This is a genomic window from Lacticaseibacillus chiayiensis, from assembly GCF_004123795.1.
Taxonomy (GTDB): Bacteria; Bacillota; Bacilli; order Lactobacillales; family Lactobacillaceae; genus Lacticaseibacillus; species Lacticaseibacillus chiayiensis.
The window spans coordinates 1-56,581 of sequence record NZ_MSSM01000007.1 but is presented as its reverse complement, the minus strand read 5'-3'; the positions used below and the strand labels follow the sequence as shown (position 1 = coordinate 56,581).

Here is a 56,581-nt window from a genome sequence, read left to right as displayed (position 1 = left end):
GTCGTCGATTGCTTCGTCTGCTGCAAGTGATGCAAACCATCAAGCAAGCATCGCTTCTAGCGCTGCCTCAATGGCAAGCAGTGCTGCAAGTATCGCAAGCAGTGCCGCCAGTGCTGCATCTAGTGCTGCCCAGTCCGGTGACGATAGTGCAGCAAGCAGTTATTCCAATGCAGCAAGCTCAGCTGCTAGCGCAGCATCGAGTGCTGAAAGTGCTGCAAGCGATGCGGCCAGTGCAGCGGCTTCCGATGCATCGGTAGCTTCGAATGCGGCCAGTGCTGCTAGTTCCTACAGTTCGATTGCATCCAGTGCTGCAAGCACTGCAAGCAGCGCTGCGAGTGCTGCCGCAAGCTCAGCCGCAAGCCATCACGTATTACCAGATACCGGCGGCAATGGTTCATCATCAAGCTCAGCATCCAGTGCATCTGGCAATGGTGGTAGTAGTTCAGCCTCAGGTTCGTCATCAAGTGCGGCTTCAAGCTCATCCTCGAGTGCCGCTGGTGCCGGTGATAACGGTGGGAGTTCTAACAACTCGTCAGCGAGTGCGGGTGGCTCATCATCAGGAACTGGCAATGGTGGCAGCAACACATTACCATCAACCGCTGGCACAACGGGTCAGACGGGCTCATCATCGGAAAACGGTAATAGTGGCAGACACACGTTGCCACAAACTGGTGAGGCAAGCGATCCAGACGCTCCTGTTCTCGGTTTACTCGTAGCTAGTCTAACGGGATTGTTTGGCCTTGCAGGAACCAGACGTCGCAAGGATGATAAAGCATCGAAGTAAAGATGAATGACGAGTGCTTTAAAGCATCGTTACATGACTAAGCTTTGACGCAACTAAAGAGAGTGGTGTGAGAGACGTTGACTCGTTTCTTGCACCACTTTTTTGCGTAAATGAAACTTGAAAGTTCCAAATTGCCTTAACAACCTGATTTGCTCAGACTGTTAAGGGATTTTTTATCCTCCAGTATCAGGCTTATTTGCCGTGGAATATTGATCTAGATGCGGACTGAAAGACACAAATCACCTGTAGAACGATGACAAGGTCATTCTACAGGTGATTTGTGTTGTCTAAAAAGTGTGCTGTTATTGACTGCTTACGAATCAACTAGGGCCTTGGGTAAAAAGGTAAAGAAGCGGTCAATAGCGTTATTTATAGCTTTTTCAGAAACGTCAATAAGGTCACGTCCTAGTTTTGCCAAAGCTTCAATCAACCAACTAATGGATTGGGCGACCGCAATATCCGGCAAGGCGGCGTTCATCGTGAAAAAGAGATCTCCCAGCGTGCGTTCGTCTTCGTTTTGACGTTGCCGCCAAGCCAGTAAATCATAAGGTCATGACCATCGCTAAATGGCCACAGAGCCCGTCATAGTTTTGAATCTGTGACCGCTCTAAACGCAGATATTGTTTGGCCACTTTGAAGTAACCTTCGATCTGCCAACGCCGACCGTAAAGCTGCACAATTTCATCCGGTGTCAAACTGGTATCTGTGGTCGCTAAGACTAAGTAGGTGCCATTGTGCTTACGATTGGTGACGTAAACCAGTTTCAAGGGAAACTCCTGGGTGTGCTGATCAGTCTCGACATGCGCCTGGACGATCACGCTATACAAATAATGGTTCCGCTGCCGGCGATGCGCACGACGCAACCGGTCATAGAGGCTTTTGACAGTCTCATGTCGGTGACGATACTGGTAGTAAACTTTCTTGGATCGCTTGATCATGCCAATACCAGTTAAACCAAGTTTGGACAATCGCCAGAACATGAGGGGTGAGCTAAACCAACTGTCAAACAACGCATACTTGGCCTCCACGCCAACCTTTAGTGCTTGGTGAACCAACGCTATGGCAACATCGGTCATCTTTTGTTGTGCTTGATAGCGCCGTTTTCCAGCGATGGAACACTGATCATCGGTTTTGGCTTGAGCCAATTCGATGTTGCTTGTTTTTGCTGGACATTAAGGCGAAGTTAACAATAAACAACGTGTTGCCATCGCTCCATGCTAAAGTCAGTGCCCGAAAACCGTTGAGATAGCAATGTTTATCATGATCGAACACTCGTGCCAACAGCTCGGTCTTGGTTGAGAAAATGCGAGAAAACAGCGTGTCATCAAGAATGAAAGCAAAGCGACGACGATGATCGATAAATGGTTTCAGATACTTGATGAGTGCTTTTGCCAGTAAACAGATCAATCGTTGCCAGTTGATCCGTGCATCATTCAGCACGTTGCGTGCAGTGCGACTGGTAAAAGCAGACGTTTCTGGCGCCCGATAAAGCGAACGACCCAAAAACTTAACCTTAATGAGCCACTCAACAATCTCCTTGAACGAAACCTGGGTATGGCGGTGATAGTTAACCATCCGTGTCAGACCAGAAAAGTGGCAAATCGCAAGAAAATCACAAATTGTATTTTGAAGGCTCATTTTATCCCGATTATGTTCTATAATACTCACAGCGCAAGGGCTCCTTTGTATCTTGGTTTAGACGCCTAGAGTATACAACGTGAGGAATCCTTGCGTTTATTTTTTGGCTAAAAAGGCTTATAACAACAGGACTTTGAGACTTAAATCAGCTTTCAAGTTTCAGGTAAAATGTCGTATTAGGTTGCATTTGTAAATTCCAGTAATAGGGGTAATTTTTTTGATAGGTACTCAAGGTGGCCCCCTCGCAATATAGAAAAGGATGGAGCAGCAATGTTCCAAAAGCATAATCACACAATAATGATCGCTCCACGACCGTACGTGATAGTCCAACTCTTGATAAATGGTCTGATAGTTTTCATTGTTAATCGGAACTGAGACAATAGCATAGTTGTTTCAAATGTTTAAGTGGTGGCGCGAGTACTGTGAAAACAGCCATCAATATCAAGCAGGATCCCTTTTAAACAAACATTGTTTTAACTAGTAACGTAAAACTTGCCCTTAATTTCAAAATTGACTATCAGCCAGAGCGACATAACTTGTCAACAAGAAGTCGATGATAACACTTGGTCTCTCGAATTGGTCATCATTATAGGTTAGTTAGCTATTATTACAATAAAGTCTAATATTAATATCGTGTTGACTAAATATTAAAAAAGATATAAAATAAAATCGTGTAATTTATTTGTTATTAATTAGTGAACTTTTTGCGTGTCAATACGTCGATGATACTTACTTTTCGGTTGGCTAAAACTTCTCTTTCGATTGATTCGTCCAGGCAGTCATTGTTTTCTGTGAGAATCTATTGGGGCGGCAGAGGTCATTGTTTGAAGATCAATTTATTGAGCTTTAGGGCGAGTATGCTACGTGAATCATGTAAATTGTTTTAACTTTTAAGGAGTGATGACGATGGTTGGAGGTCGTTCGAAAAGTACTAACAGAATTGTTAATATAATTGTGATTATATTAATGGCATTTTCCGGATCTTGGTTAAATCTACAAACATCATTGGTTCCTCAGACAGTTCAAGCTGATGAGAATGAAACAGATGTTTTTAAAGATGGTCCCGCCTATGATGTGCCAACAGCAACAAAGGTTAACTACAAGGCAGTGGTGAAGCACAACTGGAACTTACTTGACAAGCCCTTTACAGAACCTGGGTATCAAACGATTGGATATTACAGTTCAGTGATTGGCGCCAACTACATAGGGACAAAGGTGACAATTAGTGAACGTGTTAAGGATTTCTCAACATATGCTGACCTTATTACTTTGCCATCTGGGAAATCTTACTGGGTGGATGACCACAGTCTAACGATCACCTCGGATATTTATCAGAATGGTCCTGCGTTGAATTTGCCTAACGCGAAGATTGTTAGCTATAAAGCGAAAGTCGTTGCTGATTGGAATCTATGCTCACAACCTTGGGATACCTTAACTTATTTTTCTAACGTGAATGGCAAAAATTATGTTGGACAAACAGTGACAGTTACCCGTGAAATTGATCGCGGTAACGGTGTAATAGCTGTCTTAGTTACATTGCCTGACAATTCCTCGTATTGGGTGGACAAGAATTCATTAGCGGTTACTTATCAAGTTCTGTCCAAGGAGAAGTATCAAGTTGACGGGTCAGACCCGTCATACTGGCAAGATTTTCGGAGTGATGGCAGTAGAATATATACGATAAAGCCAACAGTAACTGATTACCCAATATATGAGGATACATTTGGCAACGGACATATCTTGGGATATTCAAGTAACCTGGTCGGAACATATTATTTGGCCAATGAAGTAGAAACAATCTTAAATCCAAGCGGCACAAAAACTACAGCTGTTCATATTTCGAATGACAACATAAATTGGTACTGGGTTGACAAGGATGCGCTGAGCTTTGGTCAAGACGGGTACAAAACTGCCTATGAAGGCCTCATTGGAAATGGTTCAAATGGGGCAATTAAGTACTGGATTGAGACCGATGATCCTTTAGCTAATGAAATCCAAGCTGCCATCGATAAATGGAACTCAGAAATTCCCGGACTTTTTGAAAAGGCGGACTCCCCTTCGAATGTGAATATTAATTTTGAAGAAAAGAGTTTAGCCAACCCTAATTCTTGGGCGTCAACAGTACATTATGGCTCGGCAAATATTGTTACCATAGAACTTAATACCACGGGTGCGGCAAGCCTCATAACAAACAAATATATTGATAGTCAAGGTACCGCCAACATCATCGAACATGAAATCGGGCATGCACTTGGGTTAGGTCATTCTGGCGCGGACGGAGCTTCATGGTCATTTTATACGACGCCATCTAACTTGATGTATATCGCGTCAGATGGTAGGAGTGATAATTACAACACAATTCCAAAGACGATGGTTGATGCAATTAGATTCATTCGAAGCTTAGGATGGACCTACGTTGGTCAGCCAAATAATGAACAATCCAGTCTCCGTGCGTTTAATGGTGGTAGATGGTTCGTAATTAATTAATGGTTAAATAATTGATCCGAGCGTTTTACTCAGAAGGACATAAAGCGCTGTTGCATTATTCACTTGTTGTCGCGGACTATGTATCATACACAAAGGGAAATGATTGATACTTGGAGTTAAGCAGTGGTTGCAGCTAGCAAGGGATGCCGATAATAGGCCGGTCATTAGTGTAAAATGGATAGTATCAAGTTCTTTACAGACTAGTAGCGATACATCATCGCAATCCTTTAACATTTGTGGATGGCAACAATGGGATGAGCTCGGGGCCGCAAATCTATTTATAATATTGTTGGAGGTTCCTGGTGTGAAAGCAACTTGAATGTGTTATATTAATGTTATGGTATATAAAAATGATTGCTGTTATATCGTCGTGTTCGACTTTAGGACTGATAGATATTGAAGAATCCTAAATAGTTGAGCAGTTTTCGCTTTGTCTATATTATTGTGGGATGGTGGAGAACAAAATGATTTTTTTCTTAGATGAATATCTGTTACAGAAAAACTCGAGCGTTGAACACGCAGCAGTAAAACGTTTGGCGCTATTCAAACGTTTCGAGCAACCGGCAGTCATTCTAACTCGTGACTTTGACCGATTAAGCGTTCGCACGCTTAAAAAAATGGGCATCGAGCAAACAGACGTTTTGAATATGTTTGATCACTTTCAGCATATTCCTAGTGACATGCCAGAAAAGACGATACTTAATGACGAAATGAATTTGCCAACGATTGACGAGGTGTCGGTTGACGCTAATCAGAGTCAAGTGACAGATGGTGATCGGCTTCGGCGCCAAGTGGGTTACATACCAGAAACATTTGGACACGTCTTTTACCAGAATTATTTAGATGATCAAGGCAATGAAGTTGAACGTGATCTATGGGATGCACGTGGTTTTAGATCAGCTACACAGTACTTTGGTCGTGATGGTTTACTGACATTTGAGCGATACTATGATTTACATGGCAAAACGGTTATTGAGATTTATTACGCTGGTAACAAGGTGGAAAACATGCATCCCTCGCGAGTTGTCTTGAAAGGCGAGAACATTTTGAAGGATCGTAAGTTTGATGATCTGAATGGCCTGTTTACGTATTTCTTAGATAAGCTGGCTGAGGCAGATCCGAGTGAGACGATTTTCATCAGCGATCGTCCAGGGGTCGGTGTATTACCACTAAAGAACATGCAACAACCTGCAAAAAAGTTTATTTATATTCCAATCAATCACGTCATGAACAATGGCAATCCGCAAACGGACCCCTTAGATGGATTCCTAAAGCCTGCATTTGCTGACCCGACCAAGACCGATGGCTTCATTGTTCAGACCCCAAGTCAGAGGGATGCCATTGTGAAACGTTTTCCAACAGCTAAAGTGACGGCTATTCCGGCGGTAACAGTCGATCCCAATGAGTTGCCGCAGAACGCATCGAAAGCGACGACCAGCCCTGATAATAATAAATTGATGTATGTGGGTCGAATTGCTGAAGAACGGCAGCTTGATCAGATGATCCGAGCATTAGATCTGGTTAACAATAAGGTCGCTGGGGTTGAACTCGATCTTTATGGCTATGGTGATCCTAACTATCAAAAGAAACTTGAAGAATTGGCTAAGGATCTGAAAGTCGACAAACAGGTTCATTTTAAAGGTTACGTAACGGATTTGGATAAGCGTTATGGTCAATACACGATGTTGCTGAATACTGCTGCTACTGATGGGGGTCCCTTATCCTTGCTGGAAGCTCAGGCGCATGGCCTGCCAGTTATCAGCTATCGGTTTCACTACGGTCCCAGCGATGAGGTTGCCAATAAAGAAGACGGTTATTTGGTTGCCAACAATGATTTGGCAATCATGGCCAATCTCATTGTTGATTTATTGCAGAACCCGGAGAAGCGGGCAGAGTTTGGCAAAAAAGCACTTGAAAATGTCAGCCATCACTTAGATGAAAACAATGTTTACAAACAATGGCAGCAGGTTTTAGGTTTGTAATGGAGGTCAGGTCATGTATTATTTTTTAAATGAAAATATGCAGTTCGCTAAATCAGGTATTGAAGGTGCGGAAATCCAGCGCCTCAACTTATTCAATCAGCATCAGGTACCGGCGAAAATCGTCACCCGTGTTTTTGCTATGAATTTGCACGATGTGACTGCTGATGCCAAAATCAGCGATGAACACTTTGTTAACCTTTTTGATTATTTCTGTGGCACTACCCATGTTGAAAAGAAAGTGACAACTGTTGACGATGTTGTTGCCATTGATGATGAGATCACCCAGAAGCCAGAAGACAATAAGATTACTTATCTGAAAAAAAATAAACTTTATCAAGTTGCCTATCTACGTCAAGGTGCTGCTAATCCACGTGAGGTCAGTAATGTTCAGTATTTTGATGCAGCAGGTCGCACCACCAAAATGAGTTGGTGGAATCCAAGAGGGTACCTTTGCTTAAACCAATACTTTGACAACGCAGGGAATATTTTCCAGGAACATTACTTGGATCTGCATGGCAATGTTAAAATTGAAAAGTTACATTATCTCAATCGAGCGAATACAGAGCGGCTTTCCTATAAGTTAGACGATTTTAATGGTGTCGACTATTTATTTGACGGCATACATGATTTAACGCGGTTTTTCTACGATCAGCTGAACAAAGTTGACAGCGGGTATAATGTGTTTATTAGTGATCGAACTACAGAAACAAGTTGGGGACTGCGGCATATGGAGACGCCTGCATTTAAGGTATTTCACCTGCATAATAATCACTTAGCCGATGATAAGGACATCATGCATGATCGGTTGAACAACTTCTATGCAAGTTCATTAAATAATTTGGATAAGTGGGATGCCATTATTGCACCATCTTCGCACCAAAAAAAAGATGTCGAGGCACGGTGGGGAACGAAGCCGCCAGTCTTTGACATTCGGGTTGCATTTGTTAAAGCTGCAGACGTTGAAGCCAATAAAGTCCCTTTTACACAACGCGAAAATAATCTGATTGTACATGTTGCGCGCTTGGCCACAGAAAAGCAACAAGACAGTTCAATTAAAGCGTTCGCAAAGGTCCTCAAGGTCATTCCTGACGCTAAGCTTGAGCTGTGGGGTTATTCCAATGGCGATATGGGGGACAAGATGCGCGCGCTGGTCAAGAAAATGAATCTGGAAGATAGCGTTCTCTTCAAAGGATATACCAGTAATATTGCGGAGGTTTATAATCGCGCACAAGTCGGACTGTTACCATCTAGAGCTGAAGGCTTTCCGTTAACGTTGATTGAAGCTCAGTCCCACGGGTTACCCATGATCGCAAATGATATCCACTATGGACCGGCAGACATTCTCGAAGATGGTAAAAGTGGTATTCTGACTAAAAATGGCGATATTGACGGCTTGGCTGACGCTATCATTGATTTGCTTACCCATAAGGACAAGTTGGCAGCCTTTAGTGCGGCGGCTTATCAAAATGCATTGCGCTTTACGGATGACAATACATTTGAACAATGGCAAAAGCTGTTCGACTATGCTGCAAAGAAACGTGCAAAAGTATTAGCTGTAGAAGAACTATAATTTCAAGACTTAAGAATCTACAGAGTGCAAGTGTTAATACAAGGAAGAGATGGCGATGCCCGTCTCTTCTTTGGCTTCAAGTATTGAGGTTAATGAAGTAAACAGTCAATAACAGCACGGATTTCCAAATCGTAGTGACGATGCTAAGAAGTTGGTTTAGCATCGTTCCAAGAGATCGGAAATCCGTGCTGTTATCATATACTTAAGTTTCATTACTTCACTTGTGGAGCTTCAATTGAATCGGTCAATTTTACCCCCATCGTTTCCTGACCCAGAAAAGCGATTGCGAAGATAGCAACGAGGATGGATGCAGTGAAGATGGTAAAAATGCTGGTGACTGTCCAGTGAGCACTTAGTAAGTGGCCGACAAGTAATGGGCCCACGATGCCGCCAATGCGACCGATACCGGCTGCCATACCGGAACCGCTGCTGCGGACGATGGTCGGATATTGTTCCGGCGAGTAGGCGTATAACGCACCCCATGCGCCGAGGTTGAAGAATGAGAGCAGCATGCCGGCAGTCAATAACATTGGCAGAATCGTTGCCATTCCGAAAGCTAGCGCACTGGCGGCCGTGCCAAGTAGGAACAGACTTAAAACCAGTTTGCGACCCCATTTTTCGATTAACCATGCGGCAACAAAATAGCCAGGCAATTGGGCTAACGTCATAATCAGGACATAGCCGAAGCTGTTGATGAGGCTGAAGCCTTTGAGAACCATGACACTTGGCAGCCACAGGAACATGCCATAATAAGAGAAGACAACCATGAACCAGACGATCCACAGCATGATCGTTGAGCGTACGTACGGTGGATGCCATAGTGTCGAGAGTGTTTTGACCAAGCCTGGGCGGGCCATCTTTTTAAACGTACGTGATTCGTTGATACCTTCGCGGAAGTAAAAGGCGTATAAACCTGCGAGACCGGTGGCGAAAACGGCGACTCGCCAGCCCCAGACCGGCATGACGAAGTAGGAGATAATGGCGGCCAGTAACCAGCCTGCCGCCCAGAAGCTTTCTAACAACACAACGCTGCGGCCGCGTTTCTCGACCGGTACGCTTTCGGAGACCAGCGTAGAAGCCACTGGCAGTTCGCCACCAAGCCCGGCGCCGATGATGAAGCGTAAAACAAGAAAAATGCCATAACTTGTTGCAAAAGCGGAAATACCACTCCCAATCGAAAAAACCAGTAGTGTCAGAATGAGCATGGCTTTGCGGCCAAATCGATCAGCCATCATCCCGAACAAAATGGCGCCAACTGCCATACCAATTGAACTGACACTGCCAATCCACCCCATTTCAACCGTGGTTAGCTGCCACTCCTTATGTAAAGCGGCAATGACGAAACTTAACATCCCCACATCTATGGCATCGAATAGCCAGGCAATTCCAATGCCGACAATTAGGCGTGCATGATTCGGTGCTTTCTTTGACATTTTTATCCTCCTGATGAAAATCTTCACAATTCTAGTGTCTTGACACCCGTTTGCATGATCTTCATTTCAACAAAAAAGCAGGTTTCTGTCAATAAGAACTTTGATGAACCATGTCACAAGACGGCACGAACTCAATAAAGTCAAGTATTTGTAAAGCAAAATATTTTTGAAAGCTTATTAGCAACAGAGGTACGCGCGATTTCGTCATGTTAAGATTGAAAGCGTACACTGAAAAAAGCGAAGAAGGCAAGGTCTTATGAAGAAGATTACGGAATGGTATTACGGTATTTCACTTACAGATCGGTTTAAGCAACGAACTTATGATGCAATTATGGGTCATAACATGTTGACAGCAGAGCTGATGTTGCTGATTGCCAGTGCAACGGCTGTTTTTATTGATGCGAATAGTCTGAAAACGATCACGGCGAGCACGTGGATTCTGCTGCTCGTGACAGTTGTGATTGGCTTAATGAATACTGTCAGTTTGCACTATTACCGTCTGCAGGTCATTGAGGCTGATACACCCGAAGTTTATCGACAGTATGTTTGGATGGCAATTGCCCGCGGCGTTTTGTCTGCAGTCATGTTAGCCGTAACAATTTTTGCGATTGAAATGGCCTATGAAGCAGCGATGGAGATGAGCCCACTTCCGCGGTATTACTTGACTAATCATTTCTGGATTGGCGTGATACTGCCTATCGTTTATGGCTTTTGCAGGTTTGGTTATGCGTACTTACATTTGCATGGAACCTGGGAACGGAGGAAAGATGGCGGGAATCATGACTGATTGGCAACCGGAAATAGGTCGAAGGGTGACACCATCTGAGTTACAACTTTTGCTAAAGGACGAAGATCAATGGACTAGGCAGCTTTTCGGGAACAAAGCAGCAATTATACGTGGCTTCCCGCAAGTTGGGCCTCTGCAATATGCAATTGCGGTGTGGCAAAATCCGTATCATGCGCACGCAAGCTATTTTAACGTAATCGGCCGAAATTACCACATCAAGGAATTGATGCTGATGCTGAAGCAAATGGCCAATAAACACGATCGATTACAATTTAGCAGTTATGACGAGTCACCAGCCGTTGTGCGTCAGTTGCGTCGTGCAGGATTTCATGTCATTCGGCATACCGCAATGGGAACTTATCGAACACTAAAGTCAGTCCCGGTCACTAGTAACATCAAGTCGCGGTCTCAATTAACCCCATCTCAGTGGCAGGCTGTGGTTCGGCTGAGTTTTCAAGATTATCTGAGCACTCACACCGTTAATCCTGCCACCATAACACGAACCCAATTTGAAAAAGAGTTAAGTGGAGCTGATCCGCATCAACCGGGTTTTCTTGTTGAGGAAAACAACCTATTGGCCTATGTGTTCTGGTTTGAAGACCAGCCTGGGGAATTGACAAGCGCATGGCTTGGTGGCGTGCATAAGGCCGACACTTTGCGACTGATGCGTGCTATATTGCCGCTTATTCAAAAGAATTATCAACTGGTCAACGGTGAATTTGATGATACCGATCCTCATGCATGGATGGTTTATGGTCAACTGGCCATTCCGGATCCGCACCCACTTGTCACATGGCAATTGCGTTTGCACTAACGCTTAATGCCATTAAAAAACCGTAGCAAAAAGGTTCCGAAGACAAATTAACGTCTTGGAACCTTTTTTCGGCTATGCATATAGTGCCGCCTTTATTAACTGGATTAACCGAACGGCTATTCTTGTTGCTTTGGGCGACTTGACCAGATGTGCGGTATGAAGATCAGGACCATTGCGAGGTCAAGCGCGAGACATATCGCAGTGAAAATGAAAACACCGTTGTAATTGAAAATATTGGAGATAAAACCACCAGCCAATGAACCGGCCATGGAACCAAATGCCTGAGCGCTTTGATTCCAGCTGAAAACCGTTCCGGTATAGCTTACCGGTGTCAGTTTGGAAAGCAGGGTCTGGATGGTTGGAAAAAGCGCGCCATCCGAAACGCCGATCATGAGGCGGAGAAAACCTAGCAACCATATACTGCTGACGATGCCTTGGGGAACGTACATGATGACGGCAAAAATTAAGCCGCTAACCAGAATTTTACCTGATCCGATTCGATCACCTAATTGCCCTAATCGTGGTGCGGACATTAAGTTGGAGATTCCGGGTAGTGCAGCGATAATACCGGCAACAACAGTGATTGGTCCAACGTTATGCATTAATTCTTTTACATAAAGGCTGATGATCGGGTAGATTGACATGTTACCCAGCTGGATAATCGCAGTCGAAACAAGAAGAACCATGATGGCTTTAGGATTGCTGACTTGCGTAAGTAAGGCCGGACGTTTTTCTTTTTTCAGTAATCGCGGATCAGGTGTATAGTGTTCGTGCACCATCGTCAAGCTGAGAACAAATACGATCAGCAGTAGTGCACCGGTGATGATGAACGTCAGTCGGATCGAAAATGTTTGCGCAAGGAGACCGCCGAGAATTGGCCCGATTAAATTGCCGGAAACATATCCAGTGGTGAGAATACCGATTGCGGTACCACTTTTTGCTTTCGGCGTTTCGGTCGCAATCAAGGCACTGGCATTAGGAATATAGCCAGCTGCCAGCCCTTGCAAGAAGCGTAATGCAATTAAGGCATAGACGTTATGCACGAAACCACAGGCGCCGATAATAATTGCCATACCTAAGCTAGAGCGCAACAGCATGAGCTTGCGACCACGGCGATCCGCCAGTCGTCCCCAAAGCGGACTGACAATAGCGACGACCATGAATGTGACGCCAAAAGTAATGCCGGAATAAATGCTGAGCTGGCCTTTTGTAAAATTGCCGAGCTGGTCAACATATAATGAGATAAATGGCGAGACCTCACTGAAGCCCATGCCGGCGATGAAGGTACCAAGCCATAAGACAGCCAGATTTTGCTGCCATGGTTCGAGACTTTTAAGTTTACTTGGCAAAATCGCCAACTTCCTTTCAGAAAAATAGTTACCCAACTAATATAACGCAATCGTACAAAACGTGAAAGACATGTTTAATGAAGCAAACTTAAAAACATTGTCCCAAAATTTAAAATAAGAGGAAAAATAGTTTTGACATCCTTGATGGGTCATGGTACGCTATTCTTTGTGATTAGTCACTCTGCCTAAGACTCAGGGGGCGTAAAAGCCTTAATCATCCTGCCGAGGTGGTATCGGAAACATAAGATACCTCTATGTCTTGGTAGGCATGGAGTTTTTTTATTGCTGAAAACTTCAACCAAACTAATGGAGGTGAAAAACATGAGTGAACAAGCTATCGCAAAAAAAGCTGAACTCGTTAAGACGATTTCTGAACAATTCAAGAATGCTACCAGTGCTGTCGTTGTTGACTATCTGGGCTTAACGGTTGAGCAAGTGACCGCATTGCGTAAGGAACTGCGTGAGGCCGGTGTCAAGATGGAAGTCTTGAAGAACACCTACCTGCGTCGTGCCGCCGATGCCAACGGTTACGAAGCATTGGACGATGTTTTCAAGGGCCCTACAGCCGTTGCCTTCTCCAATGACGATCCTGTTGCCCCAGCGCGCATCATGGCCAAGTACGCTGACCAATTTGATGCTTTAAAGATTAAGGGCGGCATCATCGAAAACAAAGTTGCTTCTTTGGACACCATTATGGAAATGTCTAAGATGCCGGATCGCGAAGGTCTGTTGTCACAACTTGCTTCTGTCTTGCAGGCACCTGTCCGCGACTTTGCACTTGTTGTTAAAGCAGTTGCAGAAGCCAAAGACGAAGAACCTGCTGCATAATATGACGTTACAAACTATTTGAAAAAACGGAGGAAACAAACATGGCTTTAGATGTAGATGGCATCATTGCACAACTTAAAGATGCTTCCATTTTGGAACTCAATGACTTAGTTAAGTCAATCGAAGATGAATTCGGTGTTAAGGCAGCTGCTCCTGTTGCTGCCGGTGCCGCTGCTGGTGGCGATGCTGCAGCTACCAAGGATACCTATGACGTTGAATTGACCGAAGCCGGCCAAGAAAAAGTTAAGGTTATCAAGGCTGTTCGTGAGATCACTGGCCAAGGTCTGAAGGATGCCAAGGGTCTGGTTGACGCCGCTCCTAAGGTTATCAAGGAAGGCTTGTCTGAAGACGACGCTAACAAGATCAAGGAACAGCTTGAAGAAGTTGGCGCAACGGTAACACTCAAATAATTAAGCTTCATTTTCAAAAAGGCACCTTGCTCAATACAGTCGGTTATGAAGGCTGTGGTTGAGCAGGGTGCTTTTTTGATGTGGATGAATTGACTGGTTTTATGGAATCGGTACCATAAGCTTCGAGGTAAAAGTCCCTACCTTAACAAGGATCCATATGAGTTATTCCTTTGCGACAATTTGCTTGTAGCTATCCAGGACCGTCCGAGAGATCTTTATCTTTGATTGTCACGTACTGGTATTTCAACACCTGACTAATAACCCGCTGCACGACGCTGGTGTTACGCGACCATTTTGCGTAAACACTGACTGATTGCGTTTTTGGATTGCTTTATAGGTTGATGAGCGCTGGCGACTAAAGGTTAATGGCGAAGAATTAAGTCCGACTGAATCACCGTTTGCGCTATTTCTGCGCGTAATGCCAGCTTTAACGCCGCTGCGCCGATTGCCATGACGTGGTGATCAATGGTGCTCATGTTCAATAAATGACTGGAAAGCTGATTTTCCTGACCCATCAGTGGTGGGATGGGGAGATGATGATCAACAAAATATTGGCGTACGCCGGCTGCAATATCATCCCCATTACCGAGAATAAAATCGGGATGTTGTGGCGCCAATTTGGCACCGGCTTGATAACCATCTTGAAAGGTTCGCATTTGGTAGACAACCATTGCGTGCTGGGGCCGCTGCTTAAAAACGCTTACGTAACTATTAATGGTCAGCTTACTAGTGGCACTTTGCGCGTACGGACGGCTTAACAGTAACCCGATTTTGACATAGTCGTGTTTTTGCATCCATCTAAAAGCTGCTTGGTAAGCGGGGGTGCGATCAGCGTACGCGGCGGCTAGTTTGATGCGGCCAGGGTTTTCGCAAACGACGATGGGACCATATTTTTGGTAAGAAGCAATGGTTGTCAGACTAAGTCCATGGGATGTGAAGATAAGACCATCATACGCTTGCCGACGTAGCGCTTCGAGGTAGGTTTCTTCGAGTTTCTGGTCATATCGTGAAGGCAGTATAACGGCGTGGTAGTTGCCGGCCATTGCGGCGTTGAGAATGCCGGCAACCAACTGCTGGAAATAGGGATGGTCGGTGTGTGGCAAAATAACACCAATCGTGCGCGTTTTACCAGCGCTCAGGTTTTGCGCCATGGTGCTGGGGACGTAATCTAGCTTATCAATCACTGATTGGATTTTGGCACGTGCTGAAGTCGAGACATAAGGATGGCGATTCAAGACACGGGAAACCGTTGCCGTTGAATAGCCTGAAAGCCGCGCAATATCGTGAATATTTGCCATATCATCATCTCCGTATTCAGTATAACAGAGCCGCTTTTACAACAGGCAAAAGCCGGCATGCGGCTGGTGGATAGCACCACCAGGCATGTCGGCTTATTGCATTGAACACCTTTTAGGCAATCGCTGCGGTAGCGCTTTGGGTCATGCTTTCCAGGGTTTGGTCGGGATCATTAGCTGCCGCAATGGTTGCCAGCCACTCGTGGATGGTAACATCATCGGTTGCAACCGGCACAAGCAACACCACGGCGCCACTGATTCGGTGATTAGCCGCCCATGGAAGCTGTTTGCCAAAATCAAAGCCGATCACAAGCGGTTCGGTCAGTGCGCTGACATGACCATACGTCAGCACCACCTGGTCACCGATTGTCTGAGTTGACTCCGCAGCACTGGCAAGCAACGAACTCAATACTTCCTGATAGTCAAAATCATAATCGTTCGTCAACTTCAGTGCGATGGCTTTCAAAGCTCCGATTTGCGTGTCTTGATAGACGGAAAGTTCTGGATAAAAATGTGTTTGCATTAACATGATGGAACCTCCTTAATGAATCGTTCTGGGACTTTCATTAACAGATGTGATTTGCATTGGTACAACAACTGGTGTAACAATGGATTTTTCGATGGTGATCGTACCTATTTGTTATTTCCTTACTGCAAACACAGTGTAATTTGTGTAACGCGTTTCAGGTCAAGCGTTTTTATTCAAAAATTTTGGTAGTGCTTTTAACTGTCAGTGCAATCTTACACTGTCTTACAAAAAAGTCAGAATGAGTGCGACTGACGCAGGTTTTCCCTATAATGAATGAGAAGACAGGCACGGAGGACACAAAAAAATGAAGAGACTCTTTCGGGAAGTCGGTACTTTTTTAAAAAAACATCTCACAACGCTAAAGGTGCTATTTGTGTTGGCAGTCCTGGTGTTTGTGATTTTTGAAGTCGGGCGAATTAGTCAGGATCTAAATGGCGAACAGATGCGCGCCAGTCTCACTACTCAAAGTCCGATCTCTTTGTTGATTTTGTTGGTGGTTGGCTTGATTGCCGTCACACCAATGCTGACTTATGATTTTGTGATCACGGAACTGCTGCCGGGCCATTATAAACGCAGGTATGTTGTGAAGTCCGGCTGGATTGTCAATACCTTTACCAATATTGCCGGTTTTGGCGGCTTATTGGGTGCCAGCTTGCGCGCTAATTTTTACCATGAAAAGGCGACGCAAAAGCAGGTTCTATTTGCCATTTCAAAAATTGCGTTGTTTTTGCTGGCTGGTCTGTCATTGTGGTCCATGATTGGCATTGTGGTTATTTTCGTTTTCGGTATCGGCGCAGAATTTTCGAATTACTGGATTTGGCTGGTTGGTGGTGCCGCTTATTTTCCGTTATTGATGTTGGTAACCCATTTTCGGAATAGTGAATTTTTCGCAGACATGCCATTGAAGCGGCAGCTGCGCTTAACTTTGGGTTCCTTTCTTGAGTGGGGCAGTTGTGCCGCTTTCTTTCTGCTGATCGGTTATTTTCTTGAAGTGCATGTGCCGTTGCTGTCGATCTTGCCGTTGTTCATGGTGGCTAATGTTATCGGGGTTGTTTCAATGGTGCCCGGCGGCTTGGGCTCATTTGACGTCTTAATGATTGTCGAGCTTGGTCAAATGGGACTCGATAGTAACGTTGCGGTTGTTTGGCTTCTGTTTTATCGGCTGTTTTACTATGTGATTCCGTTTCTGATCGGTGCTGGCCTATTTGCGCAGGATGCAGGGAAACGACTGAATGCTTATCTTGAAGGTTTACCGGTTCAACTGATTCGGAAGGCAGCATTTGGTTTTCTGGTCGTATTCCTGTACTTTTCAGGGATTATGCTGCTATTGCGTGGTGTTGCGCCGGATCTTGCTTTTCGCAACACACTTTATCAGCGACTTTATCCATATACTTTCCTATTCCTGGATCGAGTCACCAATGTGGTTGTCGCCTTTTTGATTCTCGGATTCGGGCGCGGCATAGCGAGTCGCGTGAAGCGGGCTTATTGGCCGACAGTGATCGTTTTGATTGTCGCGATGGTAGCCTCCTTGCGCGAAGACAATCATTTACGGTTTATCCTTTTCCTGGTACTGGTCGTCGTGGCGTTAATCCTGACGCGTCGTGAGCTAACCCGTGAGCGTCTCGCATTATCGTGGGGGAATAAGCTGATTGACGGTGCGGTATTTGGCATGACTTTTATCTTTTATGCGTTTGCTGCGTTTTACAATGCGCCGGCAATTCACCATCGTCGGGTGCCGGATGTGTTTCTTTTCCCATCGGAGCGCATGTTCTTTACAACCCTGATCGGTGTCATGCTCGCAGCGTTGACGGTCTATTTAATCTTTCGATATCTATCGGCGCCGACCAAAGACTTGGCTGATCCTTATGACGAGGACCGGTTGAAGGCAGTGGTTGAAAAATATGGTGGCAATGAAGTTAGCCACCTAGCTTTGATGCGCGATAAATCATTACGATTTTATCAAGTCGATGGCGAGGATCGGGTTTTCTTCCAGTTCAAGAAGAAGGCGGACAAGTTGGTAATCATGGGCGAGCCGATTGGGGATGAGTCCCAGATGGCCGCTGCGATCGACGATTTCATGAAAGAAGCCGATAAGCAGGATATGTCGCTCGTGTTCTATGAAATCAATGAAAACTTAACGATGAAGCTGCATGAGTTCGGGTTTGATTTTATGAAGTTTGGTGAAGAAGGCTATGTCGATGTGACGACCTTCACGCTGGTTGGCACAAAACGCAAAGGCGAACGCGCCTTGATGCATAAGTTTGAGCGGGAAGGCTATACCGTCGAGTTGCTTAAGCCACCGTTTGATGACACCTTAATGCACGAATTAAAGACCGTGTCTGACTCTTGGTTAGACGGGCGCAGTGAGAAAGGCTTTAGTCTGGGATTTTTTGACGAGCATTATCTGAATGAGGCTCCAATTGCAGTGGTGCATAGCCCAGAAGGAAAAATTGTGGCGTTTGCGTCAGACATGCCAAGTGGTAATCATGAAGTCACGAGCATTGATTTGATGCGCTCAAGTGCCGATGCACCGTCTGGTATTATGGACGAGGTCTTTATCAATCTGTTCCGGTTGGCAAAGGATCGCGGCTACAAGTACTTTAATATGGGGATGGCACCGTTGGCGAATGTCGGGACGTCGACCTATTCCTTTGTTGAAGAAAAAATTGCCCATCTGGTGTACGAGTATGGCTATCGGTTTTACGGATTCCAAGGGTTGCGTTCCTATAAAAATAAGTATGTGACCGAGTGGGTACCAAAATACGTTGCTTATCGTAAGCGGACGTCATTACTCTTCACGCTATTGCAAATTATGATGGTCGTGAACCAAAAAGTGACCTTCACGACTTCTAACAATTGGTGGCCGAAACGATTGGCGTGGGTCAGCCGTCTCGGTCAAGGAATCGATAAGTAGCCAGTTAATACGAATAAAAGTGCGAAAAAGTAGCCCTCACGTGTAAAATACTGATAGTGCTAGGCAAATAGGAAGGCGGCTTATCCATGCAGCATTATTATACGAACGATCCTGATTTAGCCCATGACGAACACAGTTTTGATTTTGAACTTGGAGGACACGTTTTACGCTTTACGACCGATAGTGGTGTGTTTTCAAAACATACGGTTGATTTCGGCAGCCGGGTTTTGATAGCCAGTGTTTTAGCGGCATCTTTGCCTGAGGGGTCGATATTGGACGTGGGTGCGGGTTACGGGCCAATTGGACTTGCGCTGGCCAAGCATTTTCCAGAGCGGCAAATTACCATGAGCGATGTGAATGAACGGGCACTTGCGTTAGCCAAGCAAAATGCTGCTGATAATGGGATTGCCAATGTGACGATCCTCGAAAGCTCAATGTACGACCAAATTGACGGACAGTTCGGCGTCATCGTCACCAATCCGCCGATTCGAGCCGGAAAAACAATTGTTTCCGGGATTCTTGCCGGAGCAGCCGAACATTTGTTGCCAGGTGGCCAGTTATTCGCGGTAATCCAAAAGAAACAAGGCGCACCATCAGCCTTGAAGTTAATGAAAGCGACTTATAAAACGGCAGAAATCATTAGAAAAGAGCATGGTTATTACATTCTTAAGGCGAGTAAATAACAGTTTCAATACTTGACGTGGTAAACTCGTAGTAAGGATAGAAAGGAGCAGATTCATATGACTAAATCTAAGTACTTAGCAGCAGGTGCCATTGCGGCGGCCGTCCTTGCAACCGGTGCGTTTGTTTGTGCCAAAAGTGTGACAGAATATTTTGAACGCAGGCAACAACGCAAGCAGGTTGAAGGCTTTGTGAAGAAGATTTTCGGCGACAGCGATCGGGTTCAGAGCATTCTGGATAAACTGAGTGACGAAGACGTTGCCAGTCTGCTCCGGGTCAGCGACAAGCTGCGCAGCCTCAAAGACAGCGCCACCGAATACGCCGGATCGGCACGCGAACAAGGCATGGCTGCGCTTGATCGGTTAAAGAGCGCTTTGAATCGCTAAACAATTGAATGGTGATTATCATCGAGTTTGCACAGTGCATCATTCAAGCCTAACAAAGACGATCGGGTCCGCGAATTTTGGGACTACGATCGCCTTTAGTGTTTATATTTTTTGTGTAACGATGGATTAAAACGTGAGTGCCAAGGCGGAGCAATCGTAGGTAGATGGGGCTCAGCTGTGTCCACCGCTCTAGCTTCGCGTCGCTACTCCAGCTGGCTGGAGATTGCGGAGTTTGGCACGACAATTAGTCCTCTCGTAAAAATGGAGGCAAGTTTTACGTGGCCGAGACCGTAGAATCAGATATAAACCAATATATGGATGCCGCACTAGCCGAAGCAAAAAAAGCCGCTGCGATTGGCGAGGTGCCGATTGGCGCTGTAGTTGTTCATGATGGCCAGATTATCGGCTGGGGCCATAACCTGCGTGAGACTTCCCAAGATGCAACGCAACACGCCGAAATCATCGCCATTCAGGCAGCCTGCCGTAAACTTGGTACCTGGCGTCTGGAAGATTGTCAGCTATTTGTCACACTGGAGCCTTGTCCCATGTGTGCCGGAGCGATGATCAATGCCCGGGTTGCCACGTGCTATTTTGGCGCAACCGATCCCAAGGCAGGTGTCGCCGGAACTTTCTACAACTTACTGGAAGATTCGCGGTTTAACCATCAAGTTGCCGTGGTTGGCGGGGTCAAAGCCGAGGCCAGCGCCGAACTGCTGCAAAGTTTTTTCCGAACCATTCGTGCAAAACGAAAAGCTGCGAAACAGGCTGGTCAAACGCGAAAAAGTCGGGTATAATGGTTTTTGCCGTAAGGCCTTAAGGCAATGGTGACTTTCCAAATTGTGTCAGGTCCGGAAGGAAGCAGCACTAAGGTAAGTTCGTCATGTGCCTTTTGTTATTGAGAAATTAACCGGTCGCTCTCGTCAAGAGGCGGCCGTTTTTGTTGCCATCAAGTAAGGCAAATTTGTTCCGAGCTATGGTAAACTAGAACAAGGTTTTGCCGTCCTCTGCGATGAGTGGTAGACGGCAACATCAAACAAATCATTGTTTGATAGCATTCAAGTGAACCTGTGGCATCCGCAACAGGTTGAAAGGGGCGTTAAGGTGAGTTATCAAGCGTTGTATCGGGTCTGGCGCCCGCAACAGTTTCAAGATGTCATCGGTCAAGATGCGATTACCAAGACACTGAAGAATGCGTTGATCACCGGACAGACAAGTCACGCCTATCTTTTTACCGGACCGCGGGGAACCGGAAAAACGTCCGTTGCCAAGATTCTGGCGAAGGCGTTAAACTGTCTGCATCTGAAAGATGGCGAGCCGGATAATACCTGTGAAATCTGTCAGGCGATCAATGATGGCAGTCTGACCGATGTAATTGAAATCGATGCGGCCTCTAATAATGGGGTTGATGAAATTCGTGATATTCGGGATAAGGCAAAGTATGCCCCAACGCGTGCACGCGTTAAGGTCTACATCATCGATGAAGTGCATATGCTTTCAAGCGGCGCCTTCAATGCTTTGTTGAAAACGTTAGAGGAACCACCTGCACATGTGGTCTTCATTCTGGCGACCACTGAGCCGCATAAAATTCCGGCGACGATTATTTCCCGAACGCAGCGCTTTGATTTTCGCCGCATTACGCCGGAAGACATTGTGAAACGCATGCGCTTTATCCTGGATGATAAAAAGATCACTTATGATGACGCTGCGCTCAAGGTCATTGCTAAGGCAGCTGAAGGCGGCATGCGTGACGCTTTGTCCATTTTGGATCAGGTGCTGAGTTTTGGCGATAATCATGTTACCACCGAAGATGCCCTGGACGTTACCGGTGGCGTTACAACTGCAGTTCTCGGCAAGTATCTGGCAGCAGTGCTCGCCAAGGATCATGCCCAAGCGTTAAAAATGATTGAAGATTTGCTGGCGGCGGGTAAAGATGCTGGCCGACTCATTGAAGATTTGATCGAATACTTGCGCGATTTGCTGGTCAATCAGCAAGCACCATCTTTACTAGGGGATTTGGAAAAGAGTCTGCTAGACGATCAGTTCAAAATTTTAAGTGAAAATTTCAAGCCGGCGCAGATTTATCACATGATTGATGTGTTGAACAATACGCAGCAACAGCTACGAATGACCAATCATCCAGAAATCTATTTGGAAGTAGCCACGGTTCGGCTAAGTGAAACCGTCACGCCTGCTGCCGCACCTGCAGTTGCAGAGCCGGCCGACTCACCTAAACTGGACCGGCTTTCGGCTAAAGTCAAACAATTGAGTGAACAATTCAAACGGGTAGAGGCAAATGGCGGCACAGTGCCACCGCCAACCCGCACAAGGAAGCATGTGAAAGCCAAAGCTAGCCATGTCAACCGCAAGGCCATTTATCCCATTCTTGGCGCGGCCACGAAGCAAGATTTAACCAATTTAAAGGATGTCTGGCCAGATTTGCTGGGGATGTTGAGCATCACTAAACGGGCCATGATGAAAGTCAGCGAGCCGGTTGCCGCCAGTCCTGATGGCGTGATCGTCAGCTTTGATTATGATATTTTGGTTGAACGGGCCATGAATGATGCCGCGCTGATGACCGAGTTGGAAAACGGATTACAGAAGCTGACCGGCAAACAGCCTAAGATCGTGCTGGTTCAAAGCGATGTTTGGCCAACGATCCGTAAAGATTATATTCAGGAACTTAAAGCACCGGCGACTAAAGGAAAAAGCGCCGACGCCAAGCCAAAAACGTCACCGCTTGTCGACAAGATGACTGAACTTTTTGGTAAAGATGCACCTAATGTGACTATCAAAAATGACTAGAAAAGGATGATCAAATATGCGTGGAATGGGCAATATGCAAGGTATGATGCGCCAAATGCAAAAGATGCAAAAAGAAATGCAGGCGGCACAGAAGGAACTTTATGCAACGGAATTCGAAGGCAAGTCAGCGTCTGATATGGTCACGGTTAAGTTCACCGGTGAGAAGGTCATGAAAGATATCCAGATCAAGCCGGAAGCCATTGACCCTGACGATCCAGATATGTTGCAGGATTTGATCCTTGAGGCAGTTAATCACGCGATGAGTGAGATTGATAAGCAAACTCAGGACAAGTTAGGTAAATACACCCGCGGGCTTCCGATGTAGCAAATAAACGGTACACCACCAGCACGACCAAGCTGGTAGATGACGACTGCGGCTACATGATGTTTTGAATGTTTTCAGCAAGAGGGATAAGTATGCAATATCCGGAACCAATCAGTAAATTGATTGACAGTTATATGCGTTTGCCTGGTATCGGGACGAAGACAGCTACCCGACTGGCCTTTTATACGATTGATATGGACAAGGATGATGTGACGGCTTTTGCCAAGAGTCTGGTGGCAGCTAAAGAAGACCTGCATTATTGCTCAATTTGCGGCAATATTACCGACGAGGATCCTTGTTCGATCTGTCGGGATAAAAGTCGCGACCAAAGTACGATTTTAGTCGTTGAGCAACCTAAAGATGTGATGAGCATTGATCGGGCTCAGGATTATCACGGCCTCTACCACGTCCTTCATGGGGTGCTTTCGCCGATTGAAGGTCGGGGACCGGAAGACCTGAACATCGCGAGTCTGTTGAAGCGATTAAAGACGAACACGGCTGTCAAAGAAGTGATTATTGCGACAAATGCCACGCCTGAGGGTGAAGCTACGGCACAGTACCTTGCCCGACTGATCAAACCGGCTGGCATTAAGGTAACGCGGCTTGCTCACGGACTGGCAGTTGGCAGTGACATTGAATACGCCGATCAAATGACGTTAATGAAGGCCGTTGAAGGAAGGACTGAACTGTAATGTTTGGACGCAAGCGGATCAAGGTCAAAGAGGAAAAAGACGAAGAACTCATGATGCTTGTTTACCGGGTTCGTGACCAGATGGCAGCTCAGCGCAAGCTTGTTGCGACTTTCCGCGAAGTCGACGAAGAGACGAAATCACAGGTAGCGCTTGAAGCCGCCTTGTTTGATTTTCTCTACCGTGAAGCACGTACTCGCAAAATCAAAGGCGAGGTTGTTGCTAAGATCGCCGCCGAGCAGATTGCAGAGTTTAGGGATTTGTAAAAGCGCCTTAGTCATGGGCTGCGCTCCACGTTAAACAGACCATAAGATGATTTTGATTCACTGAATATAGCTTTTCGATTGACGGCAAATGGTGATGATCGCACGATAGGATCGGCCATGGCCGTTTTTCTTTTTTAGCAGCATCGTTGGTCAGTTTTGAAAGTTCATCGGTGAAGATAAATTTTTAATTGTGAAACATATCAAGTAAAATAGACTTAATTCTAAAAAAGGAGCGGCATATCGTGACAGGGACGTTTATCACATTTGAAGGCCCGGATGGTGCGGGGAAAACCAGCGTCTTGCAAGCGTTAATTCCAAAACTCAAAGCGCAATCACAGGTTTCCTTGCATCTCACCAGAGAACCCGGAGGCGCCAAGATTTCCGAAAAGATTCGTGACGTGATCCTTGATCCAGCTAATACGGAGATGGATGCGCGTACCGAAGCATTACTGTATGCAGCTTCGAGGCGACAGCATTTGGTAGAGGTGATCAAACCGGCACTTGCACAAGGTGATATTGTTATCTGTGACCGGTTTGTCGATAGTTCCGTTGCTTATCAAGGTGGTGGTCGGCGAATCGGTACACAGGCGGTTTTGCAAATGAATCAGTTTGCAACGGCCGGGCTTGAACCGGACTTAACGATTTACTTAGACGTGCCGGTGCAGGTTGGTTTAGATCGGATTGCGGCCCATCAACATGAGCGCCAATATGATCGACTCGATCAGGAAAGTCTGGCTTTTCACGAACGCGTTCATTCAGCTATATGAAATTAGTGGAGAATAACCCAAAGCGCATTGTCACGGTGGACGCCACGCAGCCGCTAGCGTCAGTGGTGACGGCAGCACAGGCAGTGATCAAGCAGCGGTTTTCGTCATTGTTTAGGGACTAACCGCGCTAGATCACGCTCACCTTCCAAGGAGGTTAAATTATCATGAAACTCATTCTTGCAATTGTTCAGGACAAAGATAGTAACCTACTCAGCAGTCAATTTATAGATGCCAATATTCAGGCAACTAAATTATCCACAACAGGCGGTTTTCTGAAGGCGGGGAATACGACGTTTATCATCGGAATTGCGGATGACCGGGTCAATGACGTGTTGAAAATTATCAAGGAAACTTCGCAGACGCGGCAACAGTTTATGACCCCACCGGTTAATCTTGATGCGACATCAGACAGTTCCATGGCCTATCCAGTAGAAGTTCAAGTCGGCGGCGCCACCGTCTTTGTCTTGCCGATTGAATCCTTTCACCGCTTCTAATGGCTAAGTTTTTGATTGACTCGTTGCAGCCCAAGTTAGTCGCCCAGTTTGCCCGAATCATTGACCGCAAACAACTGGCCCAATCCTATTTGTTTGTGGGGCCAAAGGGTGCCGGTAAGTTGGAACTGGCTGAATGGATTGCCTTGCGCCTTTTTTGCCAAAATGTGCAAGACGGTGCTCCCTGTGGCGAATGTCCTGAGTGTGAGCGGATTTTGAATCACAATCATCCGGATGTGATGGTGCTCAAAACCAGCACACAAAGTATAAAGGTTGATGATATTCGCAACTTGAAACAGGAAATGAGCAAGACTGGTGTCGAAGGTAATCAACGGGTGTTTATTGTTGAAGATGCTGATAAAATGACGGCAGGAGCGGCTAACTCACTACTGAAATTTTTTGAAGAACCGGTTCCGGGCATGACAGTGGTTCTCACCGCATCATCGAAAAACCAACTTTTGCCGACAATTTTATCGCGAGCGCAAGTGATTACGTTTCAAAGCCCGGATCGGCAAGCGGTGATTGCCAAATTAGAAGAAGAGGGAGCCAGTCCGCAATTGGCGCGTGTTGCTGGCCGGTTAACTGGTAATGTCAGCGAAGCTCAGGACTTGTTGGCTTCCGAGGACTTTCAGGACCGAGTGAATCGCGTGTTTCAGTTGTTAGACCGCTTGGCTGACCGTGATTCTGAAAGCTTTGTGCGGGTGCAGACCCAATTAATGCCGGTTGCCAAGGATGCTGCGGCACAACGTCAGGTTTTAGCGCTGATCGGCTTGGCATATGCCGATGCCTTGAATCGCCATTTTGAAATTGCGGCGACGCAACAACTGGCTATTCCGGCGGTTGCTGAGTTGGCGAAGTTATCGAGTCGAGAACTGACCGATGATTTGCAGGCCATTTTAACGGCCCAGGTGCGCTTGGGACAGAATGTGACGTTTCAGTCGGCGACAGAACAGTTAATGCTTAAACTCTTAGAAGGGTGATCTTGTGGAAAAGAAAGAACTGTACGATGGTTTCCTGGTCCTTGAGAAACATGCCCAGCAGATGCTCAAGGAAATTGCAGCGATGAAAGACGACATGGCGGAGGCGCTAGAACGTAACGCGGAACTTGAAATCGAGAATAAGCATCTACGTCAGCATTTGGCAGAGCTGGAAAAAGATGACAACAAAACTAGCGATGGCGGCGTCGAGTTATCCAAGTCGAAGCAGAATCTGGAAAGCCTCTACAACGAAGGATTCCACGTTTGCCCGATGTTTTATGGCCAACGCCGCGTTAATGACGAGCCATGTGCCTTTTGTCTTGATATTATTTATGGGGAGAATTGATTTGGAGCAGCAACGAAGCTTTGGGTCGCATACCACCGGGACTTTGTATTTGGTGCCGACGCCGATCGGAAATCTGGATGATATGACTTTCCGGGCGGTCGAGATTTTGAAAACGGCTGATTTAATTGCCGCAGAAGATACGCGCCATACGCAAATGTTGTTGAATCATTTTGAGATTGCGACTAAAACCATTTCATTTCATGAACATAATACCCAAATGCGCATTCCGGAGTTGTTGACGAAACTAGAATCCGGGCAGATCATTGCTCAGGTGAGCGATGCTGGCATGCCGTCGATTTCCGATCCCGGCAAGGAATTGGTCCATGCGGCAATTGAACACGGTGTGCCGGTGGTTCCGTTGCCGGGGGCCAATGCGGCGACAACGGCTTTGATTGCCTCTGGATTATCGCCGCAGCCTTTTTTGTTTTATGGGTTTCTACCGCGAAAAGCCGGCGAAAAGCAACGTGTTTTGGCCAAATTGGCTACTGAATCGGCAACGCTTTTGTTTTATGAGAGCCCGCATCGAGTCGAAAAAACCCTTGCCGCAATGGTGGAAGTTTTCGGCGATCGTCAAGCTGTTTTGGCTCGGGAATTGACCAAAAAGTTTGAAACTTTCATTCGTGGCACGATCACGGAATTGCAGGCATATGCGGCGAACGAGTTGAAAGGCGAGTTTGTGATCATGGTAGCAGGCGCACCGGATAAGCCAGTTGTCAAAAGCGAGGCACCCTTCAAAGACCAAGTGGCCGCCATCGTTGCCACCGGTGCTAAGCCAAATGCCGCGATCAAGCTGGTTGCTAAACAAAACGGGGTTCCTAAACAAGTGGTCTATGATGCTTATCACAAACTGGGCAGAGCGTGAACTGGGCCGGTTAGAAACCGGAGTGTAAGCGGCCTTGGGCGTGATGGCCCGATCTTGGCCATTGCGACCAAGGTCCTTACATGCAGACTTCTGCGGCAGTGAACGCGTTTAAGGCAGAGCGTGAACTGGGCCGGTTAGAAACCGGAGTGTAAGCGGCCTTGGGCGTGATGGCCCGATCTTGGCCATTGCGACAAGGTCCTTACACGCAGGTTTCTGGCCCAGTGAACGCGTTTAAAGCAGAACGTGAATCAGCACCAGTAAGAGCGTTTTACATCTAATAACAGGAACAAGTCGAAACGAAAGAGAAGGGATTTTCATGGGAAAAGTCTATGAAGAAGATTATCGCATTCCAAGCTTTCTGGGTGATCGGTTTGGCCGTGCGGGCTTAGCCGATATGATGAATGTGATGCTGGAAGTGTCTGAGCGGCAGTTAGAGAAGCTGCATGCTGGCATTGATGCCATCAGTGAGTTCCACGCAGGTTGGGTGATCACCCAGTATCACATGGAAATCCAGCGTATGCCGAAAATCGAAGAATTGTTGCGAGTCGGTACCGAAGCCACAACTTACAATAAATATTTTACTTATCGTGATTACTGGATTGACGACGCGCAAGGCAATCGGCTTGTTTCCGTCAGCAGTAACTGGGTCATTATGGATTTGCGAACGCGTAAAATCGTGGACGTCATTCCTGAACTCGTTGAACGCGTTGGTGCGGTTTCCGATCGTAAAATTAACCGGTTTCCTCGATTCAAGAAGGTTGATCACCCGGATGGCGAGGAGACTTTTCATGTGCGCTATTTTGACATTGATAGCAATGGCCACGTGAACAATGCCCATTATCTGGAGTGGATGGAAAACAGCCTTGGATATGACTTTTTAAGTTCGCATGCCTTGCGTGGTGCTGACATTCGTTACGAGCGCGAAGTGGCGTATGGTACGAGCCCAAATGCCCAATTTCAGGCCGATCCGGATGACTCGATGCGAACATTACATCGAGTCATTACCGATGGTGAAGTGAACGCCGAGGCCCAGATGATCTGGGATGACTTCAAAGCATAAGTGATTGCATGACGCATATTGAAGTATCAAAAAAGCAGCTCTAGGGGCACCGCCGATGCGCACGCGGCCTAGAACTGCTTTTTTCATATGTTTTACGTTGATCAACTCACGGCATTGTCAACGAAGTCGGCGAGTGCCTGGCCGCGCTTGCCATCACTCAGACCAACCTGCAGCTTAATGCGGGCTTTCTGGCCGTTGAGTCCTTGGCAAAAGATGATGCCCATTTTTTTAAGTTGAACGCCGCCGCCTTCGTAATTGTAGACGGCTTGAGCAACGCCATTGAAGCAGCGGGAAACCAGTACGATAGGCACATGCCGGTCTAGCAGCCGCTGAATAGCCGGCAAGGTGGCTGGTGGGAGATTACCGGCGCCGAGCGCTTCAATCGTCAAACCGTGGATATCTTCCGGTAACGCGTCAAACAACGTGCCATCCATTCCTGCGTATGCCTTGATTAAGAAGACGTGGTCGACAAGGTGATCAATGGCGCAGACTTCTTGGTTGATTAATTCCTGAAAGAAGCGCACGCCATCTTTGGTGACAAGTCCAACCGGCCCGAATGTCGGCGTCCGAAAAGTTGCAACGTTGGTGGTGTGGGTTTTGGTAACAAAGCGTGCGGTATGAATTTCATCGTTCATGACGACCAAGGTACCCTTGTTACGCGACTCGTCGCTGGCAGCTGTTTTAATCGCGCTTTGCAGATTCTCCAGTCCATCGCTGCCAATCTCGTTACTGGAGCGCATGGCACCGGTAACAACGACCGGCATGGCGGAGTCTAACGTGAGGTCTAAAAAGTAGGCGGTTTCCTCTAAAGTATCAGTGCCGTGTGTAACGACCACGCCGTCAGCACCATCTTTTTCAGCCTGGCGGACGCGTTTGACTAAGGTGAGCATTCGCTCGGGGGTCATGTGCGGCGATGGTAGATTAAAAATCTCCTCACTGGTCAGTTCGACGCCGGCTGGAACAAAACTATCGGCGCCAAGTAACGGGTTATGCTCGCTGGGCATGATGTCACCATTCCTGGTTTCAGTCATGGAGATAGTGCCGCCTGTATGTAAAACAAGAATGTGTTTGGTCACGGTCAAAGCTTCCTTTCAAAGGTTATCGAAACTTATTATACGGGGTTTTGGGCGTGAGTCTATGCGCGAGAATGATATTATCGCGACTTTTGGTGGGTCAGAGATATTCTTGCGCCCATAACGCGTTCACCGACGCAGGAGTCTGCGTTTAAGGGCCTTGGTCGCAATGGCCCTAAGCCCAGGCCATCACGCCCAAAGCCGTTTACACTCAGACTCCTAAGCGCGCTGGTTCACGCTCACCTATAACGCGTTCGCAGTCGCAGAAATCTACGTGTAAGGGCCTTGGTCGCAATGGCCTAAGCCCGGGCCATCACGCCCAAGGCCGCTTACACTCCGATTTCTAAGCGCTCCTGCTCACGCTCAAAAAATTAGCGGTGCACCCAAAATTTTGAGCACACCGCCTTTGAGGGAATCCCTTTGTCAGGGAGTTTTGAGCAACTAAGAAAAATTTGCTTACAAGGCACCATTTTAGCGGTGCAATCTGGCAGCAGACTTGGTGTAGCGCTAAAAATTACCGAGAAAGTCGTGAGATAATTTTCACGATAACATCAGTGGGTGGCTGTGTCTTGAGTTGTTGATGCGAACATTCAAGGGGTTCCCTTTGACTAACTTTCGGTGTACGATAGAACATGTGACAAAATCTAGGAGTAGGAATCTGCGCGTTAAGTGCTGCTGGAACGGAATGTGAACGGCAGACGAAGACGAAAGTCGCGGTGCAGATGCCGCATTCGCCTGATATTTAGGCGTCTCCGCAAAAAAGGAGATTGCAGCTTATGCAAGTTTTATCGTTTAGTAGTCCCAAGCTTTCCACTCGAAACATCGTGTACATGGCCATGTTGATGGCGATGCAGATTGTTTTGGGTCGTTTTTCTTTTGGTACGCCATGGCTTAAGATCAGTCCGGCGTTTTTCGCTACCATTTTGATGGGGTATTATTTCGGGCCATGGCTGGCCGCGGGCGCAGCTGCCTTGAATGACCAGCTGTCGATTATGATCTTCAATCCGGGCGCCAATTTTCCTGGGTTCACGCTTAGTGCCGCAATTGCTGCAATGATTTATGGCATGTTTTTCCACGGCAAGAAGGTAACGGTCATGCGAACGTTGCTTGGTGTTGGCTTGGTGTTGCTGATCAGTAATGTCATTTTGACAACGCTGTGGCTGAACATGATGGGGACGCCTTGGCAGGGAATTATCTGGCCACGAACGATTAAAAACGTGGTCATGTTACCGATCCAGACTGCACTGTCTTACGGGACTTTAAAAGCCGTCGAACGGATTCGGCCTCATCTTTAATTTCGACTAATAATTAGCAGCAAGTTTCTCAGTCATCTTTGCGCTGACTTGGAAGCTTGGTGCTAATTTTTTGAATGTGAAGGCATCTTTTTACCTCAACGCCGACAAGAGCTGTCCGATTCGTCTAACTGGTCACCCATCAGATTAATTGCTAAAATAGGCAAATCAAAGTTTCTGGAAAGGATGGCGGACAATGGATCTTTTATTGCTTGGTCTGGTCGCGGTCGCATTGGCCGGCACCGGTTTGTGGGCATGGTATTTGGAACGGAGAATCATCGCCATGCAGCTGACAACGCACAAGATGATGTACCCGAATCAGGTGCGCACTGGCCGGAAAACGTATATTCGCAACTTGTATCGCGAAAGTGCCTTGGCGAAGCAGATCCGCCGTGTTGGGTTGACAGGCAGCTGGATCAGCGGCTTAGCCTTTGCTTTTGCGATCGGGAATCAGTTTTACAACGAGCTGAGTCACCTGCCGCTTATTCGAAGATTTTATATTTTTACGGCAGATTATTTAACCACACGCAATCAAGCTTTGTGGGTACTGGCCATCAGTGCGGTAGTTGCCGGGTTTGCCTGGATGTGGCTGGCAAAATGGTTGCATGATCAGCTGCTGGCTGCTAACGAGGCAACGGGGTTCCAGAGTGCCGCGGACTTGTACTGGACGCCGGAAAGTATCATTCACCAACGCTTATGGCTTAAAGTTTTATTACAGATTCTGTTGATGATTGGCAGTATCCTCATTTTGTTTGCCGCGTTAAACGGGGAACTGCCCAATCCCGGCGAAGCGTGGTTGTGAAGATAGATAAAGTGGCATAGTATGGTGTCGTTTGACTTGGTTTGAGCTGACTTGTTCGCAGTCTGTATGCAGTCGCATGATTATACCACTCACGCTTTAAGGCCATTTGTGATAAACTATTGCCATGATTGTATCGCCGAAGGGAGGGCTGAATATGCGATTATTAGCACTTGATACCTCAAATGAGGCGATGTCGGTTGCTGTATTGGACAATGATCGCTTATTGGCGCAGACGACCATTAACCATAAGCGAACTCATAGTGAGCAGTTATTACCAACGATTGACGATTTGGTTGCTGCAAGTGGCTTACAACCTGAAGATCTTGATAAAATTATTGTTGCAGACGGTCCGGGTTCCTACACGGGCATCCGCATTGCCGTGACCACCGGGAAAACCCTGGCCTATACGCTAAACATCGCATTGGTCGGCGTCTCCAGTCTGGCAGTGTTAGCAGCTAATATCACGGATACAAAAGCCATGATTGTGCCGATTATGAATGCACGGCGCAGCAATGTCTTCACAGGTGTTTACCAGTGGGACAAGGAAAAATTAATCAATGTAGTCACAGACCGCCACGTTCCGCTGACGCTTCTACTCACTGAGCTGAGAACGTTGCGGCAGCCTGTCATCTTTGTCGGATCCGATGCAGTGATGTTTCGTGGACAGATTATCGAGGTATTGGGCGGTTTGGCTCATTTTGCGCCTGACTGGCTAAATCTGCCACAAGCACTGCGACTTGGGCAGCTAGGCAAAGATTTACCACCGGTTTCTGTCTATGATTTTGTGCCGCGCTATTTACGCTTAACGGAAGCCGAAAATAACTGGCTTAAGGCGCATCCTGGCAAAGGACATGATGTTTATGTTGAGAAAGTTTAGATCTTGGTTTGACCGCACGACGCCTGATGAACTTCAGTTTGAACCGCGGACGATCACTGTCCGGAATAAAGAATATTTATTACGGCGCATGACGGAAGCCGATGTTGACGCAGCGCTGGCGATTGAGCGGCGGATCTATCATGATACGCCATGGGATCGCTATGCGTTTTTCTCTGAATTGCGCAAAGTGCGCCACTCACTGTATCTTGCCGTTGAAGACGCTGGCCAGATGGTTGCGTTGATCGGCACGTGGTTTACCATAAGTGAGGCTCATGTTACGAATATTGCCGTTGATCCAGCTTACCAGCATATGGGACTGGGTCGCTTTTTGATGCAGTTTATGATCGGGCGGGCTATTGACTACGGCAGTGAAAAGGTCACGCTTGAGGTTAGAACGAATAATGACATCGCCAAGCGACTTTATCACTCACTTGGATTTCGAGATGGCAAAATTAAAAAAGGTTATTATGTCAGCAATCACGATGATGCACAGGATATGTATCGGCCTTTGCCGTAGCGTCCGGAACCATCATGTTTGTAGAGGAGAATAATGTGGCAGCAAGGGAATTGATCTTAGCATTTGAAAGCAGCTGCGACGAAACCAGTGTGGCTGTCGTTGAAAATGGCAATAAAATTTTGTCGAATATTATCGCGACGCAAATCAAGAGCCACCAACGTTTTGGGGGTGTCGTTCCGGAAGTCGCCAGCCGTCACCATGTTGAACAGATTACACTGGTGACAGACGCGGCACTGAAAGAAGCGGGGGTAACCTATACTGACTTAACGGCGGTAGCAGTCACATACGGTCCGGGTTTGGTCGGCGCACTGTTGATCGGCGTGACGGCTGCCAAAACGATTGCCTATGCCCATCATTTACCGCTGATTCCGGTTAATCATATGGCGGGCCATATTTACGCTGCACGCTTTGTTAAGCCACTGACGTATCCACTACTGGCACTGGCTGTTTCCGGTGGTCACACCGAGCTGGTTTACATGAAAGCTGCCGGTGAATTCGAGATTATTGGCGATACTAGGGATGATGCTGCTGGTGAGGCCTATGATAAAGTAGGGCGGATTCTAGGCATCCCATATCCGGCAGGGAAAGAAGTCGATCGTTTGGCACATTTGGGTCACGATACCTTTCATTTTCCGCGCGCCATGGATAAAGAAGATAATCTGGACTTTAGTTTCAGTGGCTTGAAGTCAGCTGTGATTAATACGGTGCATCATGCCAACCAAATCGGCGAAACACTTAGCCGCGAAGATCTTGCGGCCAGTTTCCAGGCGGCGGTGGTGGATGTTTTGGTTCACAAAACTCAGAAGGCTCTGACACACTACCCGGTTAAACAACTGATCGTGGCTGGCGGAGTAGCAGCCAATCAAGGTCTCAAAGAAGCCATGAACGAAGCACTGGCCGTACACTTTCCGGATGTTGACGTGATCGTTCCGCCGCTGCGCTTAACCGGCGATAATGGTGCCATGATCGGTGCAGCCGCGCATATCGAACTGGCGAAACGCCATCTTGCTTCCGAGAGTCTTAATGCGGATCCGGGTCTGAGCTTTGCCCATGCCTAGGGTCATGAGCGAATCATCAGCACTTTCGTTGACGGGGACTCGTTGATTTAGTTAAACTTAACTTATCGATAAGTTTGTTAACGAAAGGATGATTCCCATGGCTGAAAAAACAATTATGTTAGTCTGCTCCGCCGGCATGTCCACCTCAATGTTGGTGCAACGAATGAAAAAAGCAGCTGCGGCAGATGGCATGGATGTTGATGTTTTTGCCACCGCAGCCGCAGATGCTGACAATAAACTGGCATCGGAACCGGTCTCGGTACTCATGCTTGGCCCGCAAGTCCGCTTTATGGAGAGCCAATTCAAAGCCAAAGCCGACGCTAAAAAAATCCCGATGGCCGTCATTGACATGAAAGCCTATGGGATGATGGACGGCGAGAAAGTTTTACAGCAGGCAATCGGGTTGCTGGATCAAAAGGTTTAAGTAGAGCATAATTAAAAAATATAAAAAGACGCTGGTACCGGAAACAAGTTATTGATTCCGGTACCGGCGTTTTTTTGCGGTTAACTGAACCTTGACCAGAGCTAATCTGATCAGGTTACTTATCGGCGGTTTGCATGTCTTCAAGCTGGATGCTTTTTTCTTCCCAAGTATTTTCGACGTCCGTGGTTTGTTTTTGAACTTCTTCGAGCTTGGTTTGCAATTTCTGCATTTTGACATAGTCACTCAAAACATCGGGGGCGGTCATTTCTTTTTGGATCGTGGTAGCTTGGTCGCCAAGTTTCTGCAACTGTGCCTCTAAGTCAGCAACTTCCCGCTTTAACTTACGGGTTGCTCGGGCATCTTCTTTGGATTGTTGGTAGGAGGTAGCGCCCGCGGTTTCGATTTTGGCAGTCGGCTGTTCAGCGGCTGCAGCTTCTGCTTCTGCTTTGGTCTCGGCCAGCTTTTCCTGATAGTAATCCCAGTTGCCGAGGTAAGTGGTGCTGCCGGTCGGCGCGATGGCAATGACGTTGGTGGCCAGTTCGTTGATAAAGTAACGGTCGTGAGATACGAACAAAACGGTGCCATTAAAATCTTTTAATGCCTGTTCAAGGACTTCCTTGCTGTTGATATCCAAGTGGTTCGTTGGTTCATCGAGCACCAGAAAATTATCATGTTTGAGTGCCAATTTAGTTAACTCCAGCCGAGCTTTCTGCCCACCAGATAAGGCACTGACCGGTTTTTGAATATCGTCTGGACCGAACAAAAAAGCGGCCAGAACAGAACGAACATCTTTTTCCGGCATCATTGGGTGTTCGTCCCAAATTTCGTCAATCACCGTATTTTTAGGGTTGAGTTGTTGGATTTCCTGGTCGTAGTAGCCAACATCAACGTTAGCGCCGAATTTCGCTGATCCGGCGAGAAAAGGAATCTTACCTAAGATGCTTTTAAGCAAAGTCGATTTACCGACGCCGTTTGGTCCGATAATCGCGATCCGATCGAATTTGTTCACTTGGAAATCGATCGGTCCGGCCATCGGGTGATCAGCTTCATAACCAACTGTTGCCTGATTGACTTTGAGCACCTCATTGCCGCTGGGACGATTAGGTGTGAAATTAAAGTGAACGCTTTTGTCGTCACCGGTCGGTTTTTCCAGAACGTCCATTTTTTCTAATTGCTTACGGCGTGCCTGAGCCTGCTTGGTCGTGCTGGCCCGGACAATATTCTTGTCCACGAAATCCTGCAGCTTGGCAATTTCTTCCTGCTGTCTGGTGTAGGCTTTCCAAGCCTGCGCCTGGCGCTCGGCCTTTTGCTTAAGATAACCGCTGTAGTTGGTCTTGTAATGAGTCGCGTGGTGGTGATCCAGTTCGTAAATTTCGGTGACCACGTGATCAAGAAAATATTGATCATGGCTGACTGTTAGAATAGCGCCGGGATAGGTTTTGAGATAGCCTTCTAGCCAACTGAGTGTTTCGATATCTAGATGATTGGTTGGCTCGTCAAGAATGATCAGGTCATGTTTTTCCAGCAGCAGCTTGGCCAAGGCCAGACGGGAACGTTCACCACCGGACAAGGTGCCAACCGGTTTGTCATATGTGTCTTCACCAAATTGGAAGCCATGGAGAACCGAGCGGATTTCAGCTTCGTAGCCATAACCGTTTTGCTCGTTAAAGTCGTGTTGCAATTGGTCATATTGCTTCATGGTGGCAGAAAAAGCCGTTTTATCTGTAATGAGTTTAGGATCACCGAGTTTGGCCTCTAAGGCGTGGATTTGCCGAGCCATTGCTTGCAGCGGTGCGAAAACTGTCAGCATTTCTTTGAAAATCGTTTTATCTGAATCTAATCCGGAATTTTGGGCCAAATAGCCAATGGAGAGGTTTTTCATGGTCGTCACCTGACCGCTATCCGGTGGTGCAATTCCGGTCAAGATTTCCAGCAGAGTGGTTTTACCAATCCCATTGGGGCCAACAAGACCGATGCGCGCGCCGTCTTGGACTTCAAGGTTCACGTTGGCAAATAATTCGTTGCCGTTGAAGCTGCGGCTAACTTGTTGTGCCTGCAAAATGATCACAGGAATACCTTCTTTCACAATTAATCGTTAAGACTTAATATACCATAGTTTCGTTCATGGGCGTGCGTTCCCTGATGATGCGTTCGCACAATAAAATGTGCTTGTGAAGATGTATCCGCTTGCGTTCAAGCCATAAACCAGCTAATATTAGCAGAAGATACTATGTTGGACAGTTCACATGTTCTGCATGGGAATACTTCTACAGGAGGCTTGCTTACATGGCGGAAACAATCATCCCCAAAGCAACGGCGAAACGCCTACCCGTGTACTACCGATATTTGAATTTCTTGGCGAATTCCGGGACAACCAAGATCAGCTCAACTGAACTGTCGGACGCGGTGAAAGTTGACTCGGCAACGATTCGGCGTGATTTTTCTTATTTCGGTGCATTGGGCAAACGCGGCTACGGCTATGACGTCAACGATTTGCTGAAATTCTTTAAAAAGATTCTGAATCAGGATCGACTAACCAGCGTCGGGTTGGTTGGTGTCGGCAATCTTGGCCACGCCCTGTTGAATTACAATTTTCGACAGGCCAACAACATTCGGATTAGTGCCGGTTTCGATATCAACCCTGATTTAGCTGGAACCATTCAAAGTGGGGTGCCCATTTATCCCATGGATGAAATGATTAAGCAAATTAAAGATCAGCAGATTGAAATCGTGATTTTGACGGTGCCAATCGATGCTGCCCAGCATATCACCGATGATTTGGTTAAGGCCGGAATTAAGGGGATCATGAACTTCACCCCGATTCGCATTTCGGTGCCTAGCTATGTACGGGTACAAAATGTTGATTTGGCAACGGAACTACAGACCTTGATTTACTTCCTAGAACATTATGGGCCAACGCTCAACGAACCGGAAGCTTAATCAAATAAGAGAAAATGCGTCGCTCATGTAAAGTGAGCGGCTTTTTTCTTGCGTTGTTATGTGTACCGTGTATAATAGTACACGTAGTACGAAAGGAGGCACCGTTATGGCAACCGAGCCGTACACACATTTGGCGTACTATGAACGTTTGGTGTTGCAGATTAAAACGCGCATTTTGCAAGGCATTATGCAGCCTGGCGATAAGCTGCCATCGGTGCGGGAAATGGCTAAGCAAGAACAGCTGAATCCCAATACCATCGCCAAAGCCTATAAGCAACTAGAGGCAGACGGCGTGATTTACGTTGAACCCGGGCGCGGATCATTTGTGGCTGAGCCCTTAAAACACGCAAATTCAACTACCGTAGCAGCTTTTCGACCAAAATTCGACGCGTTGGTGGTTGAAGCACAAAGCCTAGGCATCGGTTTGGCAACGCTACAGGCATGGCTGACCGAAAAGGAGGAACATCAAAGATGAGCTTAACCGTAACCAAATTACAAAAAAAGATCGGCAACCGAGAAGTCTTGCGGGATATCAGTTTTTCGTTAATGCCAGGCCAAATTGTCGGCTTAGTGGGTCCGAATGGTATCGGCAAAACCACGATTTTTCGCACTATCACGCGTCAGTACATTCCGAACGGCGGCACCGTCATGTTGGATCATCATGATCTAACAAAGGAATCACCGCAACGAGCAGCCATTTTTTACCTTGATCAACAGCATTTGTTTTTCCGCAAGTATGCGTTGGCCAAGATTGCGACTACTTACGCTTTGCTGTACCCGTCATTTGACCAAAGCACCTTTTCACGACTTATTAAAAAATTCGGATTAGCAGGCGGTCAGCGATTACAGAGCTTATCCAAAGGGTATCAGGCGTTGGTCATGGTAGCGCTGGCTTTGGCAAGTCAGGCGCCGTATGTTTTCCTTGATGAGCCATTTGATGGGCTGGATGTGCTGATTCGCGAGCGGATCGTTAATTTGGTGGTGGATGCGGTGGCTGATGGGCAGCGGACGTTTTTGATCGCGTCTCATAACCTTGCTGAATTAGACGGTTTATCCGATCGCGTTTTATTCGTCAAGGAAGGTCGCATCAGTCGCGATCTCACCTTGGAAAACGTGCGCCAGCAAGCAGTGAAATTGCAGCTCGTATTCCGGACCAAGGAAATTCCAGCGGTGATTAAACAACACGGACGTATTTTGAACATTCGTGGGCGCGTCATCGAAGTCGTTTTCCCTGATTTTACGCCAGATGTGCAAGCGTCACTAGAAGCTGAGCAGCCGGTCTTAAATGAAAGCCTGCCACTGTCGTTGTCGGATTTGTTTAAAGTTGAATTTCGGAAAAAACATGCGGAGGTGGGTTAAATGGGTGACCATCAGTTACTGAAACTTGTTCATATCAGACATAAGGCAGTTGTGCGTGTGATGTTTGTTTTTGTTGTCCTTGTAACATTATTTAACTTAGGCGACACATTGCAAAACTACCATAATCAGCAGAAGTATAACATGAGTTACGCTGAATTTATCTCAACCAAAAAGCAAGCGGCTAAAAATAAAGATGATTTTTACGTCAACAAGAGTTATTCAGATTACCTTGAGGATCAGCATTATTTGATTAAACCAATGCGGAATCACTTATACGTTCCCTCGTTAGTCAGCCGAATTGTGACAATCATCAGTTATGTTGTCCCATTACTCTTCGGATTGGTCTTGGCCGGGATGGATCAGGCAAGCAGTTTTAATGCGGCCGTCTTTAAAAGCCGCTTTAAACGAAAGCAACTCTTTGCTACCCGTTACTGGTACGGGCTTTCATGTCTTCTGGGGGCGACCACACTTGGCGTTGGCATCACGCTGCTTGGCTATTTTGCAGGCATTCCAGCCACGTATGTTGGGATCAGCTGGCTCAATGTCTTAGGACTTCTCATGACGAATCTGGCTGTTAACAGTTTCATGTTCACTGCAGGTGTTGCGGTTGGCAGTATATTTGCTTCCTTGTTTGGCATGTTTGTCTTTGGTCTTCTCGGTGGTTGGATTGGCATGAGTGCGGTTCAGCACTTTTTAATCAATACGGTGATGATTAACCATTCTTATCGGTTACTTCGGTCACATGGCGATCAGTTCTTTCTATTTCTATTTGTTGTGGCATTCGTAGCCAGTGCGGCTGTTTACTGGATCACTCGGTGGTTATTTGACCGCATTTCTTTGGAAAACGAAGGCGAAATCTTATTATTGCCAAAACTACGATGGGTCATTTTTGTCTATGCCCTCATTGTCGTCCCGTACAATTTTGGTAACTGGCTGTTCCAAAATGAATTACTGTCGTACAGCGTCTCCATCGCTTGCATTGTTGCACTCGGTTTCTGGTGGATGCAACGCGAGCGTGCGCAAGAGCAAATGGCAGCTAGATAACTTTGGAACCAAGAAACATGTTGGTGCTATTTCAGGGCATAGAAAAACCGCCATCGACGAAATAAGTCGGTAGGCGGTTTTTGCTTGCAGAAATGTTAACGATCATACGGCGTGTAGATAATGTAATTCTGATTCGTTGTCGCCTTGAAATTAAACTGGGGGTTTTTGGCATTTTGTTTGGTTTCTTCGTTGCTGATGGGTTCGGTTTGCAGGCCCAGGGCTTTGCGAAGCTTATTGGAAACTCGCTGCATTTCGGCGTCTGATGCAATTTGATAAGCGCCGTCGCCGACCCATGCATTAACGCCTTTAAGACGATCAGTCGAAATGGTTTTGGCGGCGCCACGATAATTCAGGAAAATGCTTTGCATATCGGCAAAACTCAGATTGGTCGCGATGTTTTTGGAAATTGTGTCCATGAGCTTGGTGAAGTTGCCAAGCGAGCCGACAGAAATGGCTTTTTTCAAAATTGCCTTGATCACTTGTTGTTGACGCTTTTGACGGCCATAATCACCTTCCGGATCAGCATGGCGCATTCGCGAGTAGGCAAGTGCCATGCTGCCATTTAAATGCATGTGGCCTTTCTTGAATTTCTGGTTACCGGTGTAAGGATCCTGGAATGAAAACGGGACATCAACGTCAACCCCACCGACCGCATTGACGATTTTTTCCAGCGCGCCCATGTTGATCGTCAGATAATAAGAAATCGGGACATTCACAAGTTTGGAGACTGTGTTGATAGCCATATCCGAACCGCCGACATTGTATGCAGCGTTGACTTTTTGCATATTAAATTCTTTGGTGCCAATCAATTCAGCAGCGGTATCGCGCGGGATGCTGACCATGGTTGTTTTGTTGGTTTTCGGATTAATGACGGCCACAATCATGCTGTCAGAATTGCCTTTATCAACCCGCCCTTCAGCCCCCGTGTCGACCCCGAGTAGGAGTATGGAAAATGGTTTCTTTTGGGCGATGTTCGTGCTGACGTGTTTGGTGGCATGGTAGGTATTATCGATCGCATATTTTGCCTGGCTGTAAAGGCGCAAGGCATAGGCGCCGACTGTGAACAAGCCGACAATGACGATTAGGCCGATGAGGCGTCCCCAACGAAAACGTTTAGGCTGTTGACGGTGGCGATGATTTGAACGGGTCTCCATGTTTAAACGGCTCCTTTATAAAAAACGTTATTTCCCATTATAGGAGATTTTGCGGGCCGACGAGATTAATATTCGATTACGTTTACAGCGCGTGAGCAATGTAATACAGCCAAACAACCCATAGTGCGCCGACATGTGCGATGATGGCCGTGCTGATGGCGCCGGTGTGGCGGTAGTCATACGCCAGAACCAATCCGACCAAGGTTGCGCTGAGCCAGTGGCCGCCTGGTTGGGTCAAGGCGAATAACAGACTGGCAATTAAAGCACCGCCGAAAACGCCGGTTACATTAACCAAATTGCCAAACAGGACCTTACGAAAAGCCAACTCTTCTAGAATGGGGATGGCGAGGCCGATTGCCAAAAAGTACCATGGATTGGTGGTCATGCTTGAAAGCTGTTGATGAATCTGGCTATTGGTTTGCGGCATTTTAAAAAGAAACATTTCAAGCCACGAACCGACTAATTGGGCCGCCAACACACCGGCGATGCCGATGACACCCCAGAAAACGCGCTGTTGTGGGGCGAGGACGCCAGGGGCTTCAATCGCGTTGGCAATGACCAGCTGCCGTTCACTGTACACTGCAGCAATCATTGCAATGACGCTGATTAGGGTCACAATGCCAAGGCTGAGCCACCCAACTGGCATGAATTGGAAAATCAAAAGATTAGCGATAAAAGTGACGAGGTAAGCGCTGATAACAGAAAAGGCATGTTTTTGCAGTGACATATAGGGAACGACTCCTTTGAAAAAATATCTGAAATTAGTATAACATTCCCGGGTTTGGGGGTTGCATTCACCCGGAAAACTCGTTATAGTTACTTTTGTAGTTAGCACTTAGACACAGCGAGTGCTAAATCAAAAAATGTAATGTGGAGGGATTGCCTTGTTAAAACCATTAGGAGATCGCGTGATTGTCGAGGTCGTTGAAGAAGAGGAACAGACTGTCGGTGGCATTGTTTTAGCCAATAATGCCAAGCAAAAGCCGCAAACAGGCGAAGTTGTCGCAGTAGGTGAAGGCGCTTTAACACCGGAAGGCAAGCGTCTGCCAATGGGCGTTAAAGTTGGCGATACTGTATTATACGACAAATACGCCGGCTCTGAAGTAAAGTATGAAGGTCAAGACTACCTCGTACTGCACGAAAAAGACATTATGGCAATTGCGTAAAAAATAATCGATCAATTTTGAGGTGAATAAAAACAATGGCAAAAGAAATTAAGTTCTCTGAGGATGCACGTACTGCCATGCTGCGTGGCGTGGATCAATTAGCAAACACGGTAAAAACAACTTTAGGACCAAAAGGCCGCAACGTTGTTTTGGATAAGAGTTATGGCGCACCGGAGATCACTAACGATGGTGTTACGATCGCCAAGTCAATTGACTTAGAAGACCACTACGAAAACATGGGCGCTAAGTTGGTAGCAGAAGTTGCATCCAAGACAAACGATATCGCCGGTGATGGTACCACAACCGCAACAGTTCTGGCACAAAGTATCATTCGTGAAGGCATGAAGAACGTCACTGCCGGTGCTAACCCAGTTGGCATTCGGACCGGTATCGAAAAGGCAACCAAGGCAGCGGTTGATGAACTGCACAAGATCAGTCACAAAGTTAATGGCAAAAAGGAAATCGCTCAGGTTGCTTCTGTTTCATCTTCCAATGAAGAAGTCGGCAATCTGATTGCGGATGCCATGGAGAAAGTTGGCCATGACGGTGTCATTACCATCGAAGAAAGCAAAGGAATCGATACTGAACTTTCTGTTGTTGAAGGGATGCAGTTTGATCGCGGCTATCTGAGTCAATATATGGTAACCGATAATGATAAGATGGAAGCCGATTTGGACGATCCATATATCCTAATTACCGATAAGAAGATTTCTAACATTCAGGACATTCTTCCACTATTGCAGGAAATCGTTCAACAAGGTAAGGCATTACTGATCATTGCTGACGATGTTGCCGGTGAAGCATTGCCGACCTTGGTTCTTAACAAGATTCGTGGTACTTTCAATGTTGTTGCAGTTAAGGCTCCTGGCTTTGGTGATCGCCGCAAGGCACAACTGGAAGACATCGCAACCTTGACCGGTGGTACTGTGATCAGCTCCGATCTTGGTTTAGATCTGAAGGACACCAAGATTGAACAGTTAGGCCGTGCCGGCAAGGTTACTGTTACCAAGGACAACACCACGATTGTTGATGGCACAGGTTCCAAGGATGCCATTGCTGAGCGGGTTAACATCATCAAGAAGCAAATTGCTGACACAACCAGCGACTTCGATCGTGAGAAGCTGCAAGAGCGTCTGGCTAAGTTAGCCGGCGGGGTTGCGGTTGTCAAGGTCGGTGCTGCAACCGAAACCGAATTGAAGGAACGTAAGTATCGGATCGAAGATGCTCTGAACGCGACCCGTGCTGCCGTTGAAGAAGGTTACGTTGCCGGTGGTGGTACTGCCTTGGTTGACGTAATTCCTGCAGTCGCTGCTTTGAAAGAAAAAGGCGACGTTCAGACCGGGATCAACATCGTTCTGCGTGCCCTTGAGGAACCTGTTCGTCAGATCGCTGAAAACGCCGGCCGTGAAGGTTCTGTCATCGTTGAACAATTGAAGAAAGAAAAGCAAGGTATTGGTTACAATGCTTCAACCGGTGAATGGGAAGACATGGCTAAGTCAGGGATCATTGACCCAACCAAAGTTACCCGTTCCGCACTGCAAAACGCTGCATCAGTTGCTGCTTTGATGCTCACAACTGAAGCGGTTGTGGCTGACAAGCCAGAACCAAAGGATAACAACGCTGGCACTGCAGGCGCGAACCCGGCAGCCGGTATGGGCGGCATGATGTAATTTCGTCCTAAATTAAAAAAAGAAACACAGAGAAAACACCAGCGGTTTCGCTGGTGTTTTTGTGTTGGAAATGCGGCATGGCGCGGTTAAAACGTGGATCCTGGCATACGCTCAGAGTTGCCTTAAGCGTTATCATAGGCATTGACTGGGTTTCCTTGGTAAAATAAAATTAGTCAACAGCTTAAATATTTGTAATGGTTATTTTCATCAACGTCAGACAGGAGGGACGAGTTACATGAAACTGATTCAAAACCCCATTCGGCTTAATGCCAGCTTGCACAAGATGCTTCCGTACACTATGCGTTTTTTATACAGTCGCAAGCCAGTCAAGTACTTCGAACTTTACACGTTGGGTTCGGTGCACGTTTATTATGTGGAAGGCTTCAACCAAATCGATATTGTTCTGACCCATGACAAGCGCACTATCAAAGATGATGAGATCGATTTTGTTCTTGAAAAATTAATGCCAGACACGCCAAAAGCCGAGTTGAAAATCAACCACGCTGCCAAAAGCGAAATCGAACACGAAGTTCACCGTAAATTAAAGGTGCATGATGTTGTGATTATCGAAAAGTGAGCGTGAGCCAGCCCGGTCAGAAACCGGAGTATAAGTGACCTCGAGCCTGAATGGCCCAAGCCCAGCCATTCAGGCTCGAGGTCCTTATGTGCAGGTTTCTGGGCTGGCGAACGCGTTAAAGTGAGCGTGAACCAGTCCGGTTTCTGGGCTGACGAGCGCGTTATAACTCTCCCTTTGGCTCTCAGATAGAATGTCGTCTGTTCGCAGTTTTTTTACTCATCTCGCACCAACTCATGACACGTAGGCAAAGATCAATACGACCGGTGTTCCCGATGCTCCATATAGGTTAAGATGAGACAAGGTGGGCGTGAGCCAAGATTTAGAGTACACTAGTGCATGTTTGTTTACGATTTATCAATTTTTTAAACCGGTGTGGGTTAATAGGAGAGTCTAGAAAATGATTCACTTGAAGCGGCTGTTTATTGGCCGGCCTTTAAAATCTTCCGAGGAAGGTGGACAACAACTCAACATTTTCAAGGCGCTGGCGATGCTATCGTCAGATGCTTTGTCCAGTGTGGCTTATGGTACCGAGCAGATTGTCTTGGTCCTTACGACACTGTCGGCCGCAGCAATTTGGTATTCGTTACCGATTGCGGCGTTCGTTTTGGTCTTGCTGATTTCGCTGACACTTTCATATCGGCAGATTATCCATGCCTATCCCAGTGGCGGCGGGGCTTATGTTGTTGCGAGCGAGAACTTAGGCCGCAACGCAGGTTTAACAGCAGGCGCTTCGTTGTTGATTGATTATATGCTGACGGTATCGGTTTCTGTCTCAGCTGGTGCTGAGGCGATCACCAGTGCCATTCCAGCACTTTATGGCCATCAAGTGGCGATTTCGCTGATTATCATTTTTGTTTTGATGGGCATGAACTTACGGGGCATGAGCGAATCGGCTAACTTTCTTATGATTCCAGTTTATCTGTTTGTGCTCGTAATGACGGTGATGATCGTGTGGGGACTTTATCAGGTTGTCAGTGGTGCCATTCCCTACAAGGCAACGTCACTGGTTGGCGCTGCGATTCCCGGCGTGTCGATGGCGTTGATTTTCCGGGCCTTTTCCAGCGGTTCCAGTTCACTGACTGGGGTTGAAGCGATCAGTAATGCGGTGCCGTTTTTCAAGTTGCCTAAGGAAAAAAATGCGGCCAAGACTTTAGCGATTATGGCTGGCATTCTGGGCTTCTTCTTTGCCGGTATTACGTTTTTGAACTACTGGTATGGTTTAGTGCCGATGGCGAAGGTGACAGTACTTTCACAGGTTGCCAAAGAAACGTTTGGCGGCACCGGCATCATGTATTATGTCGTCCAGTTTGCGACTGCGTTAATTCTGGCTGTTGCTGCCAACACAGGGTTTTCGGCTTTTCCGGTCTTAGCTTTCAACTTGGCGAAGGATAAGTTTATGCCGCATATGTACCTGGATCGCGGTGATCGACTGGGTTATTCCAATGGGATTTTGACTTTGGCGCTTGGCTCGGCCGCATTGATCATCATTTTCCAGGGATCTACGGAGCGCTTGATTCCGTTGTACGCGGTAGGCGTGTTCATTCCGTTTACGCTATCGCAAACCGGGATGATCATTCACTGGTTCCGTCACCGTGGCAAAGGCTGGATTGGCAAAACGGTCGCCAATTTTTCTGGCGCTTTGATTTCGTTTGCAATTCTGGTCATCTTATTTGCTTACCGGCTGTTTGATATCTGGCCGTTCTTCATCGTGATGCCGCTGGCGATTTTTATGTTTTACAAAATTCACGATCACTATGGAAAAGTGGCGGCACAATTACGGCTGCCGGCAGACGTAGAGGAGCACCATTATGATGGTAGCACCGTCATTGTGCTTGTCGGCAATGTGACACGGGTGACCCGCGCTGCGCTGAATTACGCCCAATCTATCGGCGATTATGTCATCGCAATGCATGTCTCAATGGATGAGAATCCGAATAAGGAAAAAGAAACGCAAAGTGAGTTTCGCGCTGATTTTCCGGATGTTCGGTTTGTCGACATTCATTCGTCGTATCGTTCGATCGAGGCACCGACCATTCGCTTCGTTGACATTGTGGCGCGGAACGCCGCTAAGCGCAACTTCACGACCACGGTGCTGATTCCGCAGTTCGTACCGCGTAAGAAGTGGCAAAATATTCTCCACAATCAAACCAACTTCCGTTTGCGTGCCGCGTTTGCAAGTCGTGAGAACGTGATTATTGCCACTTACAGTTATCATTTGAAGAAGTAAGGCGGTTTTAGGTTAGTTAGGTAGACGCGTAATAGAGGCGAATGAATTCCATGGATGGGTTCATTCGTCTTTTAGTTTTTGCTAAACAGGTTGGTAAGTTTGGTGAAGAGCAATCCGGTTTCAAAACGCGCTCAATGGGCCAGAAACCTGCACATAAGGACCTTGGTCGCAATGGCCTAAGCCCGGGCCATCACGCCTGAGGCCACTTATGTTCCGGTTTCTAACCGGCCCAGTTCGCGCTCTGAAACGCGCTCACTGGCGCAGAAGTCTGCGTGTAAGAACCTCAGGCGCAATGGCCTAAGCCCGGGCCATCACGCCTGAGGCCACTTACACTCCGACTTCTAACCGCGCCAGTTCGCGCTCTGTTGACTTACCTGTTAAAATGAATAGTAGAAAAAGTCAGAGATAGTCAAAGACAAAGGGTGAATTTTGTGCCGCAAAAAACCAGTGATACGCCAATGATGCAACAGTATAATGCGATTAAGGCGCAGTATCCGGATGCATTTTTATTTTACCGAATTGGTGATTTTTACGAATTGTTCAACGATGATGCCATTAAAGGCGCACAGTTGCTTGAGTTGACATTGACGGCACGGAATAAGAGCGCGGACGATCCAATTCCCATGGCTGGGGTGCCGCATCATGCTGTGCAGAGTTATGTCGATATTCTGATTGATCATGGGTATAAAGTCGCTATTTGTGAGCAAATGGAAGATCCCAAAAAAGCCGTGGGGATGGTCAAGCGTGCGGTGATTCAGCTGATTACTCCCGGCACCAATGTCGATATCAAAGCAGGCGCTGCGAAGACGAACAATTACATTACTGCTGTTTTGCCACACGCAGGCGGTTATGCCTTTGCATATGGCGATGTTTCCACCGGCGAGCTGAAAGTGACAGATCTCAAAAGCAAGTTTGCTTTGCAAAACGAGTTGAGTGCGCTCGCCACCAAAGAGATTGTGGTACCAGAAGACTTGACCGATGACGACGCAGCCATGTTGAAAAAAGGCGAGCGCTTGTTGTCGGTTCAACCTGAAAGCAAACCCACCAGTGAAGGCAGTTATGTTTCGCAAGATCTGAACGATCCAGCCGAAGCCGCAGTTGTGCAAATGCTGATGGCCTATTTGCTGAATACACAAAAACGGAGCCTGGCCCACATTCAAAAAGCCGTGGCCTACCAACCGTCGGCGTATCTTGAAATGGATCAGGATGCTCGCAGCAACCTTGATATTTTGCAAAATAGCCGCACCGGGCGCAAAGGCGATACCTTACTATCTTTGTTGGACGCGACGAAAACCGCGATGGGCGGACGTTTGCTGAAACAATGGTTAGAGCGGCCGTTGTTGGATATTGGCGCCATCAGCGTACGGCAAAATCAAGTTCAGGACTTGCTGGATCACTTTTTTGAACGCAGTGAGTTGCAGGAGCGTTTGACAAAGGTTTATGATCTTGAGCGGTTAGCCGGACGCGTGGCTTTTGGCACGGTTAACGGGCGGGACTTGATTCAGCTGCAAACGTCCCTTGATCAGGTGCCGGCGATTCAGGATGTCTTAAGCAAGCTTGATGATGGCAGTTTTAAGGCACTTCGCGGTAAAATCGATCCAGTCAGTGATGTTGCCAGTTTGATTCGTCGGGCGATCGAGCCGGAGCCGCCGATTTCGGTGACTGATGGCGGCCTTATTTTACGCGGATACAATAAGAAGTTAGACGAGTATCGCGATGCCATGAAGCATTCTAAGCAGTGGATCGCTGAATTGGAAGCATCTGAGCGCCAGGCCACCGGTATTCATAATTTGAAAATCCGCTATAACAAGGTGTTCGGCTATTTCATCGAGGTCACAAAGTCCAACTTGGATAAGATCCCAGAAGGCCGCTACGAGCGTAAGCAGACACTGACAAATGCCGAGCGGTTCATCACACCTGAGCTGAAGGAAAAAGAAACCTTGATTCTTGAGGCGCAGGAAAGTTCGACAGCGCTGGAGTATGATCTTTTTCAAGACATTCGCGATCAGGTCAAGTCCCAGATTAAACGACTCCAAGTGTTAGCCGCACAGATTTCTGCACTGGATGTTTTGCAAAGCTTTGCGACAGTGGCCGAAAATAATCACTATGTCCGACCGACAATGCATGCCGGCACCCACGACATTAATATTAAAGGCGGTCGCCATCCGGTTGTCGAACATGTTTTGGGGCAAGATAGCTATATTCCGAACGATGTCATTATGGATCAGGATGCGGATATGCTGCTGATTACCGGTCCCAACATGTCCGGTAAAAGTACCTATATGCGGCAGTTGGCGCTAATTGTGATCATGGCGCAGGCTGGATCATTCGTTCCCGCTGATGCCGCGGATTTACCAATTTTTGATCAAATCTTCACTCGTATCGGTGCGGCTGATGACTTGGCGAATGGGGAAAGTACCTTTATGGTTGAAATGTTGGAAGCCAATGCGGCATTAAGTCATGCAACGGCCTCGAGCCTGATCCTATTCGATGAAATCGGGCGGGGAACAGCGACTTATGATGGCATGGCGCTGGCACAGGCAATTATCGAGTACCTACATGATCATGTGCACGCCAAGACGCTTTTTTCCACGCATTATCATGAGTTGACCAGTTTGTCGGATTCATTGGCAAAACTTAAGAATGTGCATGTCGGCGCTGTTGAAGAACACGGCAACCTGGTTTTTCTGCATAAAATGATGCCGGGACCGGCAGATAAAAGTTACGGGATTCATGTCGCTAAACTGGCTGGATTGCCAGCAGACTTATTGAGCCGAGCCGATGCGATTCTGAAGCATCTTGAAGCTGCCACACCTGAGAAAACTGTGCCGGCAGCCGCAAGTCAGGTAAAGGATCAGCAATTGTCGCTTTTCGAGGAACCTAAACCGCAACCGAAGAATAGCCCGATTTTGGCGAAATTAGCTAAGTTTGATTTGATGGATGCGACACCAATGGACGCCATGAATTTAATTTTCGACCTTCAGAAACGTTTAAAGAAGAAGTGATTTTATGCCAAAAATTCATCAGCTATCTGCCACGTTAAGTAACCAAATTGCTGCCGGAGAAGTCATCGAACGCCCGGCCAGCGTGGTCAAAGAACTAGTGGAAAACAGCATTGATGCCCAGGCGACCCAGATTGACGTCAAGGTTTCGGCGGCTGGGTTGCAGAAAATTCAGGTGAGTGACAACGGGGGCGGCATTGATCCTGACGATGTTGCGACTGCTTTTTTGCGCCATGCGACGAGCAAAATTCTGACGACGCGGGATCTATTTAATGTACATTCGTTAGGGTTTCGCGGTGAAGCTTTGGCCAGTATCGCGGCGGTTGCCGATGTGACGTTGACGACCGCGACAGATTCCGGTATCGGCGCCAAAATTCACGTGAAAGGCGGCCACGTGGAGGATCAGACCACAGCAGCCCATCGCCGAGGAACCGATGTTGAGGTGTCTGATTTGTTCTTCAATACACCAGCCCGCCTGAAGTACATGAAGTCCCAGCAGACAGAGCTAGGAAAAATTGTCGATATCGTCAGTCGGTTGGCATTGGCTAATCCCAGCATCGCCTTTACGGTTTCACACGATGGCAATATGGTCGTCCGAACTGCGGGTCAAGGCGATCTGCGGCAGACACTTGCGGGAATCTATGGCTTGCCAGTAGCGCGGTCGATGGTCGACTTTCAAGCGCAGGATCTTGATTTTCAAGTGAGCGGCTTGACCAGTTTGCCGGAAACCACGCGTGCATCGCGCAATTATCTGAGTCTGGTCGTCAATGGCCGTTACATTAAGAATTTTCAATTGACGAAAGCCGTGATTGCCGGTTACGGATCGAAGCTCATGGTCGGGCGTTATCCGATGGGCGTTATCACGATTCAGATGGACGCTGCCTTGGTCGACGTCAACGTGCACCCGACGAAAGCCGAAGTCCGCTTGAGTAAGGAGGACCAGCTCAGCCATTTGCTAAGTGAAGCGATTCGGAGTCGGTTAGCAAAAGAAAATCTCATTCCGGACGCGTTGGACAACCTGCCTAAACGCGAACACTACGACCTGGATCAACTAGAATTGACGCTAAATAAAATCAGCCCGAAAACAGCTGGACCAACGCCGCCGCAAGGAACTGAACTGCGTGAAGAAACCCATGATCAGCCCATGAATAAGCCACAAGCTGCAGCAACACCTGCTGCCAAAGCAGACCCAGACTTAACCATGGATGATTTGGATGATCAACCGATTTTTAGTGAGCCGCAACGTCTGGCAAGGTGGGATCAGCGTTATCAAGATCTGGATGCTAATGTGGCGCCAGCGCTGGTGGAGGACCTGCCAGCGCAAGACCTGAAGCGGAACGAACCGGCTGAGCGATTTCCAAATTTAACTTATCTGGCGCAGGTTCATGGCACCTACTTGCTGGCAGAATCCAGCGACGGCTTGTATATTTTGGATCAGCATGCCGCACAGGAACGGGTGAATTATGAATTTTATCGCAAAGAAATCGGTAAAGTCAGCACCGATCAGCAACATTTGTTAGTGCCGATTGTTTTGGATTACTCCGCGGCAGATGCGATTGGTATTCGGACGCACCGCGATGTTTTGGAATCGGTCGGTCTGTATCTGGAAGACTTCGGCCAAAATAGTTTTGTGGTTGAACACCATCCAACTTGGTTTAAAGCCGGTCAGGAAGAGGATACAATCAAGGAAATGGTTGATTGGGTTCTGCGCGACGGCAAGATTACGGTTGCCGCGTTTCGGGAAAAAACCGCCATCATGATGAGTTGTAAACGGGCGATCAAGGCTAATCACCATTTGGACGACAAGCAGGCGCGAGCACTGATTCAAAAGTTGCCGCAATGCGAGAACCCGTTTAACTGCCCGCATGGTCGGCCGGTTCTGGTTCACTTTTCCAATACTGATCTGGAGAAAATGTTCAAGCGAATTCAAGATAGTCATGAAAGTGGGGAAATGCAGGCATGATCATATTGGCAAGCCACTCACCGCGGCGACAGGCGTTGCTCAAGCGGATTGTTCCGGAATTTGAGAGCCACCCAGCCACGATTAATGAACGGGCGTTGCCGATTCTCGCGCCACCGGATTATGTCCAGAGTCTCGCGAAAGCAAAAGGTGAATCATTGGTACCCAGCTACCCGGGGGCTACGATTATTGCCGCAGATACCATGGTTGCGTTTCAGGGCAAATTGTTGGGCAAGCCGCATAGTCGACAGGAAGCCAAACAGATGATCACCGCACTTGGCGGCCAAACGCATCAAGTGTATACCGGCTTATGGGTGCGTCTAGACAATGGCACAGTCCGTCAGCAAGTGGTGGGCACAGATGTTACTTTCTGGCCACTTGCGGAAGCAGAAGTTGAGTCCTATTTGCAAGAAGATGCTTATCAGGACAAGGCCGGTGCTTACGGAATTCAAGATGCCGGCGCTTTACTGGTTAAGTCCATTCATGGTGACTTTTACAATGTGATGGGTCTGCCGATCAGCACGTTGTATCGCATGCTGTTAGCTTAATCTGAATGGATTAGATGAATCAAAAATCAAAATGACCGAGTTGCCAGATTTTCTTCCGGCAGACTCGGTCATTTTTAATGGTAAAGGCGTTTCAATTAAACTAATTAGGTTACATCGGGAGTAAATAGTTAAGGCTCTTTTGTATGCCAAGAAATCACGGCACTTAACTCTTAGGCGATTTAACGACTCGCCAGTTACTTGGTAGGGTGAACGTGTATATTTTGCCAATGTTTTTGCCTTGTTCACCGGATCCGGCGAACATGATAGCGGTAAAGACGTTGCTGTATTTGAGTTTTTGCTCGGTGACAGCGACTTGCGCGATAGTGCCACGTTTTAGCTTCGTCTTCACGGTGGTGCTTGGCTTGATCGAATGCTCGGTGGCATCTCCAGAAATCCGGTAGCGGTAAGCAATGTGCTTTTTGGCCGTGCCGATCGGCTGACTGATAATCTGTAATTGGTTATCCATGGACGCTAGCGGTTGCAACTGCGTGGTTTCTTCAATGGTAAAGCCAATATGGTAAAGATCATTCAAACTGAGTAAACCAATCGGGCCTAAAACCAGCAAGCCACTTACGATGATAGCTAATGGTCGTTGACGACTAGGTTTCATTAACACGACAGCCCAGAAAAAAGCGATGGCACCGATGATCAACAAGAAGATAATCATGAGGCGTCCCCCCGGTCCATGGCATCATTTTTCAAGAAGAAGCTCAGTAATAAGCCTAATGCTGCCATAACTAGCGAAACCGCAAAGGCAGCCCGATAGCCAGCCAAGGTAGCCTGGTGTAGCGCGTTTGTGTAGTCAATCGGATCAAGTGTCTTGCCGCTAGCTGCCGGCGTTGCGCTTTTGGTGACAACCGACAAAACGGAGACCAGGATCGCGGTACCAATTGACGCTGCTACCTGCCGAATCGTATTGTTCACAGCGGTTCCATGGTTGATTAAATGCGTTGGCAAGGCATTCATGCCGGCAGTCGTGACTGGCATCGTGACCATGGTGATCCCGAACATCCGCACAGTATAAACTGCTGTGATATAGATCAGCGGTGTGGTTTCGGTCAACGTCATCAGTGGTAAGGTGCCGGCAACTAGCAGAAACAAACCTGCGACGGCTAATCGTTTGGCACCGATCCGATCAAAAATCCGCCCGGTGATTGGACTCATGATGCCCATCATAATCGCGCCCGGAAACAGAATCATGCCGGAATGAAAGGCGCTTTCGCCACGAATCGTCTGAATATACATAGGCAGTACCATTTCAACACCGACCATCGACATGAAGGCGACCGCAGTCAAAATGACACTTAACGTGAAAGTCTTGGATTTAAAGACCCGCAATTCCAACAACGGTGTTTTGAGATGGAGTTGTCGCCAGCAGAACAAGACGACAAACATAATGCCAATCGCAAGGCTTATCAGAACCTGCGTGTCCGTCCAGCCGGCGTCCCCGACTGTCGAGAAGCCGTATAATAAGCCGCCAAATCCAAGTGTCGAGGCAATAATCGATGGCACGTCAATCTTGGGATGTGACGTTGGCAAAACTTTACGCATACTGTAAGTGGCCAATAATACCACACCGGCAGCAATCGGCATGATCACGGAAAATAACGCACGCCAGGTATGATGCAATAAAATCCAGCCGGAAAGCGTCGGGCCAATCGCCGGAGCCAAGCCAATGACGATGCCTGCTAAGCCCATGGCACTGCCCCGCTTTTCCGGTGGGAAGATGGTGAACATGACGGTCTGGAAGGTGGGCATGGACATGCCGACACCAATCGCCTGGATCAGACGGCCTGCCAGCAGCATCTGAAAGTCAGTAGCGAGCCAGCAAATCAGCGATCCTAAGAAGAAAATCGTCATGGCCGTCAGATAAAGGTGTTTGACATTGAATTTATCCAACAACCATGCCGAAACAGGAATCATGATTCCCATAATTAACATGAAACCGGTTGTTAGCCACTGAACCGCGCTGGCGCTGATATGAAAATCAGCCATCAATGTCGGATAAGCAGTGGTGAGAATGGTTTGCGTCAAGAAAGTCGTAAACGTGCCAATCAGTAAGGTAATGACAAGCAGCAAGCGATTATACGGATGCCCATTAACATCAGTTGGTGTCAACAAAATCGTGTCCTTTCTAAAGAGCGATATAATCCAGTCTAGCACGTCCTTGCCAGATTTGGGTAAAATGGCCTTCACAAAATCTTTAAAAAGGCATCAAACAAACATCTAGGCGACTTGTTAGCCTGAAAATAAGTTATTGACTATGGAAGGGGCGTTTTCGAAACGTGAAAGTCCAATCGACGCATCAACGTATTGAATGGATTGATGTTGCCAAAGGCCTCGGAATCATTGCAGTTGTGTTGGGACATTTTTACCCGCGCCATACAACGTTTTATGAAAGCTTATATTGGTGGCATATGCCATTGTTCTTTATGATTGGCGGTTTCTTTGTCAAGCCGACAACGTTGCCGACTCTAAGAGATTATCTGCAGCGGCGTTTCTGGCCGATGTTCAAACAGTATTTTGGTTACGGTGTGAGTCTGATTTTGCTGAATTTTGTGGTTGAGCAACGCACACCCGCGTTTACTCTGGATTATCTGCGGCGACTGCTGTACGGTGGCACGGAATTGAATGGTTATTTGTCGGTGTTTTGGTTCATAACGGTTTATGCCTCTAGTAGTTTGTTGTTTAGCCTATTACGTGGTTATATGCCAAAAGTCTGGCATGAAGCGGTTTTAATGGCCGGACTTTTCTGGCTAGGCTTCAGTTATCCTAACGCTGAGGCAGTTTTAGGATTCCCGATCCCAGGCAACCTTGATTTGGTACTCGTCGCTTTGCCGTATATGTTTGTCGGGTGGTGGCTGTTCCATTATGCTCGGAGAACTGTCACAAAGCCGTGGTTTATGGCCGTCGCGATCGGCATTTTCGTGGTACTGTTCGCTGCCCAGTCGCGAGGACAAATCGACTTTTTACTTTATATGAAATCCCATCACTTAACTGATCCACTTCTGGCGGGGTGGGCGCCGGTGATCATCTGCGGTGGTTTGTTCGCCGGAGCCAAAAGCTTGGCAGGTACTTTTGCAGGAAACTGGTTAGATCGCATTGGCCGTAGTACACTACCTATAATGTATGGTCATAAAGCGGTCGGTTATGTTTTGGAGAAGTTCGGTGATCCCAATATACTTGTTCTGGTGATTGCCGGTGTTACGATTCCCCTTTTCCTTGCTTATGTGGGCCGCTATGTTTGGAAACGTTGGCAAGGCGGAGGATTATATGCGTTTAGTTAAACGAGTGTTGCTGGTCGTGGTGATTTTACTTATCGGATTGGCGCCAAGTACACAATTGGTAGAAGCGGACACGACACCGACCATTTTTGTTCATGGGTATCGGGGCACGGCCTTTTCGACCAACCAGCTCATTGAAAGCGCCGAAGCTGCAGGGGTGGCTAAGCGCAGTATGGTCATTACGGTGAGTCCGACTGGGCAGTTAGATGTCCGCGGTACGTTGCACACGACCGCTGCCCCGATTATTCAGGTGATTTTCCAAAACAACACCGCTGGCGAAGAGGTGGACAGTCAATGGCTGGCTAAGATTTTCACGATGCTGCATGAGCGTTATGGTGTGGTGAAGTTAAACGCTCTGGGCCACAGTATGGGTGCCTATGCGGTCATTGCCGCGGCAATGGCGCAAACGCCAATTGAATTGGAAAAAGTCGTTGCGATTGCCGGCCCGTATGATGGCTTACTCGGTTGGAATGATCAACCACATCAGTTACAACTAGCGGCAGACGGACGACCGAACCTGATTCGACCCGAGTATGCGCGGCTATTGAAGAATCGCGTTCATTTCCGCGCTAAGTCGGTGTTGAACATCTACGGCAATGTTCAAGATGGTACGGATACCGATACCGTTGTGAGTGTCAATTCGGCCTTGAGCTTAGGCTATCTGCTTCGGGGACTCACTAAGTATCAGACACTTGAAGTCACTGGCCCCCACGCGCAACACAGTCTGCTACATGAGCATAATGTGACGGTCGATCGCGCGATGTTGCAGTTTATTTGGGGAAAATAACTTTACCGTGAAGTGTTAGCTTGAAAAATAGTTTTGCGGCGACTTATCAAAGCGACAGAGCAGGAGCTGGGTGATAAGTTATAACCCAAAATAAAAATGAACGCGTTCCAAATGAGAGGTGCGATAATCCCTTTATGGTTGTCAGATGAAATATCATAATTCATCTGATGATCATGGAGGGATTTTCTATGCCCAGATCTAAGCATACAGCTCAAGAAAAGTTACTCATATTGGAGGAGTTCAGACATTCGAAGACAAGTATCAGTAGTTTCTCCCGTCAACACGGTCTTGGTGATCGTACATTACAACGTTGGCAGGCGCGCTATGAACGTGATGGGATTAAGGGAT

General features: G+C 47.2%; 51 protein-coding genes, 1 other RNA gene, 3 pseudogenes, 1 riboswitch and 1 other annotated feature. Of the genes and pseudogenes, 43 read left to right on the top strand and 12 right to left on the bottom strand.

What is annotated here, in order from left to right; translation table 11 throughout:
- On the top strand, window positions 1-784 hold a 784-nt coding region (locus tag BVJ53_RS14935), incomplete at its 5' end, for an LPXTG cell wall anchor domain-containing protein (RefSeq protein ID WP_158280562.1).
- 313 nt (window positions 785-1,097) lie between these two features.
- Here the strand turns inward: BVJ53_RS14935 and BVJ53_RS15560 are convergent.
- Window positions 1,098-2,452, bottom strand: a pseudogene (locus tag BVJ53_RS15560) (IS4 family transposase).
- Window positions 2,453-3,328: 876 nt separating this feature from the next.
- Between BVJ53_RS15560 and BVJ53_RS04225 the strand changes: the two are divergent.
- The 3 genes from BVJ53_RS04225 to BVJ53_RS04215 all read left to right on the top strand — a co-directional run bounded on the left by BVJ53_RS04225 (window position 3,329) and on the right by BVJ53_RS04215 (window position 8,461).
- On the top strand, window positions 3,329-4,909 hold the full coding sequence (locus BVJ53_RS04225; protein ID WP_158280561.1) for a GW dipeptide domain-containing protein: 1,581 nt from the start codon (window positions 3,329-3,331) through the stop codon (window positions 4,907-4,909).
- 464 nt (window positions 4,910-5,373) lie between these two features.
- Window positions 5,374-6,891, top strand: a complete 1,518-nt coding sequence (locus BVJ53_RS04220; protein ID WP_129301299.1) for a glycosyltransferase — start codon at window positions 5,374-5,376, stop codon at window positions 6,889-6,891.
- Between the two features lie 13 nt (window positions 6,892-6,904).
- Window positions 6,905-8,461, top strand: coding sequence for a glycosyltransferase family 4 protein (locus BVJ53_RS04215; RefSeq protein ID WP_129301298.1), 1,557 nt, complete (start codon window positions 6,905-6,907; stop codon window positions 8,459-8,461).
- A 212-nt stretch (window positions 8,462-8,673) separates the two neighbouring features.
- Here BVJ53_RS04215 and BVJ53_RS04210 read toward each other — a convergent pair whose 3' ends face one another.
- On the bottom strand, window positions 8,674-9,894 hold the full coding sequence (locus BVJ53_RS04210) for an MFS transporter (protein WP_129301297.1): 1,221 nt from the start codon (window positions 9,892-9,894) through the stop codon (window positions 8,674-8,676).
- Between the two features lie 256 nt (window positions 9,895-10,150).
- Between BVJ53_RS04210 and BVJ53_RS04205 the strand changes: the two genes are divergently transcribed.
- Both BVJ53_RS04205 and BVJ53_RS04200 read left to right on the top strand, forming a co-directional pair.
- Complete coding sequence (locus BVJ53_RS04205) at window positions 10,151-10,681, top strand: hypothetical protein (RefSeq protein ID WP_129301296.1); 531 nt, start codon at window positions 10,151-10,153, stop codon at window positions 10,679-10,681.
- Window positions 10,674-11,495 carry a hypothetical protein gene (locus BVJ53_RS04200; protein WP_129301295.1) on the top strand — a complete coding sequence of 274 codons (822 nt, stop codon included), beginning with the start codon at window positions 10,674-10,676 and terminating at the stop codon, window positions 11,493-11,495. The genes BVJ53_RS04205 and BVJ53_RS04200 overlap by 8 nt, the downstream gene beginning before the upstream one ends.
- Window positions 11,496-11,611: 116 nt before the next feature.
- Here BVJ53_RS04200 and BVJ53_RS04195 read toward each other — a convergent pair whose 3' ends face one another.
- A complete protein-coding gene (locus BVJ53_RS04195; protein WP_129301294.1) occupies window positions 11,612-12,844 on the bottom strand; it encodes an MFS transporter in 1,233 nt (410 codons plus the stop codon).
- Between the two features lie 166 nt (window positions 12,845-13,010).
- Window positions 13,011-13,134 (top strand) — a sequence feature (ribosomal protein L10 leader region).
- A gap of 31 nt (window positions 13,135-13,165) precedes the next feature.
- On the opposite strand from BVJ53_RS04195, the gene rplJ reads away from it, so the two are divergent.
- A complete protein-coding gene (rplJ, locus tag BVJ53_RS04190) occupies window positions 13,166-13,672 on the top strand; it encodes a 50S ribosomal protein L10 (protein ID WP_129301293.1) in 507 nt (168 codons plus the stop codon).
- Between the two features lie 41 nt (window positions 13,673-13,713).
- Window positions 13,714-14,082 (top strand): 50S ribosomal protein L7/L12, encoded by a 369-nt coding sequence (gene rplL, locus BVJ53_RS04185; RefSeq protein WP_010492057.1) that lies wholly within the window; start codon window positions 13,714-13,716, stop codon window positions 14,080-14,082.
- Window positions 14,083-14,244: 162 nt separating this feature from the next.
- On the opposite strand, the pseudogene prsA reads toward rplL, so the two are convergent.
- The 3 genes and pseudogenes from prsA to BVJ53_RS04170 all read right to left on the bottom strand — a co-directional run.
- Window positions 14,245-14,404: pseudogene (gene prsA, locus BVJ53_RS15285) on the bottom strand (peptidylprolyl isomerase PrsA); the annotation flags it as partial.
- A 40-nt stretch (window positions 14,405-14,444) separates the two neighbouring features.
- Window positions 14,445-15,380 (bottom strand): LacI family DNA-binding transcriptional regulator, encoded by a 936-nt coding sequence (locus tag BVJ53_RS04175; RefSeq protein WP_129301292.1) that lies wholly within the window; start codon window positions 15,378-15,380, stop codon window positions 14,445-14,447.
- Window positions 15,381-15,492: 112 nt separating this feature from the next.
- Complete coding sequence (locus tag BVJ53_RS04170) at window positions 15,493-15,906, bottom strand: transcriptional regulator (RefSeq protein WP_129301291.1); 414 nt, start codon at window positions 15,904-15,906, stop codon at window positions 15,493-15,495.
- Between the two features lie 304 nt (window positions 15,907-16,210).
- Here BVJ53_RS04170 and mprF point away from each other — a divergent pair, with 304 nt between their 5' ends.
- The 15 genes and pseudogenes from mprF (at window position 16,211) to BVJ53_RS04090 (ending at window position 28,472) form a co-directional block, all read left to right on the top strand.
- Window positions 16,211-18,820: a bifunctional lysylphosphatidylglycerol flippase/synthetase MprF gene (gene mprF / locus BVJ53_RS04165; protein WP_129301290.1), complete on the top strand. Its 2,610-nt coding sequence runs from the start codon at window positions 16,211-16,213 to the stop codon at window positions 18,818-18,820.
- An 86-nt stretch (window positions 18,821-18,906) separates the two neighbouring features.
- Window positions 18,907-19,503, top strand: a complete 597-nt coding sequence (locus BVJ53_RS04160; protein ID WP_129301289.1) for a class I SAM-dependent methyltransferase — start codon at window positions 18,907-18,909, stop codon at window positions 19,501-19,503.
- 57 nt (window positions 19,504-19,560) lie between these two features.
- Window positions 19,561-19,887: a hypothetical protein gene (locus tag BVJ53_RS04155; protein ID WP_129301288.1), complete on the top strand. Its 327-nt coding sequence runs from the start codon at window positions 19,561-19,563 to the stop codon at window positions 19,885-19,887.
- A gap of 314 nt (window positions 19,888-20,201) precedes the next feature.
- Window positions 20,202-20,681: a tRNA adenosine(34) deaminase TadA gene (gene tadA / locus BVJ53_RS04145; protein WP_129301304.1), complete on the top strand. Its 480-nt coding sequence runs from the start codon at window positions 20,202-20,204 to the stop codon at window positions 20,679-20,681.
- A gap of 16 nt (window positions 20,682-20,697) precedes the next feature.
- Window positions 20,698-20,784, top strand: an RNA gene (gene ffs / locus BVJ53_RS04140) — signal recognition particle sRNA small type.
- 204 nt (window positions 20,785-20,988) lie between these two features.
- Window positions 20,989-22,689 carry a DNA polymerase III subunit gamma/tau gene (gene dnaX / locus BVJ53_RS04135; RefSeq protein WP_129301286.1) on the top strand — a complete coding sequence of 567 codons (1,701 nt, stop codon included), beginning with the start codon at window positions 20,989-20,991 and terminating at the stop codon, window positions 22,687-22,689.
- A gap of 16 nt (window positions 22,690-22,705) precedes the next feature.
- Entirely contained in the window at window positions 22,706-23,014 is a 309-nt protein-coding gene (locus tag BVJ53_RS04130) for a YbaB/EbfC family nucleoid-associated protein (protein ID WP_049171649.1), read from the top strand.
- A 92-nt stretch (window positions 23,015-23,106) separates the two neighbouring features.
- Window positions 23,107-23,706 (top strand): recombination mediator RecR, encoded by a 600-nt coding sequence (recR, locus tag BVJ53_RS04125; protein ID WP_129301285.1) that lies wholly within the window; start codon window positions 23,107-23,109, stop codon window positions 23,704-23,706.
- On the top strand, window positions 23,706-23,969 hold the full coding sequence (locus BVJ53_RS04120; RefSeq protein WP_129301284.1) for a YaaL family protein: 264 nt from the start codon (window positions 23,706-23,708) through the stop codon (window positions 23,967-23,969). Before recR ends, BVJ53_RS04120 begins: the two co-directional genes overlap by 1 nt.
- A gap of 242 nt (window positions 23,970-24,211) precedes the next feature.
- Window positions 24,212-24,858: pseudogene (gene tmk / locus BVJ53_RS04115) on the top strand (dTMP kinase).
- A gap of 42 nt (window positions 24,859-24,900) precedes the next feature.
- On the top strand, window positions 24,901-25,230 hold the full coding sequence (locus BVJ53_RS04110) for a cyclic-di-AMP receptor (protein ID WP_129301283.1): 330 nt from the start codon (window positions 24,901-24,903) through the stop codon (window positions 25,228-25,230).
- A complete protein-coding gene (gene holB, locus BVJ53_RS04105) occupies window positions 25,230-26,207 on the top strand; it encodes a DNA polymerase III subunit delta' (RefSeq protein WP_129301282.1) in 978 nt (325 codons plus the stop codon). The genes BVJ53_RS04110 and holB overlap by 1 nt, the downstream gene beginning before the upstream one ends.
- Before the next feature lie 4 nt (window positions 26,208-26,211).
- The gene (locus BVJ53_RS04100) at window positions 26,212-26,550 is read left to right on the top strand and encodes a DNA replication initiation control protein YabA (RefSeq protein ID WP_129301281.1); all 339 of its coding nucleotides are present in this window, start codon (window positions 26,212-26,214) and stop codon (window positions 26,548-26,550) included.
- A gap of 1 nt (window position 26,551) precedes the next feature.
- The gene (gene rsmI / locus BVJ53_RS04095) at window positions 26,552-27,412 is read left to right on the top strand and encodes a 16S rRNA (cytidine(1402)-2'-O)-methyltransferase (RefSeq protein ID WP_129301280.1); all 861 of its coding nucleotides are present in this window, start codon (window positions 26,552-26,554) and stop codon (window positions 27,410-27,412) included.
- A gap of 316 nt (window positions 27,413-27,728) precedes the next feature.
- Window positions 27,729-28,472, top strand: a complete 744-nt coding sequence (locus BVJ53_RS04090) for an acyl-[acyl-carrier-protein] thioesterase (RefSeq protein ID WP_129301279.1) — start codon at window positions 27,729-27,731, stop codon at window positions 28,470-28,472.
- 101 nt (window positions 28,473-28,573) lie between these two features.
- Here BVJ53_RS04090 and BVJ53_RS04085 read toward each other — a convergent pair whose 3' ends face one another.
- A complete protein-coding gene (locus BVJ53_RS04085) occupies window positions 28,574-29,554 on the bottom strand; it encodes an asparaginase (RefSeq protein WP_191983426.1) in 981 nt (326 codons plus the stop codon).
- Between the two features lie 635 nt (window positions 29,555-30,189).
- Window positions 30,190-30,284, top strand: a riboswitch (THF riboswitch).
- A 37-nt stretch (window positions 30,285-30,321) separates the two neighbouring features.
- Between BVJ53_RS04085 and BVJ53_RS04080 the strand changes: the two genes are divergently transcribed.
- The 6 genes from BVJ53_RS04080 (at window position 30,322) to BVJ53_RS04055 (ending at window position 34,515) form a co-directional block, all read left to right on the top strand.
- Entirely contained in the window at window positions 30,322-30,840 is a 519-nt protein-coding gene (locus BVJ53_RS04080) for a folate family ECF transporter S component (protein ID WP_129301277.1), read from the top strand.
- Window positions 30,841-31,033: 193 nt separating this feature from the next.
- Window positions 31,034-31,639 carry a hypothetical protein gene (locus BVJ53_RS04075; RefSeq protein WP_129301276.1) on the top strand — a complete coding sequence of 202 codons (606 nt, stop codon included), beginning with the start codon at window positions 31,034-31,036 and terminating at the stop codon, window positions 31,637-31,639.
- A gap of 154 nt (window positions 31,640-31,793) precedes the next feature.
- Complete coding sequence (tsaB, locus tag BVJ53_RS04070; protein WP_129301275.1) at window positions 31,794-32,516, top strand: tRNA (adenosine(37)-N6)-threonylcarbamoyltransferase complex dimerization subunit type 1 TsaB; 723 nt, start codon at window positions 31,794-31,796, stop codon at window positions 32,514-32,516.
- The gene (gene rimI, locus BVJ53_RS04065; protein ID WP_129301274.1) at window positions 32,500-33,033 is read left to right on the top strand and encodes a ribosomal protein S18-alanine N-acetyltransferase; all 534 of its coding nucleotides are present in this window, start codon (window positions 32,500-32,502) and stop codon (window positions 33,031-33,033) included. The genes tsaB and rimI overlap by 17 nt, the downstream gene beginning before the upstream one ends.
- Before the next feature lie 35 nt (window positions 33,034-33,068).
- On the top strand, window positions 33,069-34,091 hold the full coding sequence (tsaD, locus tag BVJ53_RS04060; RefSeq protein WP_129301273.1) for a tRNA (adenosine(37)-N6)-threonylcarbamoyltransferase complex transferase subunit TsaD: 1,023 nt from the start codon (window positions 33,069-33,071) through the stop codon (window positions 34,089-34,091).
- Window positions 34,092-34,188: 97 nt separating this feature from the next.
- Entirely contained in the window at window positions 34,189-34,515 is a 327-nt protein-coding gene (locus tag BVJ53_RS04055; RefSeq protein WP_010491995.1) for a PTS sugar transporter subunit IIB, read from the top strand.
- Window positions 34,516-34,630: 115 nt separating this feature from the next.
- On the opposite strand, the gene BVJ53_RS04050 is transcribed toward BVJ53_RS04055, so the two are convergent.
- Window positions 34,631-36,583 carry an ABC-F family ATP-binding cassette domain-containing protein gene (locus tag BVJ53_RS04050; RefSeq protein ID WP_129301272.1) on the bottom strand — a complete coding sequence of 651 codons (1,953 nt, stop codon included), beginning with the start codon at window positions 36,581-36,583 and terminating at the stop codon, window positions 34,631-34,633.
- 218 nt (window positions 36,584-36,801) lie between these two features.
- On the opposite strand from BVJ53_RS04050, the gene BVJ53_RS04045 reads away from it, so the two are divergent.
- The 4 genes from BVJ53_RS04045 (at window position 36,802) to BVJ53_RS04030 (ending at window position 39,858) form a co-directional block, all read left to right on the top strand.
- Window positions 36,802-37,455 (top strand): redox-sensing transcriptional repressor Rex, encoded by a 654-nt coding sequence (locus tag BVJ53_RS04045; RefSeq protein WP_129301271.1) that lies wholly within the window; start codon window positions 36,802-36,804, stop codon window positions 37,453-37,455.
- Between the two features lie 106 nt (window positions 37,456-37,561).
- Entirely contained in the window at window positions 37,562-37,930 is a 369-nt protein-coding gene (locus BVJ53_RS04040; RefSeq protein WP_129301270.1) for a GntR family transcriptional regulator, read from the top strand.
- Window positions 37,927-38,814, top strand: coding sequence for an ATP-binding cassette domain-containing protein (locus BVJ53_RS04035; protein WP_129301269.1), 888 nt, complete (start codon window positions 37,927-37,929; stop codon window positions 38,812-38,814). The genes BVJ53_RS04040 and BVJ53_RS04035 overlap by 4 nt, the downstream gene beginning before the upstream one ends.
- On the top strand, window positions 38,815-39,858 hold the full coding sequence (locus BVJ53_RS04030; RefSeq protein WP_129301268.1) for a hypothetical protein: 1,044 nt from the start codon (window positions 38,815-38,817) through the stop codon (window positions 39,856-39,858).
- Between the two features lie 95 nt (window positions 39,859-39,953).
- Here BVJ53_RS04030 and BVJ53_RS04025 read toward each other — a convergent pair whose 3' ends face one another.
- Both BVJ53_RS04025 and BVJ53_RS04020 read right to left on the bottom strand, forming a co-directional pair.
- Window positions 39,954-41,012 (bottom strand): LCP family protein, encoded by a 1,059-nt coding sequence (locus BVJ53_RS04025; protein ID WP_129301267.1) that lies wholly within the window; start codon window positions 41,010-41,012, stop codon window positions 39,954-39,956.
- A gap of 82 nt (window positions 41,013-41,094) precedes the next feature.
- Window positions 41,095-41,739: a CPBP family intramembrane glutamic endopeptidase gene (locus BVJ53_RS04020; protein WP_129301266.1), complete on the bottom strand. Its 645-nt coding sequence runs from the start codon at window positions 41,737-41,739 to the stop codon at window positions 41,095-41,097.
- 157 nt (window positions 41,740-41,896) lie between these two features.
- On the opposite strand from BVJ53_RS04020, the gene groES reads away from it, so the two are divergent.
- The 7 genes from groES to BVJ53_RS03975 all read left to right on the top strand — a co-directional run bounded on the left by groES (window position 41,897) and on the right by BVJ53_RS03975 (window position 52,162).
- The gene (gene groES / locus BVJ53_RS04015; protein WP_129301265.1) at window positions 41,897-42,178 is read left to right on the top strand and encodes a co-chaperone GroES; all 282 of its coding nucleotides are present in this window, start codon (window positions 41,897-41,899) and stop codon (window positions 42,176-42,178) included.
- 35 nt (window positions 42,179-42,213) lie between these two features.
- Window positions 42,214-43,848, top strand: coding sequence for a chaperonin GroEL (groL, locus tag BVJ53_RS04010; protein ID WP_129301264.1), 1,635 nt, complete (start codon window positions 42,214-42,216; stop codon window positions 43,846-43,848).
- A 235-nt stretch (window positions 43,849-44,083) separates the two neighbouring features.
- The gene (locus BVJ53_RS04005) at window positions 44,084-44,425 is read left to right on the top strand and encodes a DUF1827 family protein (RefSeq protein WP_129301263.1); all 342 of its coding nucleotides are present in this window, start codon (window positions 44,084-44,086) and stop codon (window positions 44,423-44,425) included.
- 397 nt (window positions 44,426-44,822) lie between these two features.
- Window positions 44,823-46,652, top strand: coding sequence for an APC family permease (locus BVJ53_RS03995; RefSeq protein ID WP_129301262.1), 1,830 nt, complete (start codon window positions 44,823-44,825; stop codon window positions 46,650-46,652).
- 431 nt (window positions 46,653-47,083) lie between these two features.
- A complete protein-coding gene (gene mutS / locus BVJ53_RS03985; RefSeq protein WP_129301261.1) occupies window positions 47,084-49,657 on the top strand; it encodes a DNA mismatch repair protein MutS in 2,574 nt (857 codons plus the stop codon).
- A gap of 4 nt (window positions 49,658-49,661) precedes the next feature.
- Window positions 49,662-51,617, top strand: a complete 1,956-nt coding sequence (gene mutL, locus BVJ53_RS03980; RefSeq protein ID WP_129301260.1) for a DNA mismatch repair endonuclease MutL — start codon at window positions 49,662-49,664, stop codon at window positions 51,615-51,617.
- Window positions 51,614-52,162, top strand: a complete 549-nt coding sequence (locus tag BVJ53_RS03975) for a Maf family protein (RefSeq protein WP_129301259.1) — start codon at window positions 51,614-51,616, stop codon at window positions 52,160-52,162. The genes mutL and BVJ53_RS03975 overlap by 4 nt, the downstream gene beginning before the upstream one ends.
- A gap of 163 nt (window positions 52,163-52,325) precedes the next feature.
- On the opposite strand, the gene BVJ53_RS03970 is transcribed toward BVJ53_RS03975, so the two are convergent.
- Together BVJ53_RS03970 and BVJ53_RS03965 are read right to left on the bottom strand one after the other, a co-directional pair.
- A complete protein-coding gene (locus tag BVJ53_RS03970) occupies window positions 52,326-52,829 on the bottom strand; it encodes a DUF4811 domain-containing protein (RefSeq protein ID WP_129301258.1) in 504 nt (167 codons plus the stop codon).
- A complete protein-coding gene (locus BVJ53_RS03965; RefSeq protein ID WP_129301257.1) occupies window positions 52,826-54,283 on the bottom strand; it encodes an MDR family MFS transporter in 1,458 nt (485 codons plus the stop codon). Before BVJ53_RS03965 ends, BVJ53_RS03970 begins: the two co-directional genes overlap by 4 nt.
- A gap of 164 nt (window positions 54,284-54,447) precedes the next feature.
- Between BVJ53_RS03965 and BVJ53_RS03960 the strand changes: the two genes are divergently transcribed.
- The 3 genes from BVJ53_RS03960 to BVJ53_RS03950 all read left to right on the top strand — a co-directional run.
- Entirely contained in the window at window positions 54,448-55,449 is a 1,002-nt protein-coding gene (locus BVJ53_RS03960) for an acyltransferase family protein (RefSeq protein ID WP_129301256.1), read from the top strand.
- Complete coding sequence (locus tag BVJ53_RS03955) at window positions 55,436-56,233, top strand: alpha/beta hydrolase (RefSeq protein WP_129301255.1); 798 nt, start codon at window positions 55,436-55,438, stop codon at window positions 56,231-56,233. The genes BVJ53_RS03960 and BVJ53_RS03955 overlap by 14 nt, the downstream gene beginning before the upstream one ends.
- A 167-nt stretch (window positions 56,234-56,400) precedes the next feature.
- A partial coding sequence (locus tag BVJ53_RS03950) for a helix-turn-helix domain-containing protein (RefSeq protein WP_331250553.1) occupies window positions 56,401-56,581 on the top strand: 181 nt, incomplete at its 3' end.

What these genes read in the sequence shown, in the direction of transcription:
- BVJ53_RS04090 (WP_129301279.1), top strand. Translation starts at nt 27,729, where the DNA reads ATGGGAAAAGTCTATGAAGAAGATTATCGCATTCCAAGCTTTCTGGGT.
- BVJ53_RS04175 (WP_129301292.1), bottom strand. Translation starts at nt 15,380, where the DNA reads ATGGCAAATATTCACGATATTGCGCGGCTTTCAGGCTATTCAACGGCA.
- BVJ53_RS04210 (WP_129301297.1), bottom strand. Translation starts at nt 9,894, where the DNA reads ATGTCAAAGAAAGCACCGAATCATGCACGCCTAATTGTCGGCATTGGA.
- BVJ53_RS03955 (WP_129301255.1), top strand. Translation starts at nt 55,436, where the DNA reads ATGCGTTTAGTTAAACGAGTGTTGCTGGTCGTGGTGATTTTACTTATC.
- BVJ53_RS04055 (WP_010491995.1), top strand. Translation starts at nt 34,189, where the DNA reads ATGGCTGAAAAAACAATTATGTTAGTCTGCTCCGCCGGCATGTCCACC.
- BVJ53_RS04120 (WP_129301284.1), top strand. Translation starts at nt 23,706, where the DNA reads ATGTTTGGACGCAAGCGGATCAAGGTCAAAGAGGAAAAAGACGAAGAA.
- BVJ53_RS04205 (WP_129301296.1), top strand. Translation starts at nt 10,151, where the DNA reads ATGAAGAAGATTACGGAATGGTATTACGGTATTTCACTTACAGATCGG.
- BVJ53_RS03975 (WP_129301259.1), top strand. Translation starts at nt 51,614, where the DNA reads ATGATCATATTGGCAAGCCACTCACCGCGGCGACAGGCGTTGCTCAAG.
- BVJ53_RS04110 (WP_129301283.1), top strand. Translation starts at nt 24,901, where the DNA reads ATGAAACTCATTCTTGCAATTGTTCAGGACAAAGATAGTAACCTACTC.
- BVJ53_RS04170 (WP_129301291.1), bottom strand. Translation starts at nt 15,906, where the DNA reads ATGTTAATGCAAACACATTTTTATCCAGAACTTTCCGTCTATCAAGAC.
- BVJ53_RS04080 (WP_129301277.1), top strand. Translation starts at nt 30,322, where the DNA reads ATGCAAGTTTTATCGTTTAGTAGTCCCAAGCTTTCCACTCGAAACATC.
- mprF (WP_129301290.1), top strand. Translation starts at nt 16,211, where the DNA reads ATGAAGAGACTCTTTCGGGAAGTCGGTACTTTTTTAAAAAAACATCTC.
- BVJ53_RS03995 (WP_129301262.1), top strand. Translation starts at nt 44,823, where the DNA reads ATGATTCACTTGAAGCGGCTGTTTATTGGCCGGCCTTTAAAATCTTCC.
- holB (WP_129301282.1), top strand. Translation starts at nt 25,230, where the DNA reads ATGGCTAAGTTTTTGATTGACTCGTTGCAGCCCAAGTTAGTCGCCCAG.
- recR (WP_129301285.1), top strand. Translation starts at nt 23,107, where the DNA reads ATGCAATATCCGGAACCAATCAGTAAATTGATTGACAGTTATATGCGT.
- BVJ53_RS04160 (WP_129301289.1), top strand. Translation starts at nt 18,907, where the DNA reads ATGCAGCATTATTATACGAACGATCCTGATTTAGCCCATGACGAACAC.
- groL (WP_129301264.1), top strand. Translation starts at nt 42,214, where the DNA reads ATGGCAAAAGAAATTAAGTTCTCTGAGGATGCACGTACTGCCATGCTG.
- BVJ53_RS04225 (WP_158280561.1), top strand. Translation starts at nt 3,329, where the DNA reads ATGGTTGGAGGTCGTTCGAAAAGTACTAACAGAATTGTTAATATAATT.
- BVJ53_RS04035 (WP_129301269.1), top strand. Translation starts at nt 37,927, where the DNA reads ATGAGCTTAACCGTAACCAAATTACAAAAAAAGATCGGCAACCGAGAA.
- rplL (WP_010492057.1), top strand. Translation starts at nt 13,714, where the DNA reads ATGGCTTTAGATGTAGATGGCATCATTGCACAACTTAAAGATGCTTCC.
- BVJ53_RS04215 (WP_129301298.1), top strand. Translation starts at nt 6,905, where the DNA reads ATGTATTATTTTTTAAATGAAAATATGCAGTTCGCTAAATCAGGTATT.
- BVJ53_RS04045 (WP_129301271.1), top strand. Translation starts at nt 36,802, where the DNA reads ATGGCGGAAACAATCATCCCCAAAGCAACGGCGAAACGCCTACCCGTG.
- BVJ53_RS04200 (WP_129301295.1), top strand. Translation starts at nt 10,674, where the DNA reads ATGACTGATTGGCAACCGGAAATAGGTCGAAGGGTGACACCATCTGAG.
- BVJ53_RS04155 (WP_129301288.1), top strand. Translation starts at nt 19,561, where the DNA reads ATGACTAAATCTAAGTACTTAGCAGCAGGTGCCATTGCGGCGGCCGTC.
- BVJ53_RS04005 (WP_129301263.1), top strand. Translation starts at nt 44,084, where the DNA reads ATGAAACTGATTCAAAACCCCATTCGGCTTAATGCCAGCTTGCACAAG.
- rplJ (WP_129301293.1), top strand. Translation starts at nt 13,166, where the DNA reads ATGAGTGAACAAGCTATCGCAAAAAAAGCTGAACTCGTTAAGACGATT.
- BVJ53_RS04020 (WP_129301266.1), bottom strand. Translation starts at nt 41,739, where the DNA reads ATGTCACTGCAAAAACATGCCTTTTCTGTTATCAGCGCTTACCTCGTC.
- rimI (WP_129301274.1), top strand. Translation starts at nt 32,500, where the DNA reads ATGTTGAGAAAGTTTAGATCTTGGTTTGACCGCACGACGCCTGATGAA.
- BVJ53_RS04025 (WP_129301267.1), bottom strand. Translation starts at nt 41,012, where the DNA reads ATGGAGACCCGTTCAAATCATCGCCACCGTCAACAGCCTAAACGTTTT.
- tsaB (WP_129301275.1), top strand. Translation starts at nt 31,794, where the DNA reads ATGCGATTATTAGCACTTGATACCTCAAATGAGGCGATGTCGGTTGCT.
- BVJ53_RS03970 (WP_129301258.1), bottom strand. Translation starts at nt 52,829, where the DNA reads ATGATTATCTTCTTGTTGATCATCGGTGCCATCGCTTTTTTCTGGGCT.
- BVJ53_RS04030 (WP_129301268.1), top strand. Translation starts at nt 38,815, where the DNA reads ATGGGTGACCATCAGTTACTGAAACTTGTTCATATCAGACATAAGGCA.
- mutL (WP_129301260.1), top strand. Translation starts at nt 49,662, where the DNA reads ATGCCAAAAATTCATCAGCTATCTGCCACGTTAAGTAACCAAATTGCT.
- BVJ53_RS04040 (WP_129301270.1), top strand. Translation starts at nt 37,562, where the DNA reads ATGGCAACCGAGCCGTACACACATTTGGCGTACTATGAACGTTTGGTG.
- BVJ53_RS04220 (WP_129301299.1), top strand. Translation starts at nt 5,374, where the DNA reads ATGATTTTTTTCTTAGATGAATATCTGTTACAGAAAAACTCGAGCGTT.
- BVJ53_RS04130 (WP_049171649.1), top strand. Translation starts at nt 22,706, where the DNA reads ATGCGTGGAATGGGCAATATGCAAGGTATGATGCGCCAAATGCAAAAG.
- BVJ53_RS04075 (WP_129301276.1), top strand. Translation starts at nt 31,034, where the DNA reads ATGGATCTTTTATTGCTTGGTCTGGTCGCGGTCGCATTGGCCGGCACC.
- tadA (WP_129301304.1), top strand. Translation starts at nt 20,202, where the DNA reads ATGGATGCCGCACTAGCCGAAGCAAAAAAAGCCGCTGCGATTGGCGAG.